Raw genomic sequence first — 56567 nt, 5'->3', positions numbered from 1 at the left:
GGCGCCCTCGAGTGTGTCCGGCCTGGCTGTCCGCATGCGCCGCCGAAGCTTCGGCCAGCGGGTATGATTTCTCGACCGGAATGTGGAGTTTTCCTTGCGAGATAAGGGCTACTGTCTCGGCCAGCGCTTCCTTCATGTTCCCGCCCACCCCCGCGAAGCGGATCCCCAGCATCGGGGCCTCCAGGTCGGCGATGGTGATCACTCGCGAAGGATCCCCGGTCAAATCCAGGAGACCGCGGATGACCCCGGTGCCGTTGAGGTCCAGGGCGGCGTCGATCTGGCCCAGCTGGCGGACCCGGTCGACCCAGCCCTCGCCATAGGGGGTCGCGATGGCGCCCAGGCTTCGCACGTAGTCCTGGTTCGCGGGGCTGGCTGTGCCGATCACCTTGATTCCCCGCTCGCGGGCGATCTGCAATACCGCGGATCCGACTCCCCCGGCCGCACCGCTCACCAGGAGCGTCTGTCCAGTTTGGACACCGACCAGCCGGATGACCCGGAGCGCGGTCTCGACCACCGACGGGTATCCGGCGGCTTCGGCGAAGGTCAGGCCCGCGGGCAGGGGCGCCCAGGAGGTCAGGACGGCGAGCTCGGCATAGGTGTTTGAGCCGCGGCCCAACACCAGGTCCCCTACCGCGACATCGGTGACGCCCTCGCCGACCTCGTCGACTACGCCGGAGGCGTCTTGACCGACGCCGGAGGGCAGTTCGATGGGGCGGATCCGCTGGAACTGGCCCTCCCGACTGCGCCAATCGTGCGGGTTCACGCCTGCCGCTCGCACGGTTACGCGGATCTGGCCGGGGCCGGCGTGGGGCTCGGGCACTTCTGCCAGGTCAAGGACGTCGGGGCCGCCGTATGCGGCGAAGCGCACTGCTTTCATGCCGCCAACTTAACAACAACGGTTAGTGTTTTGCAACCGTTAGTGCTACGGTCGGCCGCACCGAGACAGCCCCTCTCCGGATGGGAGTAACCGTGTATCCACCGCGCATCGACGCTGGTGTCGAGATGAAGACCCGGGACGGCGTCACCCTCGTCGGCGACCTGTACCGGCCTGCCGCGGACGGCCGGTGGCCGGTGCTGCTGCACCGGACGCCTTACGACCGCACGGGCGTGTTCCGAGTGTCGGGGCTCGTGGCCGATCCGGTGTGGCTGGCCCGGCAGGGCTTCGCGGTGCTGGTGCAGGACAGCCGCGGAAGGTTCGGGTCCGGCGGCGAGTTCGACTTCATCACGCAGGAGTACAACGATTCCTCCGACGCGATCGACTGGGCCGCCGAGCAATCCTGGAGCGACGGCAATGTCGGGATTTACGGCTCGTCCTATCTGGGGATGACCGTGCTGCAAGCCGTCGCCGCGAGGAATCCGCGGCTCAAGGCTGCGGTCGGGATGATCGGGACTGCCGACATGCGCCACACCGCGCGGCCGGGCGGGTTGTTCGAGCTGGGGTTTCTGACGTTGTACGCCTTGGGGATGGCGCAGGAAGGTCTGGACCACACCACGCTGAGCGCGACTGATCAGGAACGGGTGCGCGAGCTGCTGGACGAGGCCTTCGCGGACCGTCCCGCGGCGGTGAGCCAGTTGCCGTTGACCAGCGTTGCCCCGCTGGACGACAGCCGGGTCGCGCCGTTCTGGTCGGATTGGCTGCGGTCGCCGCACGATCCGTTCTGGGACCGGCCCACGTTGCTCACCGAGCCGGAGCGGGCGGACATTCCGTTTCTGCAGATCAGCGGGTACCGGGACTTCACGAGTCCTACGCAGTTCCGGCTCGCGAACCGGTTGTCCGGCAACGAAAACGCCAGCCTGATCGCCGGTCCGTGGACTCACGCGGGCACTTACAGCGCGTTCGGCGACGTGGGCGCGCGGGTGTTGCCGAACGCGGCGGCCGGGGTGCCGACGTGGAGTCCGGTGCTCGCCGCGTTCTTCGATCGGCATCTGCGGGGCGGCGACAGCTCGGATTACCCTGCGGCTGAGCCCTATCTGGCCGGGCGGGTCAGCTATTTCGTCGGCGGATCGAATACGTGGGCGCATGCCTCGGCCTGGCCGCCTGCGTCGACGGTCGAGGAATGGGCGCTTTCCACAGGTGGCCTGCTGAGCCGCGAGGACGGCCATGGAGCGGCGACGTTCACTGCCGATCCGCGCGACCCATTTCCCACGCACGGCGGGGTAATCGCGTTCGAGGGCGACCCGGCCGCGGCACCGGGCGGCATTCAGGATCAGCGCGCAGTCGACGGGCGCGAAGACGTGCTTCTTTACACTAGCGCCCCGCTGTCTGAGGACGTGACGATCGCCGGTCAAGCCGAACTGATCGCGTACGTCACCAGCACCGCGCCGGATGCCGACATCTGCGTCACCTTGGTGGACGTCGAGCCGGACGGTTTCGCGCTCAATGTCGCCGAGGGTGCGCAACGGGCGCGGTATCGCAACGGCGGCGACACCGATTGGCTTGCCGCCGAAGAGCCCAGTCGCGTGACAGTTTCGCTGCACGACGTCGCGCACCGGTTCGGCCGCGGGCACCGTATTCGGGTGCAGATCGCCGGGTTCAGTTTTCCGCGCTTCAGCCGCAACCTGCACACTCGCACGGTGCCGGAGTTCGGCACTCTCGACGAGGCGGTCGTCGCGCAGCACACCTTGCACCACAACGAAAGTTACCCGTCCGCGCTGCGCCTTCCGGTGCTCGGCGCATAAACAACCAGGAGCTTCTCTTGTCCGAGATCGTTGTCATTGCCCGTCTCAAGGCCAAGCCGGGGCGCAGTGCCGAAATGCTCGCACTGTTTTCCGACCTGGTTCCCGAGGTGCTGCGAGATGAACCTGACACGCTGCGGTATGCCTTTTACGTCGAGCAGGATCCGTCGCGAGTGACGGTGATCGAGAAGTATCCCTCGCGCGCTGCTCTCGACGCGCACAACACCGGCGTGCTGACCAAGTACCTGCCGCGGCTGCTCGAATTGCTCGACGGGGCACCGGAAACGGTCGAATTGCGCCCGGCGAAGCTGGCGGTTTCGGTCAGTCCGGACGACGCCGCCCGGCTGAGCCCCTAGGTCCGTGAAGGGCTCCTTGAGGGAATCTGATTCCCTCAAGGAGCCCTTCACGGACCTAGGGCGCTCCCCTACGCAGCAGCGAAAGCCTGCTCCAGCCGCGGCAGGTAGTCGACCAGGTCCTGACCCCAGCAACCGGCCGTGTGCTTGCCCTGGCAGTTCGGTCCCCAGGTCTTGCCGTTGCCGTAATCCACGGCGTAGTAAGGATGTCCGGCCTTGTCGAGGGCTGCCTTCACGTTCTGCTGGGCGGCCTCGGTGACCGACTCGGCGAACGCCGGTTCGTCGAGCAGCACGTTGATCGGATTGCCGTTGCCGGAGCCGGTGTAGAGCGAAACCCCCACCGTGGCGAGTTTCCCGGCGTTCGCGACCGGGCCGTGGGCCAGCGCGGCGGACATGTCACCCGCCTCGTTGAGCGGCCCGAAGGCGGAGTCGGTCGGCACGGCCGGGCCGAATCCGCTGCCGCCGGCGGTCTCGCCGGAGCCGGAGGTGCCCGACATGGCGAAACCGACGTTGGACAACGTGCCGCGGATCGCGGTACGGACCCAGTACAGGTTGAAGTCGATCGCGCCGGACAGCGAAACAGTCTGGGCGAACAATTCGGGACGGTCCTCGGCGTAGTGCAGTGCGCCGAAACCGCCCATGGACAGGCCGCCGACGGCTCGGCCCTGCTTCGCGGCGATGGTCCGGAAGTTGGCGTCGATGAACGGGATCACCTGGTTGAGGTGGAAGGTTTCCCAGTTCTGCGCCCCGGCGGCGGTGTCCTGGCGGACCCAGTCGGTGTACCAGCCGCGGAGCCCGCCGTCGGGAATCACGGTGATCATCTTCTGGCTGGCCAGCATCGCGGGGTACGCCAGGTACGGGTTGCTCGGATCGTCGCCGACGCCGTGCAGGAAGTAGAACACCGGGTAGCGCTTGGCAGTGTCGGTGTAATAGCTGCTCGGGACGATGACGCGGATGTGGTGCTGTCCCGCGACCGCCGGAGTCGTCACGGTGAGGACGAAGTTGGTCGCGGTGCCTTGCGGGGCACCGACTTGGGTGAGGCCGTAGCCGTCGGTCAAGGTTGGCACAGCCGGGGTGTCGGCGTGGGCGGGGCTGCTGAAGGCCAGCACCGCCGCGACGGCGGACACTAGGGCGCGCGTGCGCGTAAACAACGGTCTCATGGTCACTTTCTCGGTAGCGGGAGTCACGGGTTCTGGGTCACGTGGAAACCGGCGCCGTAGGTGCCGGGGTGCGCGGCGTCGCGGGCACGCAGGTCGGCGAGGATGTTCGCCGAACTGGTGTAGGCATACTGCGGGACGCCCAGGATGACGGCCTTGGTGATGCCCGCCCAGGGTCCGGCGGCCTGGAAGTTGTTGCCCTGTCCGGGATATTCGGTTCCGGGCGCGTGCCAGATCGCCGGGCCGCCGGAGTCGCCGCCCTGGTGCTTGGCCCAGGACTGGTAGACGCCGTTGGCGTTGCTGGTGATCCGGCCGTACCAGACACCGAGCTGCCCCGACACCACGAGTTCGTTGTTGTTGTTCAGCGCTGCGCCAAGGAGGCGTTCGGCGGGCAGCGACGGGGTGAGCGCGTTGGGGCTGGGCTGCCCGTCGGGGACTTCCATTTCTCCGGTCTGCTTCAGGTACGGCCCCTGTGCGGAGAGCGTCACCGACGGCACCAGCTCGATGATCAGGTAGTCCTTGGTCGGGTGCCCGGTCATCGAGCCTTCCCGGCTCTTGAAGTACCGCACGTAGCCGATCGGGCCGAACCCGGTGTCGGCGCGGTCGTAGACCGGCTGGATGTTCTCCGGGATGTCCCGGTCGGAGTACTTCTGCCCGGGCGGATCCTGCAGGCAGTGCCCCGCCGAGACGGCGATCTTCCGGTCGTACTTGTCGGTGCCGACCGCCCCGATCGTGCAGAAATGGTCGGGGCTGTTCAGGTCGAACAGGATCTGCATCGAGTTGAAGACCCGTTTCGCCGTCTCGGCCGAGGCGCCGGCCGCGCCGGTGACCGCCAGGACGACCACCGCGATCGCGGCGAGGAAACTTCGGGTGCGCACACACGCTCCTTGATTCGTAGGGTTCACTGCCTGCTGCCGCAGAGAGCGGAGTCGATCACGTCGACCGGCGAGGGCCGGAGGCTCGTCAGCTCCCACGCGTTGGTCATCATCGAGGCGTACCGGCCGTCGTCGGTCACCGCGGTCAACGAGCTGTAGCCGGACGCCGCGAGGCCGTTGTGGAACCACGCTTGCCCGCCGCAGGACAGCGTGATGGCCTGCAGGCCGAGGCCCAGCCCGACGTAGTTCGGATCGTGCACCGGAACCTGGATCGTCCGGCGCATCTCGGCCAGCGCGGCCGGGGAGACGACCTTGCCGTCGAGCAGCGCGCGGTAGAACGCCGACAGGTCCGACAGCGTCGAGACGACCGCGCCGGCCGAGCTTTCGATCGACGGTTCGGAGATGACCGGAGCCGAGGTCGTCTCGGTCCAGAAGAAGAACGGGCCCGCCCGGACCCCGCGGTACCCGGCGAGATACGGCGCGGGGAGAGAACGATCGCCCGCGCGCGGGAAACTGGTCTGCGCCAGGCCGAGCCGGTCGATGATCCGGGAGGTGATCGCGTCGCCGACGGACATTCCGGTGACCTGCTCGATCAGCAGGCCGTTGATCAGGTAGCCCAGGTTGGAGTACAGCACGCTCGTGCCCGGCGCGGACGCGGGCGGGAAATTGCGCAGCCCGACCTGGACCAGGTCGCGAAGACCGATGCTGCCGTCCGGTTTGACGAGCCCGGCCGCTTTCTGGGCCCAGGCCACCACATCCGGGGCGGGGATTCCGGCGTTGTGCTGGAGCAGCTGCCGGACGGTGATCCGGTTGCCGTCGTAGCCGTTGCCGTCGACGAGGCCGGGCAGGTACCGCTCGATCGGCGCGTCGAGCACGACCTTGCCCTCGTCGACGAGCTGCAGGACGACCGACGCGGTGAAGGTCTTGGTCTGGCTGGCGATGCGGAAGTGCTCGTTCGGCTCCAGCGGACGCGCGGCTCCAGTGATCGTGGCGCTGCCGGCGGACAGGTGCCACGACCCGGACGCGTTGCCCGCGTAGACGGCGGCACCAGGTCCGGCGTGGGACTGATAGCCGTTGAGGACAGCCTGGGTGTCGGCGTGGGCGTCGGCCGCGGATGCCGGTGCGGCCAGTGCCACGGCGACGGCGACACTCGCCAATACCGAGGCTGTCCGTCTCAGTGTGCGCACAAAATCTCTCCTTCGCTCGAGGGGTTCCGGAGCTATCTGAACTGGTACCGGCAGACGGCCACCGCCACGACGATCAGCAGCAGCACGCCCACCAGCACCAGGCACCCGACCCCGCCGCTGGCCGACCGGCGGCGCTCCGCCTGCCCCCTTGGCGGAACGCCGGGATGGCACTCGGCGTAGTGCCGCGTCCGCTGCTCGGCACTGCCGGCCCGCGTGAGCCAAGGCGTCCGGTAGCCGCATTCGCCGCACCAGTACCGGTAGTCGGCGGCCATACCCGGTTTCCTTCTCTCTTCCGGCGAGGTGACCGGGCTGGGGGATCGATGCCGATCATGGTCGCGTTCGCGCAGGTCGTGGTGCCAGAGCACAAGCCGGTCAAAGATGACCGGCCCGCGCGGTAAGGTCATTTCCGGGAAGGCGGGCGCACAGTGAGGGGTCTCCGCGGTGACGAGCCGGGCCGGCGTTCTGCTGCGGGAGATGCGGCGGCATGCCGGGTTGACGCAAGAGCAATTGGCGGAGCGCTCCGAGGTCAGCGTCAGCACCATCCGGCGGCTGGAGAACGGCAAACCCATCGATCCGCGGATGGGCACCGTGAAGCTGTTGGCCGACGCGCTGGGATCCACGACGGCCGAGCGTCGCGCGCTGCTGGCCGAGTTCGGCGTCTCCTCCGCGCCGGACGAGATCGAGCCTCCGCGAATCCGGAGCGCACTTTCCGACGCCGCGGACCAATTCGCGCAGGTGGTCGCTTCTCGCTGGCAACGCGAAGAAGAGCAACGCCGGGTCCACGATCCGTTCCCGTTGCCGGTGCGCTGGCAGTTGGCGTCCGAACGGCTCACCGATCGCTGGGACAACATCCGCGGCGTCCCGCCCGGCGGCGCCGCGGAACCGCTGAAGCTGGACGGCGAACTGGACGACATCGCGGACGTCTACCGGCGGATCCCGTCCGGGCGGCTGGTCGTCCTCGGCCGGGCCGGTTCCGGGAAGACGATCCTGACGCTGCGGTTCGTGCTGAGCTGTCTCCGGACGCGCGCCGCCGGCGAACCGGTGCCGACGGTCTTCGCCGTCAGCTCGTGGGACCCGACGGCCCGCACGCTGCGCGACTGGCTGATCGAACGGCTGCCGCAGGACTATCCCGACTACCCCGGCCTGACCGCTTCGCTTGCCGCCGAACTTGTCGAAACCGGATGCGTCCTCCCGGTTCTGGACGGATTCGACGAGATCTCCGGCGGATTGCACGCCGCCGCGCTGGCCGCGCTCAGCGCCACCTCGCTGCCGTTTCTGCTGACCAGCCGTCCCGGCGAATACGAGACGGCGGTCGCCGCGACCGACGTGCCGACTGCGGCCGCGGGCGTGGAACTGCTCGACCTGACCCCGACGGATGTCGCGAATTACCTGCCCCGCACGACCTCCCGCGACGGAAACCCGTGGGGCCCGGTGCTCGCCGACGTGCGCGAGCATCCCGGCGGACGCCTGGCGACGGCGTTGCGAACGCCGCTGATGGCGGGCCTCGCGCGCACCGTCTACAGCGATGTCCCTGACCGGGACCCGGCGGTTTTGCTGGACACCGCCCGGTTTCCGACCTCGGACGCTCTCGAAGACCATCTGCTGGCCAGCTTCGTGCCCACCGTGTACCAGCACCGGCCCCCGCATCTGGCGCGCCCGCCCCGGAGCTGGGATCCCGGACGCGCCCAGCGGTGGCTGGGCTTTCTCGCCCAGCACGTCGGCCAGCTCGACGACCACGATCTGGCCTGGTGGCAGCTGGGCGATTCGCTGCGCCGGTCGTCGCGGATCCTCGCCGTCGTCGTCGCTTCGACGCTGGCGATCGCCGTGCTGAACTGGCTTGTCTTCGTCCCGCTTGACCTGATCGGCCGCGGGACCGCGTTCACCTTCCGCGCGGGCCTGATGGACGGCCTCCTGATCGGGCCGATGGTCGGCCTGGCCTTCGGACTGGTCTACGGCCTGATGATCGTGTGCGGCCGAAGAACGATCGAGCCGTCGCGCGTGCAGATCCGGTTGCGGGGACGACATCGGACCGGACGGCACTTCGTCCGCGCTTACGCCGCCCGGCTCGGCACCGCCCTGCTGGGCGGCTTCGTGATCGGGCTCGGCTACGGCCCGGTGAACACGGCTTTGCACGGCCTGCTCTTCGGATTTCCGCCGGACGGCAAGTCCTTGGCGGAGAAAATGCTCGTCCCGACGCTGGTCTACGGACTCATCTTCGGGCTGGCGGCCGGGCTCGTGTTCGGGCTGATGGCCGCGCTGGAGATCCCGCTGGACGTCGGCTCGGCCGCCACTCCGCTCGGTCTGCTGGCCACAAATCGCACGACTGCGTTGCGCCAATTGCTGATTCTGGTGCCGACGGTCGCCCTCGCCATCGCATTCGGCGGGTGGGCGCTGGTCGAGCTGCTTCAAGGTCCGTTGGGCCCGCTTCGCTGGCCGCTGTCGTCGGGGCTGCTCATCGGAGCCGTCGGAGGGCTGGGCGGCGGGCTTTCTTACGTGCTGGCGTTTACGGCTTGGGGACAGTGGGTGCTCCTGGCGCGGATCTGGCTGCCCATGACTGGCCGGCTGCCTTGGGCGGTGACGGCGTTTCTGGACGACGCGTACCGGCGCGGGGTGTTGCGGCAGGCTGGGGCGGTGTACCAGTTTCGCCATGCGCGGCTTCAGGATCATCTCGGGCGGACGTACCGGGCGCACGGCTGATCCGGCATGCTGTCCGGCATGCGCAGTGACGGGGGATGGACCGGCCTCGGCTGGCAAAGCTGGACGGATCTCGGCGAGGTGCGAGCCCAGCTGGAAAACGGTGCCGACCCGAACGTCGGCGACGGGTGGCCCGGGCCGCCGCTGCACGCCGCGGCCGAGTACGGCTCAACGGAGGTCGTGGCCGAACTGGCGCGGCGGGTGCACGACGTGGACGCGCTGTCCGACGGCCGGACCGCGCTGTGGCGGGCAGTGGCCGCACACCGGCCGGACAACGCCCGCGCGCTCGTCGCCGCGGGCGCGGATCCGCTGCTGGAGATGATGTCGGGCTGGTCGCCGGGACGGCTGAGCCTGACGAGCCCGACGCCGGAGTTGCCAGACTTGGGAGTTTCGTTGACGCCAGAGGAAACCGCGATCGTCGAGGAAAGCCATCGGCTGATCGCCGCGCTCGGCGATCAGCACCTCGAGGGGCTGGGCATCGCTTGCGTCGCGGGCATCGACGTCGCCGAGGCGGTGCGCAGGCTTTCCGCGGAGGTCCTCCGCGAACGGGACGAACTGGAGGCCGCGTGGGAAGAAGACCCGTTCAATGACGACAACACCATTCTGACCATGTGGGCCACCGACGTGCCGGGCGGATGCGTCCTCGCGCAGCCCTGGGGATACGGGCCGCAAATGCCTGGCGTCACCAAGGCCCTGTCGGCGGGCACGATCTGCTACGGCATGTACGCCAATCCCAAGAGCGGCAACCAGGGCAGCATCCTCCGCGACGGCGAGGTCATCGGCTGGGACCTGCACCCCGGCGGCGAGCCGAGCGAGCAAGGCGACGTGCTCCTGTCCTGCCTGTACGAGGATGAGGCACTCGCCTATTGCTTCGCCTACGCGGGGCTGCGGCCGGTCGACAACCGTTCGGTGATCGGACCGCCGGACGCCTGGATCCGGCTGCCCGACCGCGATTACTGGAGCTGACCGGTCAAAGAACGGTCCTGCGCTGGGTCTGTCCGGCAAGCGAGATCACTTCGCACCCTCGACTGCCGCCTGTACCGGGGGGCGAGCAGTCCGCACCCGCACCGCGCTCCCCGCGCAGGCCACCACTGCCAGGCCGCCCAGGATGGTCTGCCAGGTCAGCTCCTCGCCCAGGAAAATCGCTGCCCACAACAGATTCAGCACCGGCTGCACCAACTGCACCTGGCTGACCTGCGTCATCGGCCCCAGACCCAGCCCCCGGTACCACGCGAAGAAGCCCAAATACATGCTCACCACTGCCAAATACGCGAAAGCGGCCCACTCCCCGACTGTCGCATGTGGAGGGTGGCTCGCCACCGACACGACGGTCAACCCGACCATCAGCGGCGAAGCGACCACCAGCGCCCACGAAACGGTTTGCCACGCGCCCAATTCCCGCGCGAGCAGACCGCCTTCCGCGTAGCCGACGGCGGCGGCCAGTACTGCGCCGAAGAAGAGCGCGTCCGACCATTGCAGACCGCTGAGGCCACCGCCTTGCAGGACGGCGAAGCCGATCGCGGCGACGGCGCCCACCGCGGCCAACGCCCAGAAAGTCGCGGGTGGACGTTCGCGCGTGCGGAGGACCGCTACTACGGCCGTCGCGGCGGGGAGCAGCGCGATGACGACAGCGCCGTGGCTGGCGGACGCGGCGGTGAGGGCGTAGGAGGTCAGCAGCGGGAAGCCGATCACCACGCCGCCGGCGACGACGGCGAGGCGGAACCATTGGGCGCCACGCGGGAGGCGTTGTTTGGTGACGCTCAGCGCGACGGCCGCGAGCACCGCGGCGACCGCTGCCCGTGCCGAGCCGATGAACATCGCCGAGAGGCCGCCGTTTTCCACGGCGAGCCGCGTGAACGGCATCGTGAACGAGAACGCCACGACACCGAGCAGCCCCCACCAGAGACCGGCCCGGGGTAGCGCCGGTACCGCCTGGAGAGTAGCGCTATCCTTCAGTTTCATGTCCGACGATAGCAGCTCCCGGATCGCTTCGACACTGCGCGAGTGGATCAGCACCGCACCGGCCGGAGCGAAGCTGCCGTCCTCGCGGGAGCTGGTCGCGCGGTATTCGGCCAGTCCGGTGACTGTCCAGAAAGCACTGCGCAGCCTGTCTTCCCAAGGGATGGTGGAGAGTCTTCCGGGCGTCGGCACGTTCGTCCGCGCGGCGCCTGCCACCGGGACCGGCGATTACAGCTGGCAGACCGCCGCGCTCGGAACGCCGGGGCACGGAGTGCTCAAGCATCCCGCGTCGCTGCAGCCGGCCTCCACCAACTCAGTAGCGCTTCATTCCGGCTATCCCGACCCGGAGCTGCTGCCGGAGCGGCTCGTCCGGAGTGCGTTCTCCCGGGCGGCACGGACCGCGGCCCTGGTCGGAAGGCCGCCGACCGCGGGCGTTCCCGAATTGCAGGCCTGGTTCGCCGCGGAACTCCGCGCGGTGACGGCGGCCGGGATCGCGCCGGTCACGCCACGGGACGTCGTGATCACCCCGGGCAGCCAGAGCGGCCTGGTCACCGCGTTCCGCGCGCTGGTCGGGCCGGGACAGCCGCTGCTGCTGGAATCGCCGACGTACTGGGGCGCGATCCTCGCGGCGACGAAAGCGGGCGTCGCGGTGGTACCGGTGCCGAGCGGCCCGAACGGACCGGATCCCGACGTGCTGGCCAGGACGTTCGAGCAAACGGGCGCGCGGGCCTTCTACGCGCAGCCCAGTTTCGCCAGCCCGACCGGTGCGCTGTGGTCTCCCGACCTGGCCGGCCGCGTCCTCGACATCGTTCGCCAGCACGGCGCGTTCCTGATCGAGGACGATTCCGCGCACGATTTCGGCATCATCGCGGAACCGCAGCTGCTCGCGGGCCGCGACGACGACGGTCACGTGGTCTACCTCCGCTCCCTCACCAAGAGCGTCTCCCCCGCGATCCGCGTCGCCGCGCTGATCGCCCGCGGCCCGGCGCGCGACCGGATTCTCGTCGACACGCTTGCCGAGTCGATGTACGTCAGCACGGTGCTGCAGACCGTCGCGCTCGACGTCGTGACCCAGCCCGCGTGGCGCACCCACCTGCGCCGGGTTCGCCACCAGCTCAAGACCCGCCGCGACCTGCTGCTCACCGGCCTCCGCGAGCACGCGCCCGCAGTGCACGTCGAATCCGTGCCGCAGGGCGGGCTGAACCTCTGGGCGCGGCTGCCCGGAACGGTCGACCTGGCACACGTCGTCCGCGACTGCGAATCCGCGGGCGTGGTCATCGGCCCCGGCGACGAATGGTTCCCCGCCGAACCGACCGGACGCTTCATCCGGCTCAACTACGCCGGGCCGAATCCCGGTGCGTTCGCCGATGCCGCGAGGGTGATCCAGGAAGCGGTCACGGCGAACGTCTAGTTTTCCGTGCGCAGGGCGGCTTTTTGCACCTTTCCGGACGGCGTGAGCGGCAGGCTGGGCCGGAGCACGATCTGGCGCGGGACCTTGTAGTCCGCCACCTTCCCCGCGCAGAACTCCTTCAGCTCCGCCTCGGTGACCGCCGAATCCTGTGCCGGGACAACGTAATACCGGCCGATCTCGCCCAGCACCGGGTCGGGAACGCCGACTCCGGCAGCCATCAGGACCCCTGGATGCGCGGCGAGGACGTTCTCCACCTCAATCGGATAGATGTTGAATCCGCCTTGGACGAACATGTCCTTGGCGCGGCCGTGCAACGTCAGGTACCCGTCCTCGTCCGCGCGGGCCATGTCGCCGGTGTGCAACCAGCCGTCCGCGTCGACCGCAGCCGCGGTTTCCGTCGGCAGATTGTGGTAACCAGCCATGATCGACGGCGTCCGGAACAAAAGCTCGCCGGTTTCGCCCATCGGCAGCGCTTCTCCGGACGGGGAAGCGATTTTTGCTTCCACCCCAGGGAAAGGAACGCCGATCGAGCTTTCGGTCGCTTCCGTGCTGGCACCCCACGGCGTCATCACGACAGCGCCGGAAACCTCGCTCAACCCGTACAGGTTCATCACGGTCGCCTTAGGGAACGCAGCCGTAAGCCGTTGCAGCAGAGCCGGTTCCGCGTTCGCGCCGCCGGTGACCACCACGCGGATCGCGGACGTGTCGACACCGGCGAAACGCTCGTGATTCAGCAGCAGCGTGTGCATCGTCGGGACGCCGACCCACATCGTCAGGCCAGCGGTCCGGAACAGATCGGCGGCGGCCCCGGCGTCGAAGGACGGCAGCAGCACCGTCCGGCTGCCCGCGACCAAAGCGGACAGGACACAGCAGGTGATGCCGCTGACGTGATTCAGCGGAACGGCCACCGGCAGCACGTCGGCGGGGCTCAACTGGAGGTGATCGGCTTCAGCGGCGGCCGACGCCAGCTGGCCGCGATGAGTCAACGTCGCGCCTTTGGGACGGCCGGTGGTGCCGGAGGTGTAGATGATCATCACTGGGTCGTCCTCTTCGACTGCGGCCGAGGCGGCGGCCAGCGCTTCGTCAGGCTCCGCGGAGCCCAGTTCGGCGAACGTCACGAAAGAAACGCCGGGCAGTTCCAGTTTCCCCAGCAGGGCAAGGAAATCCACCTCACCCGCCGATGGCTCGGTCACCACGAGACGCGCGCCGGAATCGTTGAGGATGTGCGCGAACTCGGTTTCCCGGTATCGCGGGCTCAGCCCGACCACCGCGGCACCGATCTTCGCGGCGGCGAAGTACACCGCCAGCCATTCCGGCGTCGTGCGCCCGTTGACCGCGATCCGGTCGCCGCGCCGCACTCCACGCCGCAGGAAGTCGGCGGCGATCCGGTCCGACCACGCGTCCATCTCGGAAATCCGGAGGTCGCGTGAACCGGCGGTCCAGCCGACGGCGTCCGCGGGCGCGGTGCGAAGCAGGTCGTGAATACGCGTCATCGCTCGTCCTCACTGGTCAGGTGGCCGGCGAGGGAGCCGAGGTGCCGCCGCCCGGCTGCCAGCCTACAAAGAAAACCCGGTGACCGCCCTCAAGGCAGCCACCGGGTTTCCCTCACCGCGTCAAGACAGGTGATGCACGTCCTGCAGCCCGTACACCGGCGTCTCAAGACCTTCGAACCGCGCCTTCAGCTGCAGCGCCAGATACAGCGAGTAATGCCGCGACTGGTGCAGATTCCCGCCGTGGAACCACAATCCCTCCTGCTGGGTGGGCTTCCACATGTTGCGCTGCTCGCCCTCCCACGGGCCCGGGTCCTTGGTCGTTTCCGAGCCGAGGCCCCAGCATTTGCCGACCCGGTCCGCGGTTTCCTGACCGACCAGATCGGCGACCCAGCCGTTCATCGAGCCGTAGCCGGTCGCGTAGACGACGACGTCGGCCTCCAGTTCGGTGCCGTCCGACAGCACCACCGAGTTCGCGGTCAAGTGGTCGACCTGGCCGTGCGCGAGCTTGATGCTGCCGTTGGCGACGAGCTCCGACGCGCCGACGTCGATGTAGTAGCCGGAGCCGCGGCGCAGGTACTTCATGAACAGGCCGGAACCGTCGTCGCCCCAGTCGTGTTTGAAGCCCGCCGCCTCGAGCCGGGCGTAGAAGTCCGCGTCGCGCTCGTGGATCGCTTGGTACACCGGGATCTGGAACTCCGGCATGATCCGGTACGGGATCGACGCGAAGATCAGGTCGGCCTTCTCGGTGGTGACGCCCGCGGCCAGCGCACGCTCCGAGTACAGGTCGCCGAGGCCCAGATCCATCAGCGAATCCGACTTCACGATGTGCGTGGACGAGCGCTGCACCATCGTCACGTCCGCGCCGTGCTCCCACAGCGCCGCGCAGATGTCGTGCGCCGAGTTGTTCGAGCCGACGACGACCGCCTTCTTGCCCGCGTACGCGTCCGGTCCGGGGTGCTGCGACGAGTGGTGCTGGTCGCCCTCGAACTCGTCCATCCCGGGGAACGACGGCAGATTCGGCTTGCCGGACATCCCGGTCGCGAACACGACATGCTTCGGCGTCAGGGCCACCTGCTCGCCGTCGCGGTCGACCGTGACGTGCCACTGCTTCGCGTCGTCATCCCAGACCGCGGAGGTGACCGCCGAGCGCGTCCAGTACGGCACCTCCATCAGGCGCGTGTACATCTCCAGCCAGTCCGCGATCTTGTCCTTCGGCGCGAACACCGGCCAGTTCTCCGGGAACGGCAGGTAGGGCAGGTGGTCGTACCAGACCGGGTCGTGCAGGCAGAGGTTCTTGTACCGCTTGCGCCACGAATCGCCGGGCCGGTCGTTGCGCTCCACCACCAGCGAGGGCACGCCGAGCTGGCGCAGCCGGGCCCCGAGCGCGATCCCGCCCTGCCCGCCGCCGATCACGACGACGTAGGGCTGCTCGCCGTAGCCGAGCGTCTCCTGCTCCTCGGCCCGCTTCTCCGCCCACGACCGGCGGCCGCGGACCACGCCGTGCTCGACGCCCTTGGGCCGCCGTTCCCGCTGCGACTCCTCGAAACCCTTCAGCTCGCGCAGGCTGGTGAGCAGCGTCCACGCGCCCTCTTCCTTCAGCCGCAGATGCCCTTTCGCGCGTCCGGCGGCGGTCTCGAACTCGATCCACGCCTCGGTGACGCCGTCGCTTTCAGTCGCCGGTTCGGAGGTGCGGAATCCGCTCGGGTCCGTCGCTTCCAGACAGCCGCCGAGCAAGCCCGCGACCCCGTCGCGGCCCTCGACGGTCTTGAGGTTCCAGGTGAACGAAACCAGGTCGCGCCAGTAGGAATCGACGGCGAACAACGCCGCGGCGGCCTCGACGTCGCGGGCGGTCAGCGCGGCCTCGAACCGGGCCAGCCAGTCCTCGACCCGGGCCTGCGGCGTACTCGCCTCCGCGATCCGGTCGACTGTCTGTGTCATCGCTACTCCTCGGACGTCGCTGTCGTGGTGTAGCGCCGATCACACTCTCCGGACGACGGGCGCGGCAAGGGTTGCAGCGAGTTGCACGCGCCCGGTGCATGGAAACATCGGCGCAGGTCACCTATGCTGGGCGGCTAACGCGACGGTGCGGGAGGTGACTGTGGTGGTGCACAGTGCGGTGCCTCCGGGCCGCAACCTGCCCACCCACGCCCGCGACCTCGTCCGGATGCACGAGGCCGTCATCGGCGGCAGCCGTCCGGCCACGGCGCCCCGGCCGCTCGTCTCGCGTTCCTGGTCCCGCGTGCTGAGCCTCGGCCTCACCGCCGACGGGATGAACGCCCGCGATTCGGTGCCCGGCGACGAGGTCGAACGCCGCAGGCACGGCTCGCCGCTGCGGCACATCATCGAAGACCTCCGCCAGGTCGTCGGCGCGACCTCCGATTCGGCGCACATGCTCCTGGTAGTCACGGACGCCGACGGCATCATCCTGTGGCGCGAAGGCTCGTCCGCCGTCCGGCGCAAAGCGGACACGCTGGGCTTCATCGAAGGCTCCGAATGGACCGAATCCCGCGTCGGCACCAATGCGATCGGCACCGCCCTCGCCGAAGCCGCACCCATCGAACTGCTCGCCGGCGAACACTTCGAGCAGAACCAGCACCCGTGGTACTGCACCGCCTCGCCGATCCACGACCCGCGCACCGGCGAACTGCTCGGCGTCATCGACATCAGCGGCCCCGCCTTGACCCTGCACCCGGCGATCGGCGCGCTAGTCGAAACCGGCAAACGGGTGGCCGAATCGGAACTCTGGCGCACGCACCGCCAACGCCTCGAACGACTGCGCCAAATGGCTGAACCTGTCCTGTCCTCCGGCCCCGCTTTGGTCGTCGACGAGGACGGCTGGGTCGCGCACAGCGTCGGCGTCTCCGCGGGCGAACGCATCGCCGCCCCTCAAACCGGCCAAGTCGTCGCCGTCCCCGGTCTCGGAGCCTGCCTCCCCGAACCCATCGCCGACGGCTGGCTGGTCCGCCCCGCCGACACGGCCCGCAGCGTCCGGCTCGACCTGGACCTCACGCCCGCTCCCCTGCTCAGCCTCCAAGCTGGCGACACCGGCTGGCGCCGCCCGATCACCAAACGACACGCGGAAATCCTGGTCCGCCTGGAGAAGGCCGGCCGCGACGGCCTGTCCGCGGTCGCACTGAGCCACGCCCTCTACGGCGACGCCGAGCATCTGGTCACCGTCCGCGCCGAAGTGTCGCGCCTGCGCCGCCTGCTGGGCGCCATCGTCGACACCCGCCCCTACCGCCTGGCCGAAGGCGTGCGCATGACTGTCCACGCAGGACAGTGACCAGCGCCGTCCCCGAAACCAGGCCCCCTGTGCGACGTCGCCGGGGCGTCCGCTAATGTTTACGACACGTTGCACAGCAGCAAGCGCGATTAGCTCAGCGGGAGAGCGCTTCCCTGACACGGAAGAGGTCACTGGTTCAATCCCAGTATCGCGCACTCCAGTCCACCCCAGGCTGGTGCGTTGCACAACGGGCGATTAGCTCAGGGGGAGAGCGCTTCGTTCACACCGAAGAGGTCACTGGTTCGATCCCAGTATCGCCCACAGTGTGGTTGTTCTGGTCACCCGGCCTGTCGATGATCTTCGTCGGCAGGCCGTTCGTGATTTCGGGGAGCAGATGGGGAGCACGGTCTGCTGACCACAGCCCCGCATCCGAAGGGCTCACGCGGCTTCCGGTTCCGCCGCGGGGTTGTCGGCCCAGGCCCATCTGCCGTCCTGCTCCCACCGTTGTTGGAGTGCTGTGAGCATGTCCTTCCCTTCTTCTCGTCTCCGGCCAGGGCGGGCAGCCAGCTCCTCCGCCGGAAGTTCGACCACCTGTGCAGTCCGCCGTTGGCTCCGGTGAACACGAACCGGGCGTCAGGGTTGCGTTTCCGGTGCGCCCGCAGTTCGTCGGCCAGGAACGGCGGCAGGTGCACCGTGCGGACGCTGGCCGGGGTCTTCGGCGGGCCGAGTTCAAGTCGTCCCCCGTATCTCGTGCAGCGCTCCGAACTTCGGGTCGATGTCGATGCGCGGGAGGTCGTCGCCGAGGCGGGTGCGGCTCCACTGCAGCCCGGCGAGTTCGCCCCATCGCAGTCCGGTGCAGGCGTCGGTGATCGTCATCAGTCCGTTGTCCGGGCTCATCCGCCCGGCCGGCGCGTCCGCTTCGTCGGTGGTGGCGTGGGGCCGTTCCGGCACGGGTTCGAGCCGATGAGTTCTTCGTCCACGGCTTCGCCGGGGATCATCGAGAACAGCATGAGGATGTCCTGGGCGCTTTTGTCGGCCGTGTTCTCGCGAGGGTCTTGTTCACCCAGCCCTTCACTGCGATCCGCTGAATGTCTCCCACGGCCATACTGGACCAACAGGGCAGTGGCGGCTGCGCTCAGCGGTGCTCTTGTCAAGTCGGTGACCAGGCGCTGTTGCCACAGGAGATGGAACAACACCGGCAGCACCGCGATGCGGTCGCCGACCGTCTCCGCACCGACGAACAGCGGCGTCGGTTCGCTGAAGATCGCAAGCAAGGCTTCGGCAATGTCTTGCCGAGCACCGTTGCGGGGATGCCGGTAGCGCGACAGCCACCGCACGTTCGCCGCCAGCACTGGATCGGCTACCCCGACCCGCCGGAAAGCCCGACCGACCTCGGCGCAGGCCTCCGCCATCACCTTGAAAGCCTCCGCGTCCCTCACTTCAATGCGGTCATCGGCGCGCACGTCGACCACCCCACCAGCCCCGTCGCGGTTGCGGGCAAAGAAATCCGGTGCGTGCCGTCGCCAGCGTTTCGTGTCCTGCCAGTGCAACCAGAACGGCTGCGACGCGAACCCTGCGACCTCTCGGTCGAAGTCCAGAAGCATCGCGCGATCACGCTCGAGCCAGGACTCGTAACCCACGTGCCGTGCGCTGGTCGCAGACCACCACCAGCCCGGAAAATGCTTCTGTCCCTTGGCCCAGCGGAAACTCCGGACCGGATCGACGCTCTCGAACGCAACGTTCCAGCACGTCGTCAGCGACTCCTGCCGTCGCGCTCCCACAGCATCGACGAAGTCCAACTCGAAGAAGGAACAGTCCTGGTCAAGCGCCGTACCCGCCGCATCAGCCAACCTCTGCCCACCATCGTCTGGTACGGCACCGACCAATCCGGAGTGGCACAGACTAGCGTCCGGGCCAGCCTCCGCTGGCAACGGACCTGTCCGCGGAGGGGTTTTCCAGTGGTTTTGGCCCCACCCTGGTTGAGTGAATGTTGGGAGTTCTGGGGCGTGGGCGGCGATCCGGGGAGGGACAGCCGGCAGCTTGTGCGGGCCGGGTGCTCACGGACCTGTCTCCGACAAGGCAGTCCGCCGTGAGCAGCCGGCCCTTTTGTGTGCGGGCATGGAAAAGCCCCGGCTCGTGGTGTCGAGGCGGGGCTTGACCGGGGTCCGATCGGGTGTCAGGCGGCCTGGCCGCCGTTGTCGCGTTCCTGCTGTTCAAGCAGACGAGGCCAACCTAAACCCGATACTGACGAGACTGGGCGCACTCGCCAGTATCGGGTTGCGTGCATTACACCGCCGCAACCGCCTCGCGCAGGGCGTAAAGCCAGTCGGCCAAAGGACCTGGGGGCGGATCGATCTGTTCGAGCGAACGCTTGATCCGGTCCAGCTGAGACCGATCGATCGCCCCCTGATGGACAGTGGTTGTCAGCAGCCCCGCCAAAGTGGATTCAACTTCGACAAGCGCGGACCAGGCTGCGAAACCGTCCGCATCGTCTGGTTGCGCTGGGGTCCGGGACCGAGTCAGATCGTCCAGAATCTTGCTGTACGCGCTTCCTTTCACCATGTCGTGTAAGTCCTTCCCTTGGCGGAAACGATGCCGCCGCCTTTACCTCTGACATACTGTTTCTTGCCTGTGGCACCGGTTCGCTTCGAGAGTTTATACCCTTGTCGCGCGTATTCCTTGAACGTTTGACCAGGTCGACCATGCTTTTTGTAATGGTAGCGAAGGCTCTGGAGACGGTTGGGGAACGTCCCTCGGTCCCAATGCCGGACGACGTTTTGTGCCCATTTACCGGCTGGCGCGATCCGCTTTACCCGGTTCGGCTTGCTTACCACCTGGATTCCTCGTGAGGCGACCTTTCCGACACGCGATGCTGCTGCGACCGCCAACTTCGCCATGCCGCCGGTAACCGCCGAAGCCGCGTACAACGCCGCTTGTCCCCAGTTGCCCTGGACGGCGTTACCGACAGCAGCTACCCCGCTGGCGATCGCACCGATCGGCCCGGGAATCCAGCTGACCACCTCAGCAACCTTCGTGACGGCGCTGATCAGCGAACTGAACCAGCCGTGTCCGTCCAGGTCGAGGGAGTTGATGGGGTCGCCGGCTACGTAGTCGTAGTCGTTGGCAGAACCGCCCTCCACGGGGTCGACGGAGAGGAACCGACCGAGCAGAGGGCTGTAGGGGCGGGCGCCCATCTGGATCAGTGACAGTGCCCCGGTGTGCTCGTAGGGCCGCTGGTACTGGCCGAGCCAGCCGTAGTCCATCGAGCCCGGCGCGTTGTCCGGCACGTTCTGCGTGTCGACTGTGCCAGACGGGGCCAGGGGCTGGCCGTAGGGGTCGTAGGAGCGCAGGCCGCCGATTTGGTGTCCGGCGGAGTCGGTGGTGAGGACCAGGTCGCCGCGGACGGAGGGATGGTCGTAGCTGGGGGTGAAGGCACCGTCGTTGCCGAGTTTGCTCGTGTAGAGCACACCTCCGGGCAACGAGATCGACAGCGACGTAAGGCGGTTGTCGGTGTTCAGGGTCAGGTCGGGGGTGTCGCCGTCGCCGGTGAACCCGTAGCGGGCGACGGTGTTGTTGTCGCAGTCGCGGGGGTCGCGGCGGACGATGCGGTTGGTGGCGTCGCGGGTGTAGGCGATGTCGGCGTTGAGCGCTGGGGTCGGGCCGGTGGTGCGGGCTCCGGTGTTGCGGTCGGAGCCGTCCCAGGTGAGGGCGCCCGCCAGCACATCGCGGAGCTGATCGAACTGGTCGAGGAAGCCGAAGCCGCTCCCCCGGCTTGACCGAAACCAGGCAGCGATGGGAACTTCGACCACGCCGCCCGGTCGGCACGATCGGCCTGAACGCCCAGCAGATCCAGAATCTCACGGACTTCATCCAGCCCTGCGTCTTCATCCCGAGGTGACCCATGTCCGCTGATTTCATCGTCGATCCGCCGGAGAAAGCCGATCTCGAGTTCCTCGACTGGATGCCGAGCCGTGGCCTGCTGCGCCGCGTCCTCAAGTTCGTCGCGGACGAAGTCGAGGACGCGGCGCTGGCCGCGGCCCTGCGCGAGTTCGTGGCCGGGGGTTATGCGTTCTTCTCGCTCGGCGTCTACTCCGCGGAGCACGCCGGGGAGATCATGAAGGTGATCCGGGAGAAGCTGCCGGCCGCCGTCGAAGAATGGCGTCCGGGCCACGAGGGCGCCCGCCAGCACATCGCGGAGCTGATCGAACTGGTCGAGGAAGCCGAAGCCGCTCCCTTGGCTTGACCGAAACGATGCGCGATCTCGCCGGGATGCGGGGCTAGGGCGTGGCAGATTTGGCGCGGTTCGCGGCGGTGCTCCGGATCTTCTTGGTACGCCCGTGCTCAGCCAGCAATCCCAGCACCTGCCGCGAAGCGGAGAAATCAGCCAGCCGCCGCTGCATCCAGTCGCTCGCCGAGGCGAGGTCGGCGGCCTCCGGGACCCGGCCGTTTTCGGTCTCCAGCCACAATTCCCAATCCCGCACCCGCTGCCGGACGAACTCGCGGTCCTTCTCCGGCGCCAGCCGGTCCGCCTCCGCGACGATTCCCGCCGCCCGGCGCCGGAACTCGGCCGGGTCGGCGGTCTCCCCCGCGACGTGATCGACCAGCTCCACCACCGCTGTCTTGGCCGTCAGCGGTTCCGGATCCCGCACCAGCACCGCGGCCAGTTCCCGGGGATCCGGCGCGACGGCCGCCGCGATGACGCGACGGTAGGCGGCGGAGCGGACGTGCTCGTCCGCGACCGCCGCGTCGACCTCGACGTCGGTCAGCCCGGCCTTCTCGAACAACGCGGTCAGATCGGCTCGCAACGTCGTCACTTCGTACATCCCTTTGCGGCCTGCTTCCGCTCTTCCTCGGCCTTTTCGTCCGCCTGGTTTCGCCTGCCGAGCTTGCGGACAGCCTTCCGTACCTCTTTTTTGTATTCTCCCACCACGGCCCGCTGCTTGCCGGAAAGCTCCGGCTGGCCGTCGATCGGATGGCCGTTCGGCCCGATCCGCACCTCCCGGCCCCCGCCTCCGGTGACGTGGGCGTGCGCGGGCTTGTCGACGTCGTACTCGTGCACCACGATGCGCACGCCGTTCTTGCTGACGTCGAGCAGCGAAAGACCGAGCGGGTCGAGCCAGGTCAGCGGGTTGGGCACGTAGCTGTGCGGCCAGTACCCGCCGGCGAGGCCCACCGGGTCGGCGCTGAAATAGCGCGCGGTTTCCGGGTCGTAGTACCGGAAATAGTTGTAGTTGAGCCCGGATTCGGGATCGGCGTACTGGCCGGGGAAGCGCAGCGGCGTCGTCGTCGTGCCGCCGTGCGCGATCGGCTTGCCCCACACCGTGTTCTGCCCGAACCACGCGACTGCCCCGTGCTCGTCCAGCAATTCGGTCGGCGCGCCGACGAGGTCGGTGACGATCGCGTAGAACCGCTCGTCGGTGCTCCGTCGCTCCACCTGCACGAGCGGCCGGTGCGAGGACGGGTCGTAGTCCCAGGTCAGCGACTGCCCGGCGGCGGTCTGCTCGGCGAGCGTCGTGCCGTCCCAGACGAAATCGACCCGCTCGGCGACCTGGCCGCCGACGTGCCGTTCCTTCGCGATCCGCCTGCCCAGCGCGTCGTAGCGGTAGCGCCAGCCGGTCTGGTCCGGGGTGACCAGGCCGACCAGCTGGTCGTCGGCATTCCAGTCGTACTGCCACACTTCGGCGCCGCGCTGCTTGCGCACCACCCTGCCCTGCGCGTCGTACTGATAGCGCAGCGCGCCCGCGTCGTGCAGCAAAGTCCCGGTGCTGCGCCAAGCCTCAGCGCCTTCGCCGGCGAGGTTGCCCGCCTCGTCGTAGGCGTACTGCTCGGACCAGCGCTCGCCGCGCACCCGCGTGACCCGGCCGAATCCGTCGAGGTCGAACTGGCGCGCGCCGTGGATCCGGTCGGTCATGGCGACGACGCCGCCGTCCGGCCGGTAGCGGAACGTCCGGTGCTGCACCTGCCGCGCCGGGTCGTCGCCTCCGCCGAGCACGGACTGCCCGACCAGCCGGTCGGACTGGTCCCACGACTGGGCGAGCCGCACGCCGGACGGGGCCGTCCGGACAGTTTCCCGGCCCGCCGCGTCATACCCGAAGCTCAGCATCCGGCTGCCGTTGCGCAGCGAGACCGGCGACCCGGCGGCGTCGTACTCCCACGTCGTCACGGTGCCGCTCGGCGTCCGCCGCCGGACGCAGCGACCGAGCGCGTCGAACTCCGACTCGACCGTCCGGCCGTTCACCGTCTCGGCCCGCACGCGGCCGAGCACATCTCTGGTCAGCTCGACGGTCGAATCCCGGTTCGCCGCCGACACCAGCCGGCCCGCCCGGTCGTACGCGAAGCGCTGGGTGTCGGTCGATGATCGCGCCGCCACGATGTTGCCGCGGGCATCGCGTTCGTAGGTGATGCTTTGCCCGGCTCCGTTGGTCTTCCCGGCGAGCCGGCCGGCCGCGTCGCGCGCGTAGGTCGTCACGCGCCCGTTGAAATCCGTCTCTCGGAAGAGGAAACCCGCCGCGTCGTACTCGTAGCGCCAGACCGCGCCCTGTGCGTTGGTGACCGAGGTCAGGTTGAGCTCGGTGTCGTAGCCGAACTCGATCCGGCCGCCGTCCGCGCCGATCTGCGCGGCAGGCAGGTCGAAATGGGTCGTGGCGACCGACAACAGCGGGCTCTCGCCCACGGAGTACTCGGCGAAGTTGCCCTCCGGGTCGTGCCGCCAGCGTTCGACCGTCCCGTCCGCGCGAGTCCGGGCCAGCGGCTTTCCCTCCACCGTCCACCAGGTCCGGACGGTGTGGCCCAGCGGATCCGTTTCCGCGGTGATCCGGCCGAACTCGTCCCGCGCGATCCGCGTGGTCCGGCCGAGCGGGTCGGTCAGCGCCACCGGCAGGCCGCGCGCGTCGGTCTCGACGCGACGGACGTTGCCCAGCGCGTCGGTTTCGGCCCGCAGGTGGCCGGATTCGTTGTACTCGTACCGGGTCACCGCGCCCGCCGGGTCGGTTTCCTCGACGATGTTGCCGCGTTCGTCGCGCCGGTAGGTCCACTGTGCACCGTCGGCGTCGACCACCGCGACCGGCAGGCCGTGCTCGTCGCAGACCGTGCTGGTGACGCTGCCGTCCGGATGGATGGTCCGGACAGGTTCTTCGGTCCGGCCGTATTCGTGCCGGGTGGTGTGCCCCAGCGGATCGGTTTCCGCGGTGATCCTGCCGAAGCTGTCCCGTTCGAACGTCGTGGTCGCGCCGAGCGGGTCGGTCTGGCGCACTAATTGCCATTCGGCGTCGAACTGGAAAACGCTGACCGCGCCGAGCGAATTGCGGTAGGTCGTGACCCGGTTCCGCGCGTCGTAGGCGATCGAGCAAGCGAGCGCGCCGCCGCTGCCGTCGGTCCGGACGACCTGGCCCGCCTCGTTGTAGTGGTAGGTGTACCAATGCCCGTTGCGGTCGGTCCACGTGGTGACCCGGCCCGCCCGGTCGTACTCGAATCGCAGGGCTCGTCCGGAGGAGTTGCCGACCGCCGTCAGCCTGCCCTCGGTGTCGTACTGGTAGCTGGCCAGCGGAATGTCGCCGCCGGACGCGCGGGCCAAGCTCAGTCCCACGATGCGGCCGGCCACCGTTTCGACCGCGACGCGGTAGCCGCCGGAGTGCTCGATCGAAGTCGGGAAGCCGTCGGCGTCCCGGGCGATGGTGACGGTATTCCCGTTGCGGTCGGCGATCGCGGAAAGCAGAACTCGTTGCGGAGCCCCGTTTTCCGGCGCGGCGCGGAAATGCCGGACCAGCCCGTCGGCCGGGCTGGTGACGGTGAACTCGGTGGCCGACAGCGCACGCAACGGCCAGCGGACGCCGTGCGAAGGAACGACCGGCGAGCCGTCCGCGGCGGGCAACGGATAGGTCAGGGTGACCCCGTCCTCGCCCACGTAGCTAACGCCCTCCTCGTCCAGCTCGACTCTCTGGTCCACTGTGGACGCCCAAGACGCGCCGAAGGAACGGCCGAGCCGGTAACTCGACAGGTGAGTCCGGCGCAGCACCAGCGGCAGCACGCCGGGCAGCTCGACATCCGTCTGGGACATCAGCATTTCGCCGGTCGCGAGGTCGACCGGGTCGCCGCCGGTGCACTTCCCGTCGTTGGGCCGCCCGTCCTTCGCCGGATCGGTGCTGTCGCGGGCGTTGGGCTCCCCGGGCTCTCCCGGTTTCCCCGACCCGTCGTGCGGGCCGCCGCTTCCGGGTTCCGCGCCGCTGGGCGCGGTTCCGTCGTCCGGCGGGTGCGCTCCGTCGCCGTGCGACGGCTTGCCCGCCGGGGTGTGCGGCTCGTCCGCGGACGAGACATGGGTCGCGTCGCCGCCCTCGCCCGGCTTGCCGTGGAGGTCGGACAGCACCTTCTTGATCGAGCCGAAGATCTCTTCGAGCTTCGACATCATCGGCCGCAGCTTCTCGACCGAGGTGATCAGCTTCTTGATCAGCGCGCCGATCTTCTCGATCCACGCCGACACCTGCTCGACCACCTGCGCCACCACGACCGGCGTGCCGAGCCCGAGCGAGAAAACCTCTTCCAGCGCGTCCTGGATGAAGTCGCCGACCGCCTGGGTGATCATGTCCCGGACGAGGCAGCGCACCGCGGCGGTGACCACGCCGACGATCTCCACCACCGTGCCGATCGTGTTCGCGCACGTCGCGGCGGCGTTGATGTGGTCGATTTTCTTCTTCAGGTTGTCCCGGTACGCGTCCGCGCCGCCGCCCCGCCAGTTCGCGGTGTCCTTCTGCACGGTCTCGGCCAGGTCCTTCGCCGCCTGCTGCGTCGCGGCGCCGACGTTCTTCCAGGTCTGCGAGTACGCCGCGATCTGGTCGCCGTCGCCCGCCAGCTGGTTCAGCGCGTCCTGCAACGGCTTGACGTGCTCGATCAGCCAGTTCAGCCCGTAGGAGATCAGCGTGCCGACCGGATTCATCGCGATGGTCAGCATGTCCAGGCCCGCGCCGAGCGCGGAGATGCCGCCCTCGATCCAGGAACCGGACTGCACGCCGTCGTACACGCCCGCGGCATCGTCGAGAACGCTGATCCCGGAATGCCAGGTCGTCGAATCCTGCCGCTGCGCCACCAGCGGATTGCTCATGAAAGCTTCTTCCCCAGTTTGTCGATGGCCTGCGCGTGGTTCTGCTCCGCGGTCTGATAGGTCGTGACCGCCGTGTTCACCGCGCCGGAGACCTCGCTCATCGCCTCGGACGCGAGCCCGAGCGTGGCGAGGCCGGGTGCGCTCACCGCGAGCACGATCGGCACGAACAACGGGCCGCAGATCATGCCGTAGGCCTGCACGCCCATGGTCACCTGTTCAGCCGCGGACAGCGCCTGCCCCAGCGTCTTGCCGACCTGTTCGACCGCCTTCGCGTGCGTGGCCAGTTCGTCCGGATGGACCTGGTAGCCGCCGGAACCGTTGTCTGCCATCGTCCCCCCGCGCTCATCCCCGTGTCATGAACGATTGGCCGAAGTCGTCGTCCCCGTCGCCGGGATCGGCCGCCGGACGGCGGACCGGAGGCGGTTTCGGCGCCGGCGCGCCCGCTTCCTCTTCGAGTGCGCCGAGCTTGACCTGGTTCCCCGGATCCGGCGATTCCGGTTCGTCCGGTTCGGGTTCAGGGAACCTGGCCCGGTAATTGCCGACGATCGTGTCCACCGTCGCCTGGTCGTCGCCGATCGTGGCGGCCATGACCTCGCCCAGCCGTTCCGGGAGCCGCGACTGCGCGCGCCGCAGGACGCCGAGCACCGCGGCCGCGATCCGGTCGCCGGAGAGCTCCCGGATCCGGTCCGAGACGCGCAGATCGGTGACGTTGCCCGCCGAATCGACCGTGACGGTGACCAGGCCGTCCTTGCCGGTCTCGGTCACCGAGACCTGCCCGGCCGCGGCTTGCATCGCCTGGTATCGCTCGGCTTTCGCTTTCGCCTGCGCGACCATCTGGTCGATCCGCGCGGCGGGACCGGGCCCGTTCGGCGACGGATCGCTCATGGTGTGCTCCTTCTTCCGTCCGGTCCGGGCGGAACCCCCAGGTTCCAGGCCGTCCGCCAGGAAAGCACATCCCGGCCCGCTCAGTCGAAGTGCTTATGCGGCAAGAAGGAACAATGCCTTTTTTGTCCGGAAACCCGTTTCCGGCGCGCGCCCGGCACACCACGCACTGTCGCGGACAGTGCCGGGACGATCACCGGATCCACCGTCGCCAAGATCACCAAAAATCCGCGCCGGACCACGGCAAACCGCCCCCGGACGGAGTATTCACCCGCGCGCCAGATCCGGGACACTCAACTCGTTCATGCTCTCCCCCGGGCGAGCGGCGGCCGGTAACTCCGGGCAAGGCGCTGTCTCGCCGCGGACACGTGGAGGAACGCAACATGGCGGGTACGAGTCGCCGGAATTTTCTCGGCATGGCAGGCGCTTCGCTGGCCGGCGCGGCGGCAGGCGGGCTGCTGCCGGGATCGATCGGGAAGGCTCTCGCGGTCGAACCGGCCCGCCGGTCGGGCACCATCGAGGACGTCGAGCACGTCGTCGTGCTCATGCAGGAGAACCGGTCCTTCGACCACTACTTCGGCACCATGCGCGGCGTGCGCGGCTACGGCGACCCCCGGCCGCACCTGCTGCCCAACGGGCGGCCGGTGTTCTACCAGCCGCCGGCGAAGGTCCGCACGTCCGGCTACAACGGCCGCGGGCTGCCGAACGACGCCGAGTACGTCCTGCCGTTCCCGCTCGACGCGCTGCGCACCAGCGAGCACATCGCCGGCACCCACCACGGCTGGGGCAGCGGCGAACCGCTCTGGAACGGCGGGCGTTACGACGGCTGGGTGAACGAAAAGCAGGACGTGTTCACCATGACGTATCAGCAGCGGTCCGAGCTGCCGTATCACTACGCGCTCGCCGAAGCGTTCACCATCTGCGACGCCTACCACTGCTCCGTCCCGGCGGACACCGCGCCGAACCGGATCCTGCTGTGGTCCGGCACGATCGACACGCAGAACCGCCTCGGCAGCAAGCAGAACGGGCCCGGCCTCTGGGAACGGCCGGACACCAACGGCTACAGCTGGACGACCTACCCCGAGCGCCTGCAGCAAGCCGGCGTGAGCTGGAAGCTGTACCAGGGCGGCAGCGGCATTCCCGGCCAGCCGACGGACAACTACACGGACAACAGCCTCGAGTTCTTCGCGAAGTACCACCGCCAGGAAGGCGCGTCCGGGCCGCTGGTCGAGCAGGGCGTTTCGACGCACACGCTCAAGGAGTTCCGCGCCGACGTGCAGGCCGGGACGCTGCCGCAGGTCACCTGGATCGTCCCGCCGTACCAGTACAGCGAGCACGCGGCCGCGTCCGCCAGCGACGGCGCGTACTACCTGAACCTCGTCCTCGACGCGCTCGTCTCCAACCCCGAGGTGTGGAGCAAGACCGTCTTCTTCATCAACTACGACGAGAACGACGGCCTGTTCGACCACGTCGTCCCGCCGATGCCGCCGCTGGTCAACCGGCCCGGCACGGACGGCCTCGTTTCGCGCTCGCTCGCGGCGAGCCTCCCCGACGAGACCCTCGACTTCGACAAGCTCCCGAAGGGCACCGGCGGCGGACCGGCCGGCGTCCCGCTGACCGGCAAGCACCCGGCGGGGCTCGGCTCCCGCGTGCCGATGCTCGTCGTGTCGCCGTGGTCGCGCGGCGGCTGGGTCTGCTCGGAAACCTTCGACCACACCTCGGTGCTGCGCTTCCTCGAGGCCCGGTTCGGCGTGGCGGAGCCGAACATCAGCGCATGGCGCCGTTCCGTCTGCGGCGACCTCACCTCGGCGTTCGACTTCTCCCGCCCGCAGACCAAACCGGTCGCGACGCCGACGCCGACCCCGCTGCCGAGCAAGAACCAGCCGTTCTCGGTGAAGCTGCCGCAGACTATGCCGACGCAGGAGCCGGGCGTCCGCCCCGCGCGGGCGCTGCCGTACCGGTTCACCTCGCAGCTCGCCGGAAAGCGCGACGGCCGCTCGATTTCGGTGCAGTTCACCAACGACGGCACCGCGGGCGCGTACTTCTACGTCTACGCGCACGGCGATTCGCCCCGCCGCTACACGGTCGCCGCGCACGACACCGTCAGCGACATCTGGGAAGGCGCGCCGGGCACCGACGAGCACGGCAACTACGACCTTCGCGTGACCGGCGCGAACGGTTACCTCGCCCAGTTCACCGGCACCACGGCGGACACCTCCGAACCTGAGGTTTCGGTGTCCACCAACAACTACGGTGCCCCGCTGCTGACGCTGACCGTCACGAACCCGGGCCGCCAGCGCCGGAAACTCAAGCTGCGCAACGACTACAGCCGCGGCGCCGCCCGGACGATCGTGCTCGGCCCGGGCGAAACCCGGCGGGTGCCGTGCGAAACGGCGTCCGCGTTCGGCTGGTTCGACATCTCGGTGACCGACCCCGCCGCGCCGGGCTACCTGCGCCGGTTCGCCGGGCACAACGAGACCGGCCGTCCGAGCTTCAGCGACCCCGGTCCGCGACGGTAATCCCCTCGGAAAGATCACTAAAGAGAACGGAAACGCCCGGCCGGGTGGACCCTGCCGGGCGTTTCCGCGTCCTGCTTGCTTCATCGATTCAGCCATGCCACTCTCGCCTCATGCGGATCGGCATGCTGGCCGGCGACCTCGACTGCCCCGGATCGAACGCGGTGGTCCGGGCCTTCGCTCGCAAGGGCATTCAGGTGTACGGCTGGGAAATCGTCGCCATTCGCGACGGGTGGGCAGGGCTGCGGGAGAACCGCGCCGTGCCGATCGGGCCTCGCGAAATCGACGAGACGCTGACCCGCGACCGTCCGCTGCTCAGCTCGTCGCGCGGCCCGGTCAAGCCGGGCGACTCGTTGCACGGCCTCGACGCGCTGGTCGTGCTCGGCGGGGAGGACGCCGTTGCCGGAGCGGCGAAACTCGCCGCCGACGGGGTCCAGGTCGTCGTCGTTCCCGCGACGATCCGCAATGACGTCATGGCGACCGACGCGACCTTCGGCTTCGACACCGCGGTGCAGATCGCCGCCGACGCGCTCGACCGGTGCCGCACCACGGCCGAATCGCACGAGCGCGCGCTGGTCGTCGAGGTCTCCGGCCGCGATTCCGGCTGGATCGCCCTGCACGCCGGGCTGGCGGGCGGCGCGGACGTGATCGTCGGGCCGGAGCGCCCGTTCGACCTGAGCCAGGTGCTGGCGCGGGTGACGCGGCGGTTCGAGCGAGGCCGGGCGCCGATCGTCGTGCTCGCCGAAGGCGCGCTCCCGGACGGGATCCCGGTGCCGAACGGCGTCGCGACCTGGCTGTCCGAGGAGATTTCGCGGCACACCGGCAAAGAGGCCCGCGCGGTCGCGGTGAGCCAGGACAGCGGACGGCCGACCGCGGCCGACCGGGAACTGGGCACCCGGTTCGGCCTCCGTGCGGCGGACGCGGTGCACGCGGGCGAGTCCGGTGTCATGGTCGCACTACGCGGCACCGATCTCGGCACCGTCCCGCTGGCCGCGGCCGCTGGACGGAAGACGGTCTCCCCCGCGCGGTACCGCGAAGTCGAGGCGCTGCTCGGCTGACGTCTGCCCACTGTGGACGCACCAGGCTAAAGTCCGGCCATGAAGCGCGCATCGGTGGCCGAGGGTCTCGACCTCTACCTGCCCGTCTCCACGACCCGCCCCGCGCACGCGCTCGAAACCGCCCTGCGCGCGGCGGTGGTCGACGGTCGGCTTCCGGTCGGCACCCGGCTGCCCGCCTCGCGCGCGCTCGCCACGGACCTCGGCATCGCCCGCAGCACCGTTTCCGAGGTGTACTCCCGGCTCGCCGCCGAAGGCTGGCTGGAGAGCCGCGTGGGAGCCGGAACGTGGATCGCCGGCTTCCCTCGACAGGCACAACCAGTTGCCGCACAACGACAATCGCCGCCAGAGTACGAGCTTCGCGGCGGCCTCGCGGACGCTGGCGATTTCCCGCGCAGCCAATGGAGCGCGCAAACCCGGCGTGCACTGGCGGAAATGCCGGTCTCCGCGTTCGCCTACGCGCCGCCAGAAGGAGCGACCGAACTCCGCGACACCCTCGCCGGGTACCTCGCCCGGACTCGCGGCGTGGCGGTCACCGCGGCGGAAGTCCTCATCGGCAGCGGCTTCGGCGACCTGCTTTCGTTGACCTGCCGAAGCATTCGCGCCCGCGGCGGCAAGCGGATCGCCGTCGAGGAGTTCGGGCACGAACGGCACCGGCGCATCATCGCCGAATCCGGACTGGAGATCGTCGCGATCCCGGTCGACTCCGACGGCGCCGACCTCGCGGACACCCAGGCGGACGCCGTCTTCCTTACTCCAGCACACCAATTCCCCACCGGAGTGCCGCTGTCCCCGGAACGGCGCCGGGCCGCGATCGAATGGGCGAACTCCCGCGACGCGCTGATCCTGGAGGACGACTACGACGGCGAGTTCCGTTACGACCGCCGCAGCATCGGCGCGCTTCAGGCCCTCGCGCCGGACCGGGTCGTCTACCTTGGCACGTCGAGCAAGGCCCTCGCCCCGGCGGTCGGCGTCGCGTGGGCGGTGGCCCCGCCCGAACTACTCCCCGAGTTGCTCCGGCAGCGCAACCTCAGCGGCGTCACGCCCAGCGGCCTGCACCAGCAGGTCCTCGCCCGCTTCCTCGACTCCCACGAGTACGACCGCGCCGTCCGCCGACGCCGTGCCACCTTTCGGACCCGCCGCGAACTGTTCGCCCGACTCCTCGCCGAACGCACCCCGGAGCTGCGGCCAGGCGGTCTGGCCGCCGGTCTCCAATGCCTGGTCGAACTCCCGAACACGGCCGCCGAAGAACGCACGCTCGCCGCCGCCCGCCAGTTCGGCGTCGCCCTCGAAGGACTCGCCGACTACCGCGCCCCCGGCGGCGATCCGGACCGCGCCGGGGTCGTCATCGGCTACGGCGCGGTGTCGTCCGCCCGAGCCGCCCGCGCCCTCGCCCTGGCCGCCGACGCACTGGCAAATGGACTGAGTTCCTAGCAACAGATTGGCCGGGAACTCGGTCCATTCGCGACCTAATCTAGGTCCATGACAACGACGAACCCCACTCTGGTCCCGATCCCCCAGCGCCTCGATTTCGACGCGCTGGCCCCGATTTTCTCCCGTGCGATGAGCACTTTGGACGACGCCGCGACCCAGCAGCTCGACCACGCCGGCATCGAGCCGGGCCTGCGCGAACTGGTCCGCCTCCGCGCCTCCCAGATCAACGGCTGCGCGTACTGCGTCGACATGCACTCGCAGGCCGCGCGCAAGGAAGGCGTCACGGCTCAGCGAGTCGACGCGCTCGCCGTCTGGGCGGAATCGGGCCTGTTCACCGCTGCCGAGCGGGCCGCGTTCGCGCTCACCGAGGACGTCACGCGCCTCTCCGAAACGCACGTGCCCGAGTCGACCGTTTCCGACGCCGTCAAGGCACTCGGCGAGGAGGGCGCGGCTGCGGTGATCGCGCTCATCACCGCGATCAACATGTGGAACACGGTCGGCGTGTCGACCCGCTGCTGGTCGGTCAGCCCGGCATGACCAGCGCGCGCACGGCGATCCGGCGGCTCGCCACCGCACAAACCCTGACCTCGGCGGGCGACGGCGCGGTGCTGGCCGTGTCCGCCGTCCACTTCACCACCCGGGTCGGCCTGCCGGCGGGAATCGTGGCGCTCGGGCTGTCGCTCGGCGCCGCGACGAGCCTGACCACCACGGTTCCGTTCGGGACGCTGCTGGACCGGATCGGCGCCCGCCGCGCACTCGCCGCGGCGACCGTCGCCGCGGTCGCGGGCCTGCTGCTTTTCGCCGTCGCGCACACTGTTCCGCTGTACATCGCCGCGTGCGCGCTCTTCGCCTGCGGGCAGAGCGCGCTCGCGGCGGGCCGCCAAGCCGTCGTCGCCACCGTGGTGGCTCCCGAAGGCCGCGTCCGGGCCCGCGCACTGCTGCACACCGCCGTCAACATCGGCATCGGCGCGGGCTCCGGAATCGGCGCGCTCGTCCTGGCCGCAGGCACGAACGCGGTCACCGTTTTCGTTGTGGATGCCGGACTATTCGTCTTCGCCACCGCGCTCTACCTGCACGCCGGACCGGACGCACCCACCGAACGCCAGACCGGCTGGCCGGCCTTGCGCGACCGCTGCTACGTCACCCTGACGTTGCTGGCCGCGATCACCCAGCTGACCATGCCGATCCTCAGCGTCACCCTGCCACTGTGGATAGTCATGCGCAGTTCTGCTCCACAATGGACTTCCGCGGTGGTGCTGCTGGCCAACACCGTGCTCGTCGTGCTCCTCCAGCTGCCGATCAGCCGACAGGTCCGCGACGCCCGCACGGCCCGCCGATCCCTTGCCGTGGGCGGAATCTTCCTGATCGCCGCCTGTTCCGTCTTCGGCTCGCTCGGAGCTTCCACGCACCCGGTGGTCCTGGCGCTAGTGGGCGCGCTCCTGCTCACCGTCGCCGAAACGACCGCCTCCGCCGGCGCCTGGCACCTCGCGTTCAGCCTTGCCCCCGAAGGACATCAGGGCCAATACCAAGCGCTGTTCGCCACCAGCACCGCGCTCGCGCGCATCACCGGACCGATCGTGCTGGTCCCGCTCGTGCTGACGTTCGGCTTCCTCGGCTGGACGCTCGCCGGGCTCGGGATGCTGGCCGCGGCCGCCGCGCTGGCGGCCATGGCCGTCCCTCGCCGGAAATCTCGGCGCAAACCTCAGCGGAAAGCGGACTGCCCGGTGATCGCCTGACCCACCACCAGCGTGTGCATCTCCACGGTGCCCTCGTAGGTGAGCACCGATTCGAGGTTGTTCATGTGCCGGATCACCGGGTACTCCAGCGAAATCCCGTTCGCGCCGAGAATCGTGCGCGCGGTGCGGCAGATCTCGATCGCCTCGCGGACGTTGTTCAGCTTGCCGAGGCTGACCTGTTCCGGCCGCAGCACCCCGGCGTCCTTGCGCCGTCCCAAGTGGATCGCGAGCAGCAACGCCTTCGTGTACTCGAGCGTCATGTCGACAAGTTTCTGCTGCGTCAGCTGGAACGCGGAGATCGGCTTCCCGAACTGCGTGCGGTCCTCGGCGTACGACATCGCCGCCTGCAAGCAAGAACGCGCCGCGCCGACCGAACCCCAGACGATGCCGAAGCGGGCTTCGTTGAGACAGCTCAACGGCCCCTTCAGCCCGGTGACCTCCGGCAGCACCGCATCCGCGGGCAGCCGCACGCCGTCGAGAACGAGTTCGCTGGTGATCGAAGCGCGCAACGACAGCTTGTGCTTGATCTCCGGCGCCGAGAAGCCCGGAGTGTCGGCGGGCACCACGAAACCGCGCACGCCCTTGTCGGTCTGCGCCCACACCACGGCGACGTCGGCGACGCTTCCGTTGGTAATCCACATCTTCCGGCCGTCGAGGACCCAGTCGTCGCCGTCGCGCCGCGCGCGTGTGCGCATGCTGCCCGGGTCCGAGCCGGCGTCCGGTTCGGTCAGGCCGAAGCAGCCGATCGCCTCGCCCGCCGCCATCGACGGCAGCCACTGCTGCTTCTGCTCCTCCGAACCCCACTTCCAGATCGCGAACATCGCGAGCGATCCCTGCACCGACACCAGCGAGCGGATGCCCGAGTCGGTCGCCTCCAGCTCCAGGCACGCGAGCCCGTACTCGGTCGCCGACATCCCCGCGCAGCCGTAGCCTTCCAGGTGCATGCCGAGCACCCCGAGCGACCCCAGGTCCTTCGCGAGACCGCGGACGTCGGGCAGCTCGCCGCGCTCGAACCAGTCGCCGACGTACGGGTCGATCCGCTCGGAGCAAACCCGGCGGACCGCGGCCGCGATCGCCTTCTCGTCCTCGGTGAACAGGTCGTTGAGCCCGGCGGGGTCGCGGGGGTCCAGCGGCGGCAGGGACTTCGTGGCGCTCATTTCTTCTCCTCTGCGAGCCAGCGGCGAATCTCGTCGCTGTGCTGCCCCAGCCGGGGCGGGGCGGTGTAGCGGGCGACCGGCGTGTCCGAGTAGCCGATCGGATGGCGGACCTGGGGCGGCGAATCGCCGACCGGCACGGTGGGAGCGAGACCGAGCGATTCCGCGAGCTTGAACCCGTCCGCGAGATCGCCGACCGGACCAGCGGGCACGCCGACCTCGGTCAGCCGCGCGGCCCAAGCGACCACCGTGTCGGTGCCGAGCTGCTGTTCGAGCGCTGCCCTCAGCTCCGGACGATTGCGGACGCGTTCGGCATTCGTCGCGAACCGCTCGTCGTCGGCCAGCTCCGGAACGCCCAGCACTTCGGCAAGCCGACGGAACTGCCCGTCGTTGCCGCAGGCGAGCGCGAGCACGTCGTCCTTGCAGCGCAACGTTTCGTACGGCGCGATCGAGGGATGCGAGTTGCCCATCCGCTGCGGCGCGCGTCCAGTCGTGAGATACGAGGAAGCCTGATTCGCCATCGAACCGAGCAAACTGGACAGCAGATTCACCTCGATCCGCTGGCCACGTCCGGTCCTCTCGCGGGCGCGCAACGCGGCGAGAATGCCGATGGTGGCGTCCTTCGCGGCGAGCACGTCCACCAGCGCGACGCCGACCTTCGCCGGTTCGTCGGTGCCGGTGATGCTCATCAAGCCGCCCATCGCCTGCACGAGGAAGTCGTAGCCGGGCAGGTCCGCGTCGCCGCCGAAGCCGGAAACCGAGCAGTACACAATGCCCGGATTACCCACGCGGACGGATTCGTAGTCGAGCCCGCGCCGCCCCAGCGCGCCGGACCGGAAGTTCTCCACGAGCACGTCGGCGCGGCGGGCGAGTTCGCGTGCCAACACCAGGTCGTCCGGATCGCCGAGATCGAGCACCACGGACTGCTTGGACCGGTTCGCGCATTCGAAGTACGAGCTGGAGTGCGCCGTCCACGGCGGTCCCCAGCCGCGGGTGTCGTCCCCGGAACCGGGCCGTTCGACCTTGATCACCGTCGCCCCGAGGTCGGCCAGGTTCACGCACGCCAGCGGACCGGCCAGCACCCGGCTGAAATCCGCGACGACGACACCGTCCAGTGGCATGCTCACGAGCGCACCTCCTCACTACGCATACTGGCATCAAAATACGTATTTACGCAACCCGCTGGTCCGGGTAGAGTTCCCGATCACCCGAGGAGAGAAAGCACCGATGCCGACGCACCCCACGCCGGACGGCCGCCCGAGGCCGCACCACCGGATGATCGACCGGGTGTCGACCATCCTGGAGCGGGCCGCGCGCTCCCGGCACGGGGTCACGCTCACCGAGTTCGCCCGCGAGCTCGACGCGCCGATGAGCTCGATCCAGGGCCTGGTCAACGGCCTCGTCGCGACCGGCTACCTCGACGAGCACGACCGCCGCTACTCCCTCGGCCCGGCCCCGTTCCTGCTCATCCGCCTCGTCGGCCGTCCCACGGTGACGACGGTGTCGCACGAGGATCTCGAAGCGCTGCACGAGGAAACCGGGATGACCGCGGTGCTGGCGATCATGGTGGGCAGCGACCTCTATTACGTCGACTACGCCTCGCACGACCCGCGGTACGCCTATCTCGCCGAGGGTTTCGTGCGCCGCTCGCCGATCCGCACGTCGACTGGCTGGATCCTGTTGGCAGCCATGGAAAACCGCGATCTGTGGCCGCAGATCGGCGCACTGCCGCCCTCGGACGCCGAACTGGTCGAGCGTTTTCTCCAAGACCTGACCCGGATCCAAGCCGAGGGCCTGGTCGCCGCGCCCAGTGCTTCGACCGAGGCAGACGGCGTGTCGGTCGCGGTCGTGGAGGACGGCCGGACCGTCGCCGCGGTCGGGATCATGGGCAGCCACACCGAAGTGGCCTCGCGCAAAGACGAGCTGATCGAGGTGCTGACCCGGCATCAGCGCGGTTGGCAGAAGCGGCCCTAGTCTCAGGGTATTCCGGGGTCGCTATTCGGGGCTTGTGCCGGATGTCCTCAAGCACGAACCGGACAAAGCTGGACTCATGTCGCACACGCTTGTCCGGAGGTTCCGCCCGACCGCGTGGACTCGTTCGCTGCAAATCGCCACCGTCGTCTGCTCGCTGGTGTTCACCGTCGGCACGATCCTGCAGAACTTCCTCGTCATCGACCTCGACATGCTTCGCCTCGCGCTGCAGTCGGCCGGGGCCAGCGCGTCCGACGCGCCGGGATTCCTGATCGGACTTCGCACCGTCGGCTGCCTCTACATCGTCGGCAACGCGGTCGGCCTGCTTGCACTGCGGGGCCGGACATGGACGTTCTGGGTCGTCGTGGCCGTCAACGTCACCCAGGCCGCCGGTGTCTTCGCGATCCCGCCCGCGGTTTTCGACGCCTCCGTCACCCTCCACGGACCAGCGGGAATCCTCCCGTCCGCGATCACCGACGGCGGCGCGGCACTGCTCGCCCTGGTCTTGCTCGGCAGCCTCGTCGCCTTCCGCACGCCGTGGGCACAACGCCGGGACTGAACGTCTTACTCGACCTCGACGTCCGACAGCTTCGCCAGCACGCCGCCGTCCGGGTCCAGTTCGCGTTCCACCTCGGCCAGCCGGGCCGTCGCCCGCTGATGCGCGCTGCGTCCGCGCGGCGCGAGATACACTCGGACCCGCCGCCGGTCCTCCGCGTCCACCTCGCGATACGCCGCCGCGGTGGTGACCAGCCGATCGACCACGCGGGTCAGCGTCGGCCCGGTGACCAGCGTGTGCCCGGCGAGTTCGGTCATCGTGAGGCCGTCGCCTCCGGCGAGCGCGTCCAGGACCAGCCAGCCGTCGAGGGACAGGCCCTCTTCTTTGAGCAGCGGCTCGATCCGCAGCGTGACCGCGCGTGCGGTGCGGGTGAGTGCGCGGATCAACGACGCCTCGGCCGCCTGTGCCTGCCTCATCCGCCCGCCCTCGTTCCGCCCTTGCGCAAATGCCTCCGCATTGTAAGACTTCCAAATGGAAGCAAGTCAACCGGCAAAGAAGCCCGGAGCCGGCATGGGACTCGGAGTCGCCAGCCGCGCGAGCGCGTTGCGCGTCGCGCTGGTCGTCCCGCTGCAGGGACCGGCGGGCCTTTTCGGGCCTTCGTGCGAGGCGATCAGCGAACTCGCGGTCCGGGAACTCAACGACGCGGGCGGAATCCTCGGCCGCGAGGTGACGCTGGAAGTCGTCGACGGCGGCGCTCCTCCCGCCCAGGTCGCGTCGTCGGTGCGGCGTTTGGTCGACGCGGGCGAGATCGACGCGGTCACCGGTTGGCACATTTCCTCAGTCCGCAACGCGCTCGCCCCCGTGCTCGCCGACCGCGTGCCGTACGTATACACGTCGCTGTACGAAGGCGGCGAAAGTCGTTCTGGCATCTACTGTTCCGGCGAAGTCCCGCGCGTGCAGATCCAGCCCGCGCTGCGGTGGCTGCGCGACAATTGCGGCGCGCGCAGCTGGTTCGTGGCGGGCGACGACTACGTGTGGCCGCGCGGCTCCGCGAACGCGATCCGGCGCTACGCAAGGGAACTCGATCTCCAGATCGCCGGCGAAGCGTTCGTCGGGCTCGGTTCCGGCGACATGGCGCGGCTCGTGCGCCGCGTCGAAACGTCGGCGTGCGACGGCGTTCTCATGCTGTTCGTCGGACAGGACGCGGTCCGGTTCAACCGCACGTTCGCCGCGCGCGGCCTCCACGAGCAGATGCTGCGCTTCAGCCCGTTGATGGAAGAAAACATGCTGCTCGCCAGCGGAGCCGAAGCGACCCACAACCTCTTCGCGTCCGCCGCGTACTTCCGTTCCCTCGTCACCGCGGACGCGATGGACCTGCTCGGCCGCTACGTCCGCCTGCACGGCCCGGCCGCGCCGCCGCTCAACAACGCGGCCGAATCCTGTTACGAGGGCTTGCATACGCTCGCCGAACTCGCCCGCCGCGCGGGCACTCCGGACATGCGCGCGCTGAACGCCGCCATCGACGGCGTCGCCTACGACGGACCGCGCGGCACGGTCGAATTCCACGGCCAGCAAGCCGCGCAGCACGTGCACCTCGCCGCCGCGCACGGCTGCGACTTCGATCCGATCACCCGGCTCTGACCCGTCCCGCTCCGGTCTTGACGGCCGCCCCCTGTCCATTTATTTTCACTTGACAGTATTTCATCTGGTACCAACTGAGGAGCGTGCGATGAACAACGTCGGCCTGCTCTACGTCGGGGCGGTACTGCTGGTCAACGGGCTGATGCTGCTCGGGCGCGTGCCCGCGCGGTCGGCCGCCGCGCTGAATCTGTTCGTGGGCGGGCTGCAGTGCGTGACGCCGACGGTGCTGATCATCCAGGCGCACGGGGATTCCGAAGCGATCCTCGGCGCGTCCGGGCTGTTCCTGTTCGGCTTCACCTATCTGTACGTCGGGATCGCGAACCTCGCCGGGCTCGAACCCGAGGGCATCGGCTGGTTCTCGCTGTTCGTCGCGGGCGCCGCGCTCGTGTACGCCGGCCTGGCGTTCTGGCGGCAGCACGATCCGGTGTTCGGCGTCATCTGGCTTTCCTGGGCTCTGCTGTGGGGCCTGTTCTTCCTCGTGCTCGGGCTCGGCCGCGAGGAGCTGACCCGGTTCACCGGCTGGACGACCGTCCTGTTGAGCCAGCCGACCTGCACGCTGCCCGCGTTCCTCGCGCTCACCGGCGGCTACCGCTCCACCGGGGCCGCCGCGCTCATCGCGGCGGCGGTCGCCGTCCTGCTCGTCGCCCTCGCCGCGGTGCTCGGATTCCGCGGCAGGCTCCGCTCCGTCCACGACCGCGCGGCGGCCGCGGCGGCCGCGGCCTGACCCTCCATCCAAAGGAGAAATCCCATGCGACACGGTGACATTTCCTCGAGCCCGGACACGGTCGGCATCGCGGTCGTGAACTACAAGATGCCGCGGCTGCATTCGAAGGCCGAGGTGCTGGACAACGCGCGCAAGATCGCCGACATGGTGGTCGGCATGAAGAGCGGCCTCCCCGGAATGGACCTCGTCGTGTTCCCCGAATACTCGACTCAGGGGATCATGTACGACGAGCAGGAAATGTACGACACCGCCGCGACCGTCCCCGGCGAGGAGACCGCGATCTTCTCCGCCGCCTGCCGCGAGGCCGACACCTGGGGCGTTTTCTCGATCACCGGCGAACAGCACGAGGACCACCCGAACAAGCCGCCGTACAACACCTTGGTGCTGATCGACAACCACGGCGAAATCGTGCAGAAGTACCGGAAAATCCTGCCGTGGTGCCCGATCGAAGGCTGGTACCCGGGCGACCAGACGTACGTCACGGACGGCCCGAAGGGCCTGAAGATCTCGCTGATCATCTGCGACGACGGCAATTACCCGGAAATCTGGCGGGACTGCGCGATGAAGGGCGCCGAGCTGATCGTCCGCTGCCAGGGCTACATGTACCCGGCGAAGGACCAGCAGGTTTTGATGGCGAAAGCCATGGCCTGGGCCAACAACTGCTATGTCGCGGTCGCCAACGCTGCCGGATTCGACGGCGTGTACTCGTATTTCGGCCACTCCTCGATCATCGGTTTCGACGGCCGGACGCTCGGCGAAACCGGCGAGGAGGAGTACGGCATCCAGTTCGCCCAGCTGTCGCTTTCGGCGATCCGGGACGCACGCGAGTACGACCAGTCGCAGAACCACCTGTTCAAGCTGCTGCACCGCGGTTACTCGGGCGTGCATGCGGCCGGTGACGGTGACAAGGGCGTCGCGGACTGCCCGTTCGAGTTCTACCGCACGTGGGTCACCGACGCGCAGAAGGCGCAGGAGAACGTCGAGGCCATCACGCGCAGCACCGTCGGCGTCGCCGAATGCCCGGTGGGCGAGCTGCCAGTCGAAAAGACCAAACAGGCCTGATTTTCGCTGGCTGCCGATTTCGGTTTTCGGTTTTCGGTTCAGGGAAAGGACACCATGCCGTTCATCACCGACAGGTACCACGACCAGAACCGGAACCGGCAGCCAGCCGCTCCGGCCCCCGCCCCCGTTCCGTCCACCCCGGACACTCCCGACGCATTGGCTCAACGCCTGCGCAGCCGCGTCCTTGGCCAAGACCCAGCCATCGACGCCGTCGTCCGAGCCATCACCCTGGCCCGCGCCGGAGCAACAGAACCCGACTGTCCACCCGCGACAGTGTTGCTCCTCGGCCCCACCGGCGTAGGCAAAACCGAACTGGTCCGCCAAGTCGCCGCCGCGGTGCGATCCGGCCCGGACGACCTGTGCCGAGTCGACATGAACTCCCTGGCCCAAGAACACTATGCCGCCTCTTTCAACGGTGCCCCACCCGGATACGCCGGGAGCAAAGAAGCCTTCACCGTCTTCGACCGATCCACTGTGGAGGGTGACCCGTACACCCCCGGAATCGTCCTCTTCGACGAGGTCGAAAAGGCCCACCCCACCGTCCTGCGCGCCCTCCTGGGCGTACTGGACAACGGAATCCTGCGCCTCGCGAACGGTCAGGAGAAAATCTCCTTCCGCAACACCTTCGTCTTTCTCACTTCAAACCTGGGATCGAAGGAACTGGCCCGCCGCCGAGGTTCCCGCTGGCGCTCGCTCCTGGACCGCGGCCACACCCGCCGCACCGTCGTCGACAAAGCCCTGCAGTCGTTCTTCGACCCGGAATTCCTGAACCGCATCGACGAAACGGTGATCTTCGACGAACTGGACCGCACCACCATCGAACAAGTCGCCCGCCTGGAAACCGACCTGCTGCGTTCAAGGCTCCGCCGCCGCGGCGTCGACCTCCAGGTAGACGATTCTGCCGTCCACCTCCTCGCTCTCGAAGGCTTCGACCCGATCTACGGCGCCCGCGGCCTGCGCCGAACCCTCCGCACCCGCCTGGCCGCCCCAGTAGCAGCGGAAATCATGCGCGTACGCCCGACCGGCACCGCCCCGCTGTCGATCACCGCCACCGCCGCGAACGGAACCATCCGCGCGACCGCCACCGATCCGGAGTCTTGACGCCGCGCGACCGCCTCTCTAAGTTCTCCGGACATAGGACGTCGGACATCCCATGTCCGGAGCGAGAGGCGGTCCCCCGGTGCTCCCGAGAACAGTCACGCTTGCGCTCGCCGCAACCCTCTTGAGCCTCACTCCGACCCCGCCGCCCGCGAGCGCGAGCGGCAGCTGCACGTCGTCGGCCCCGTTCGTCTCCGGCACCGAGGGCTACCACACCTTCCGCATCCCAGCCGCAGTCCGCGCCGCGAACGGCTCGCTGATCGCCTTCGCCGAGGGCCGCCGCGACTCACCCGGCGACTCCGGCGCGATCCAAACGGTCGCCAAAACCTCCCGCGACGGCGGCTGCACCTGGGGCGACCTGCGCGTAGTAGACAGCAACGGCGAGGCCACCGCCGGAAACCCGACCCCAGTACTGGCCCGCAACGACGACCTAATCCTGCTGACTGTCCACAACGGACCCGTCAGCGAAAAAGCCATCATGTCCGGCACGGTGTCGCCGCAAGACACCCGCCGAGTCTTCGTCCAGCGCAGCCCCGACAACGGCCGCACCTGGACCCCGGCCCGCGACATCACCGCCACGACGAAACTCCCGAACTGGCGCTGGTACGCCGCCGCCCCCGGCCACGCGACCCTCCTCAAACACGGCCGCTACGCAGGCCGAATCATCGTCCCCGCCAACCATTCCAGCGCGCCCGCCGCAGGTTCGGCAGATGTAGGAACCGAAGCCAAGTACTACGGCGGCCACGACCTCTACAGCGACGACAACGGCCGCACCTGGCACATCGGCTTCACCGACGACCCCACCGACGGCGTCCTCGCCCCCAACGAAACCACCGCCACTGAGCTTCCGGACGGCACCGTGTACTTCTCCAGCCGCAACCAGGGCTCCGCCCCAGAACACCGCCTAGACGCCTACAGCACCGACGGCGGCCGCACCCTCACTCGTCCCTACCAAGTGCAACCAACCCTGTCCGGCCCGAAGGTAGAAGGCAGCGTCCTGCAAACCACCGACCGCCGGATCCTCCTCTACTCGGGCCCCTCCGACAGAGCGATCCGCCGCACCATGCAACTCCGAACCAGCTCCGACGGCGGCAAAACCTGGCACCCGTCGACAGTTCTCGCCGACGCCCCCGCCGGCTACTCCGACCTGGTGCAACCAGACCGCAAGACCATCGGCGTCCTGTACGAAACCGGCGAAACCAGCGCCTACGAAAAGATCGAATTCCGCCGCTTGCCCCTGTGACGACGCCCGCCGCCGGTAAAATCGCCCGCATGACGGACCCGTGGCTACGCCGCTTCCACCCCGCCGACGATGCCCCCGCCCGTTTGGTGTGCCTGCCGCACGCAGGCGGTGCAGCCCCGTTTTTCCATCCTCTGTCGAAGGCAATGTCCCCCGCCGTCGATGTCCTGGCGGTGCAATACCCCGGCAGGCAGGACCGCATGGCCGAACCCGCCCTGCGCACCATCGAGGCCTTAGCCGACAGCGTCACCCAGGCGTTGCAGGCATGGCTGGACCTCCCGGTGGTGCTGTTCGGCCACAGCATGGGTGCGACGCTCGCGTACGAGGTAGGCCTCCGTCTGGAGGAACGCGGCACGCCCCCGGAAGCAGTAGTGATCTCCGGCCGCCGAGCCCCGTCCCGCCAGGTGAACGAACGAGTCCACCTCCAGGACGACGACGGTCTGCTGTCCGAAATCGAAGGCCTGGCAGGCACGGATCCGAAGGTGCTGCGAGACCCGGAACTGCGAGAACTGTTCCTGCCAGCCCTGCGCGCGGACTACACGGCCATCGAGACGTACCACCCGAGCGCGGGCCCGCTCACCGCGCCCATCCACGCCCACACCGGCGACGCCGACCCCCACGCCCCCGTAGCGGACGTCCAAGCCTGGTCGTCGCACACCCGAGGAGACTTCACCCTGACCACCTACCCCGGCGGCCATTTCTACCTGGTAGACCACACTCCGGCGATCACGGACGCCCTGCTGAAACTCACCACAAGCGGTTTCTAACTTCCTCTGCGCGGCTGAGTTGGCCCACGCTTGCTTACCCCTGCCTCGTTGACCTCCGCTTGCCGACCCCTGGCACCGCTGCCAGTTCTTCGCACCCTGCCGACCCGAACGCCTTGCCGCCAGCGCAACTCGCCAATGTCGGCCTCGGCCACTCGATCCCCGCGGTCTTCAGGTCTCAGACACCTTCTCCAAGCACGCGGCTCTTCTGGTGCCGGTTTCTCAAACTCTTTCCCGCCGATCACCCCGAAGATGGCCTCCACCAGCCTCCTCTGCCCGGGCAGAGGAGGCTCATCTACCCGCCGCTACCACGATCGACCCGCCTCGCGATCCCCACTAGGCCTTCCACCAGCACCTCATCCCCACCATCCCGACGATCGACCCACCCCGCGATCCCCACTGGACCGTCCCCCAGCCATCAGCGCCTCTCACCACCCCTTGCCGTCCAACCCTTCGTACTGCATTCCCTTCGCCGTCCAACCCTTCGTACTGCATTCCCTTCGCCGTCCAACCCTTCGTAGTGCAGCCCCTTCGCCGTTCAACCCTTCGCACTGCAGCCCCTTCCCCCGCACCAACTAAGCCCGCGCAAGTGCCACCCCGCCTCCCCCTCCGTCCGAGACTCCACCCGTCAATCGTTCCTGCACCGCCCCGTAGGCTGCCGATCATGGAATTGCGCAGGATGTTCGCCGGTTTGGGCCGCAGCAAGGCATTCGCCGCGTTCGGCCAAGCGATGATGCCCGCAGACCGCCTCCTCCTCCGCATCAGCGGCGGCCGCGTGGGCGTAGGCGCGGCAGTCGGACTGCGCACCCTCCTGCTCACCACCATTGGCCGCACGACGGGCGAACCACGCCAGGTCCCGCTGCTGTACGTCGAACGCTCCGGCGGATACATCGTGATCGGCTCCAACTGGGGCGGAGAACGCCACCCCGCCTGGACCGCGAACCTCCTGTCCCACCCCGACGCGACAGTCTCCGTCCACGGCCGCACCTCGCCGGTCCGAGGCCGCCTGCTGAAAGACGCCGAACGCCAGGAAATGTGGGACGCCGTCGCCTCCTACTGGCCCGCCTACGACCGCTACGCCGAACGCGCCGCCCACCGCGAAATCCGCGTCTTCCTCCTGGAACGCACAAACCCAGCCACCTGACCGAGCCGGTCCCGGCTCCCCCAGCCCGACCGAGCCGGTCCCGGATCTCCCGGTCTGACCGCACTTGGCCAGCCAACTCACCTGCCCGGAAACCCGCCTACCCTCCCCGCGGAAGGAAGCTCAGCCCTTCCCAGATCGCGGGGTTCATGTGCATCGTCAGCAGGAACTTCACGTCGTTCTCCCCAGCAGCCGGCCCAGGCGCACCAACCTAGCGGAGCCGGGCGGCGATGCCGTCGAGCAGACATTCGAGGCCAAGCTCGAACTGCGCGTCCTCAGCCGCCGCCTCGGCCACCTTCCACGCGCCGGCAGCAGCTTCCGCATCCACCGACTGACCCGCTCCCCCCGCCGCATCTGTCCCGGCGACCGCCTGGCCAGCCCCAGCCGATCCGGGACGACTCCCGCCCCGTCGACTAACTCCAGCCGCACCCCGTCGAGCCTCCGCGGCCCGACCAGAGCCAGCCACCTCGCGAGCAGCGTCAGCCACCCGCCCAGCCTCAACGACCTCCGCATCCGACCCGACGCTCGGCCCAGCATCCGACCCGCCAGCACCGGCCGCCCGGCCAAACTCCTCCGGCTCCGCGCCTGACCCAGCACCGTCCGACCCGGCACCGTCCGAGCCAGCCTCGGCACTCTCACCAGCCGCGTCGTGCCGCTCGGCCAGAAAGCTCTCCAGCACGCGCACGAGCAACGGATACGGCCCGTCCTCCGACACGACGTCGCCGAACCAGGCCCGCGCCTGCCGCTGCACGTCCACCACGTCGACGAACGCGTTGCGCTGCCACATCGCCCGCTCTTCGGCCCACTGCAGCGCCTGCCCAGTGACATATCCGTCGAGCAGCCGGGCGTACCCGAGCGCCGACGAGAGGTCCTGACCCAGCCGGTCGAACGTCGCCAGCACGAACTCGGTCCGCCGGCTCGCATTCGGCCCCGCGGGAGGCCTCTGGTGCACGAGCCGGGCGTACCACGGATGCCGCTTCGTCATAGTCCACGTGTCGACCGCGACGGCCGTCAGCTCGCCCCGCCAGTCCTCGCCCGGGACTTCCGGAGTGCGCACCTCGCTGTTCGCCAGGTCCAGCATCAGGTCCACCAGGCCGTCTTTGCTGTGCACGTAGCGGTACAGCGACATCGGCGTGGACGCGCCCAACTCCTTCGCCACTGCCCGCATCGTGAGCGCCTCCGCGCCGCCATGGTCGGCGAGGCGCACAGCCGCGTGGACGATGTCGACCCGCCCGAGGCCCCAACCGCGTTCTGGCGGCTCAGGCAACAGCCAAATCGGCGGTGTCGGCCCTTGATCTCCCATTCATCTCCCTGTCTCCAGCCCGCTTGCGTACATAGTACATCGTCATGTACAACGTACACAAGATGTACAACGTACACGACCCTGGGGGTTGCGAAATGACTGCTCGAATTCCTGTTCTGATCTGCGGCGGAGGGATCGCCGGCCTCACCGCGGCACTGCTGCTTCACCGCGAGGGAGTAGCGGCGGTGCTGGTGGAAAAGCACCCCGGCACCTCCCCGCAGCCGAAAGCGCGCCGGTTCAACCCGCGCAGCACCGAGGTGTTCCGCCTGCTCGGCCTCATGGACGAGGTCGAGCGCGCCAGCGCACCGCTCGCGTCGTTCACCGGGATGCTTTCCGGCACGACGCTGGCCGACGCGACTTGGCCGGAGATCACCGACGCGTTGCGCGAGCGGCCGAACCTGCACGCGAAAATGCCCGACCTCAGCCCCGCACCAAGCGTGCTGTGCCCGCAGGACGTCCTGGAACCGGTGCTGCGGCAAGCCGCTGTCGAGCGCGGCGTGTCAGTCCGGTTCGGCACCGAACTGGTGTCGTTCGAGCAGGACGACACCGGAATCACCGCCGAACTGCGCCCAGCGGACGGCGAGCCGTACCAGGTCAGCGCCGATTACCTGATCGCGGCGGACGGCGCGCGCAGCCCGATCCGCACCGCGCTCGGCATTACGCGCAGCGGGCACGGACACCTGGCCGACAATCTCGACGTCTGCTTCCGCGCCGATCTCGCGGAGCTCGTCCGGGACAAACCGTTCAACCTGTGCCGGATCGAAAACCCGGCGGCCTCCGGCGCTTTCGTGTCGGTCAACGGCACCGACCGGTGGCTCTTCTCCACCTCCGACTTCCCCGGCTCGGAATCCCTGGGAGAGGACGGCTGGCGCGAGTTGCTGCGCACCGTCGTCGGCGTGCCGGATCTCGAGGTCGAGGTGCTGAGCCGGATGCACTGGGAGTCGGGGATGTACGTGGCCGACCAGTTTTCCTCCGGCCGGGTCTTCCTCGCGGGCGACGCCGCGCACGCGATGCCGCCAATGGCCGCCGCGGGCGCGAATACCGCGATCGCGGACGTGGCCAACCTCGCCTGGAAGCTCGCCGCGGTGCTCGCCGGCAGCGCGACGCCCGCCCTGCTCGACACCTACCACGCCGAGCGGTACCCGATCGGGTACGCGACCGCGGAGTTCTCCAGCATGGCCAGCGGCCATCTCGGCACCATGATCGCCGCGATCACCAGTGCCGACGCGCCGCGCATCGACCCGCTCGCCGCGCTGTTCGGCGTGCAATACGAACGCGGTGCCTTCGTCCCGGACGGACGTGGCCCCGCACCGGAAGACCGATACGGCCCCGCCGGCCGTCCAGGCACCCGAGTGCCCCACGCTTGGCTCGACGCCACGACGTCCACAGTGGACCTAGCAGGCCCAGGCCTCGTCTTGCTCACCGGGCCGGACAACGCCCGATGGGCAGCCGAGGCCGACCGGCTGGGCCTCCGCCTCGTTCCGATATCGGACGAGGCGTGGCTGGCCGAGACGGAACTCCCCGCCGACGGTGCGCTGCTGCTCCGGCCGGACGCTGTCGTCGGCTGGCATTCGACGTCGGAGGTCCCGCTTGCCGAGGCCCTGTCCCGCCTGCTCAACGTCCCTATGGAGGCAACCGTGTGATCACTTCGACGGTGCCCGGGTTCGCCCGCCCCGCGCGCCAGATCTGCCACACATTCGGCGCAAGAAAGGAGTACTGATCGGACAAACACCTGAAAGCGCGGACCCCCGGTGCCGGTATCTGCCAGCCCGCTTCGGCACCGACCGGTCGGGATCCGCCGCTGTCCCTCCAGGTTGAGCCGCGCCACCGTGCCAGCCCGCACCCACCCGCGGCCCGCGCCTGAGGGAGACTGCTCCGCAATCGCCAGCGGCGGCAGCAGCAGCAGCGTGGATTGCTGCGGCCCGCGCGAACAGGAAGCTAAAGAGCCACGGTTGGCACCGAGGAAGAACACCGGAGCGGCGACCGGCTGCGCTTCGCACCGGACGCGTTACCGGATCGCGCTGCTCGCCGACAAGAGTGCGCGCCACGGGAGCGTTCGTCATCGCAGTGCTCGCCACCGGAGCGCTCGCCATCCGAGTGCTCGCCACCCAGGTGCGCGGCGTCTTCGGCCGTGAGAACCCGACCACAACTTGCGTCAAGAGGAGGTCCGCCAGTACCCGCACTACCGTCCGCTGTCGCTCCGCAGTTGACGCTTCAATCCTCGACAGCGTCGGCGTGCCGGAGCTGAAGATCCCGGTGCGTGCCCGGCGCCGGGACACCAACGCACACTGAGCCGCAGCGGGTCTCAACTGCCAGCAGTCAGGGCCAAATGACCAGCGTTTGCCGCGTCGCCGCAAACGTTCCGTGCCAACAGCAGACGATTCGATGCCGCAGTCGGCAGCCGTCACTTCACACAGCCCGTGACGGTAGCTGCCGCACAAGGACCGTCACGTCAAGAAGTTGTCATGAGCAGCCGCCGAGTCGGGCAATCCGCGTCAAGAGCTGTCGCGCGGAGGTGCCTGTAAACACCGTCCGCACAACACCCGAATCAGGATCCGATCAAGACCCCATCAGGAGGCAAAACCGATGACGACCCTGCTCACTCGAACCGGGACGGGTCTCCCGCCCCGTGCCGCACGACCTCCGCCTCGCCGGAGGAGAAGTCGATCACCGTGGTGGGTTCCACGCCGCAGTCGCCGGAGTCGATCACGGCGTCCAGGACGTGGTCGAGTTCTTCCTTGATCTCCCAGCCCTGGGTGAGGGGCTCGCCAGAATCGGGCAGCAGCAGCGTGCTCGACAGGATCGGCTCGCCCAGTTCGCCGAGGAGTTCCTGGGTCACCACGTGGTCGGGGATCCGCACGCCGACGGTCTTCTTCTTGGCGTGCAGCAGCCGCCGCGGGACTTCCTTCGTCGCCGGGAGGATGAACGTGTACGCGCCGGGCGTGCTGGCCTTGATGGCGCGGAACACCGCGTTGTCGATGTGCACGAACTGGCCCAGCTGGGCGAAGTCCTGGCAGACGAGCGTGAAGTGGTGCCGGTGGTCGAGCTTGCGGATGGTGCGGATCCGTTCCATCCCCTGCTGGTTGCCAATGCGGCAGCCGAGCGCGAAGCACGAGTCGGTCGGGTAGGCGATGAGCCCGTCGTCGCGCAGCAGGTCGACTACCTGGGCGAGCGCGCGGCGCTGCGGGTTCTGCGGGTGCACGTCGAAGTAACGGGCCATTGCCCGAGCTTAGGCGTGCCCGCCGGGCCGGGCGCGCGGGCTCTCCGGAGGCCGGGCACAGTGACGGGCGAGGAGGTACGTCCGTGCATGCTCTCTGGTCCACCGGCGAACAGTGGGAACTGCTGCCGCCGGTGCTGCTCGCCCTGCTGCTGAGCACGGTGATCGGCATCGAGCGCGAGGTCGGCAACAAACAGGCCGGCCTGCGCACGCACACGCTGGTCGGCGTCGGGTCGGCGGTCTTCATGCTGGTGTCGAAATACGGCTTCGCCGATTTGCTCGGCATCGAGCACGTGGCACTCGACCCGTCGCGGATCGCCGCGCAGATCGTGTCCGGCATCGGGTTCGTCGGCGGCGGGCTGATCTTCGTGCGCCGCGACGCGGTGCGCGGCCTGACAACCGCGGCGACCGTCTGGCTCGCCGCGGCCGTCGGAGTCGCGTGCGGCGCCGGGCTGCCCGTGCTGGCCGTCGCGACGACTGCCGGGCTCGTGGTGATCACTCGCGGATTCCCGCCGCTTTCCCGGTTCGTCGCGCGCCATCGGCGGCAGCCGCCGATCCTCCGGTTGAGTTATGCCGACGGACACGGCGTACTGCGCGCCGTGCTCGCCACTTGCACCGATCGGGGCTGGGCCGTCCACCGGGTGGCGGTCGACCGCGAAACAGTTTCCGAAGAGGGGCAACGGATCGCGGTCGTCACCTTGCTGTTGCAGGGGCGCGGCGATCTTCCCGAACTCACCGCGGAACTGGCCGAATTGCCCGGCGTGCGAAGCACCGCGACGGGAACCGAGGACCCGCTCGAAGATTGACCCGCCCCGGACTCACACGGATCGCCGGACTTCAGGCACACTGGAGGCAGTGCGGAAACCCCGGTGCGGCAAGAAAAACGAGCGCCGAGGAGAAACCATCCAAATGGGAGGTGAGAGCATGGCCCCCGGCGGTGGCGAGGACCTGATGTCCGTCCGGCCGTCCTTCGACTCGGCGTGGCGCGGCTATCAGCGCGGCCAGGTCGAAGAATTCGTCACGTGGGTCGAGGCGGAATTCCGGCGCCTCGCGGCGGAACGCGACGCCGTGGCACAGCAGGCGGCCGAACTCGCCGAGCGCAATCGCGAACTGCGCGCGACGGTCGACCGGATCAGCCGCACCCCCATCGAGCCGGACGCATTGCAGGAACGCTCCCGCCGGATGGTCGAGCTGACGCGCGAGGAAGCCGCGGAGATCACCGCCCGCGCCGAGGACACCGCCGCGCGGATCATCGCCGACGCCAAGGCGGAAGCCGTCCGCCTCACTGAAAAGGAACGCGCGCTCGTCGAAGCCGTCTCCGCGGACCGCGTGCAGCAGCGGCAAGAACACGAAGATCTGCTGCGCCGCGCAGTCGAGGAACGCAAAGCCGCGGACGAGGCGGCGGCGAAAGAACGCCGGCGGCTCGAAGAACACCTCACGCGCACGTTGGCCGACCGCCGCACCGACGCACTCCGCGAAATTGCCGACCGCACCGCCACCGCCCGCGCCGAAGCCGACGCGCACCTCCGCCAAGCCACCGACCACGCCACCCGAATCGTCGCCGACGCCGAACAGCGCGTCGCCGAACTCGCCGCCGTCCAGCAACGGATCAAGGCCGCGCTGCGCGGCGCCCGCGAACTGCTGGCCACCGCGAACGCCGACCTCGCGCCGGACGGAACGCCCGTGCCGAACCAAAGACGCACCTCCGCGCTCACCGAAGTCACCGAGGCCACTCCGACTGGCTGACCGCCAGCGCTGGAGACGTCGCTAGGCCTGCTCGACGGCTGGACATCCTCGGCGGCTGGACACCTTCGGCGGGTGATCTACGCGGCGCGGGGACACCCTCGGCGAATGGCCCGCTCGGCGACCGGACACCCTCGGCGGGTGATCTACGGGGTGGGTGGACACCTTCGGCGGGTGGCCTGCGCAGCGGGTGGGCACCTTCGGTGGATGGCTTGCGCGGCGCGTGGCCGCCCACGGCGACCGACCTGCTCGGCGGCCAGACACTTTCGGCGGGTGATCTACTCGGCGCGTAGCGACCCACGACGACTGACCTGCTCGGCGGATGGCCACCACGAGCGCCGACGTCGCGTCGAACCAGTGCCGCCGCACGTGCGCGTCCATGACAGCCGCCCTTGGCTGAGTGCCAGCCCCAGATACGCCGGGCGGTTCACTCAGCGGCGACCGCCGTGCGTGCCGACCTCGCGGCCAACGTGCGCGCTCATCGCAGGCAGCGCGTGGCTTAGCACCAATCCCGGCTACGCCGGGTGGCGTACTCGGGATGGTCGGACGGCGAACCGGTGCCGAACGTCGGCGATCGCCGAAGTCGCCCCGACGGTTGAGCGCCGAACCTGGATACGCCGGGTGGGTATACTGGGGAGTGGACCAACGGGGATGTCGAGAAAAAGGGACGATGTGCGATGACCGGCTACGGCAGTGAACGAGAGGCCTACCTCAAGCGCCTTCGCCGGATCGAGGGGCAGATCCGCGGCCTGCAGCGCATGGTCGAGGAGGACAAGTACTGCATCGACATCCTGACGCAGGTGTCCGCGGCGACGAAGGCGTTGCAGTCCTTCTCGCTGGAGCTGCTCGACGAGCACCTGGCGACCTGCGTCGTCCAGGCCGCGGCCGCGGGCGGCGAGGAGGCGGATCTGAAGGTGCGCGAAGCCTCCGACGCGATCGCTCGGCTGGTGCGTTCCTGACGTAACTCACGACTCGTTCCGCGGAGCGCGGGTGCGGCTAGTCCGACGTTATAAGGCCACACCCGTTGACGCGACGATGGCCGCCGCTGCGGATGGAGGGAAGTGCGCGGATAGTGCACATGCGAGGTCTCCCACGTGATTTGCCCGCTTGATGCATTCCTGAGGCTTACCCGCGCGATGCGTCACCAGGGCTTACCCGAGCGATGCGGTCCTGAGGCCTACCGCGCGATGCATCCCCACGGCCTACCCGCGTAATGAGTTCCTGCGGCAAGTCCTAGCCGGTTCCACCGCACGCGGCTCCCGGTCAATCCGCTGTGCTCACTAGTCCGGCGCTCTCATCGTCCCGCCAGCCCAGCGACTGGTCGCGGTTCCTGGTGCAGCGATCAGCGCCCGAGCAATCCGTAGCCGCCAAACTGCGGAGCCGGCGAACGTTAAAACGGGCCAGCAGCGGGAAGTCCCGCCAACCGGCCCGTCCTCAAGCGAATCAAGCAGCCCGGAAGCGCCGCAACCGCAGGCTGTTCGACACCACGAACACCGACGAGAACGCCATCGCGGCACCTGCGATCATCGGGTTGAGCAGGCCGAACGCGGCCAGCGGCAGTGCCGCCACGTTGTAGGCGAACGCCCAGAACAGGTTTCCCTTGATCGTGCCGAGCGTGCGGCGGGCGAGGCGGATCGCGTCGACTGCTGCGCGCAGGTCGCCTCGGACCAGGGTCAGGTCGCCTGCCTCGATGGCTGCGTCCGTTCCGGTGCCCATGGCCAGGCCGAGGTCGGCTTGGGCCAGCGCGGCTGCGTCGTTGACACCGTCGCCGACCATGGCCACCACTCGGCCTTCGTCTTGCAGTCGCTTCACCACGGCCACCTTCTCCGCGGGCAGCACTTCGGCCACTACCTCGGTGATGCCTGCGGCGTCGGCGATCGCCCGCGCCGCGCCGGCGTTGTCGCCGGTCAGCAGCACTGGACGCAGGCCCAGGGCTTGGAGTTCGGCCACAGCTTGGGCAGAGGTCGGCTTGATCGTGTCCGCGACCACCAGCACGCCTCGCGCCACGCCGTCCCAGGCGACGAACACTGCTGTCGCGCCTTGTTCTTCCGCTGCGGACTTGGCCTCGGCGAGCCGGTCGTCGACCTTCACGCTCCAGTCGGCCAGGAACGCCGCACGGCCGGCTAGGACAGCCGCACCTTCCACGAGGCCGGAGACGCCGAGGCCCTCGGTGTTCCGGAACTCCGTCGCGGACGGGAGGTCACCGACTCGTTCGCGGGCACCGTCTGCGATGGCTTTCGCGATCGGGTGTTCCGAAGCATGCTCGACTGCTCCGGCATAGCGCAGCAGTTCGCGCTCCGTGACGCCTTCCCCGACGTGGACGTCCACCAGGCTCATTCGCCCGGTCGTGACGGTCCCGGTCTTGTCGAGCACCACGGTGTCGACGCGGCGAGTGGACTCGAGCACCTCCGGACCCTTGATGAGAATCCCGAGCTGCGCGCCGCGACCGGTGCCGACCAGCAGGGCGGTGGGGGTCGCGAGCCCCAGGGCGCACGGGCAGGCGATGATCAGCACCGCTACGGCGGCAGTGAACGCCTCGGTGACGTTTCCGCTGGTCAGAAGCCAGGTGACCAGCGTGCCCAGGGCCAAGACCAGCACGATCGGCACGAACACTGCCGAGACGCGGTCGGCCAGTCGCTGTACTGCGGCTTTCCCGTTCTGTGCTTCCTCGACGAGCCGGGCCATCTGCGCGAGCTGTGTGTCCGTGCCGACGCGGGTCGCGCGCACCGCGATCCGGCCGCCGACGTTCACCGTCGCTCCGGTCACGCCGTCACCGACTGCGACCTCGACCGGCACGGATTCCCCGGTGATCATGCTGACGTCGACTGCCGAGCCACCGTCTGTAACCACCCCGTCGGTGGCGATCTTCTCGCCGGGCCGCACCACGAACGTGTCACCGACCCGCAGTTGCTCGACCGGGATTCGCTGCTCGCCACCTCCGCGAAGGACCGTCACGTCTTTCGCGCCAAGTTCGAGCAGGGCTCGCAGCGCAGCCCCGGAGCGACGCTTCGACCGAGCCTCGAAATAGCGTCCGGCCAGGATGAACGTGGTGACGCCCGCCGCGACCTCGAGGTAGATGTTGTCGGTCCCGGATCCCCCGGACACGCTGAACTCGAAGCCGTGCCGCAGGCCGGGCATCCCCGCCATGCCGAAAAACAGCGCGTACAGCGACCACAGCGTGGCGGCCGAGACGCCGAGCGAGATCAGCGTGTCCATCGTCGCCGCGCCGTGCCGGAGGTTGGTCCACGCGGCGCGGTGGAACGGCCACGCTCCCCAGACCACCACCGGCGCGGCGAGCGTGAGCGACAGCCACTGCCAGTTCGTGAACTGCAGCGCGGGGACCATCGCCAGCACGATCACCGGCACCGTGAGGATCGCCGAGTAGAGGAGCCGGTCGCGCAGCGGCCGCGTCTCGTCCTGCTCGGGCTCTTCCGGCTTCTCCGGTTGTGGCGCTTGCGCGGTGTAACCAGTCGCTTCGACGACGCCCACCAGGTCGTCGACCGAAACGGTGGAGGGGTATTCGACGTGCGCCTTCTCGGTCGCGTAGTTGACGCTCGCGCTGACGCCCTCGACCTTGTTGAGCTTCCGCTCGACCCGAGCAGCGCACGACGCGCAGGTCATCCCGCCGATGGCGAGTTCGACTGACTGCACGGGGGCTGGTGTCGTGGTGCTCATGTCACTCCTTTTTACGCGACGACCTGGTAACCGGCCTCAGCGACGGCAGCCTCGACGGCTTCGCGCGAGATCGGCTCCGTACTGGTGACCTTCACGGCACCGGTGGCGAGGTCGACGTCGACCGCCTGCACGCCGGTCAGGCCGCCTACCTCTTCTTTCACCGATCCGACGCAGTGCCCGCACGTCATGCCCTCGACGGTGTAAGTCGCTTCGGTCATCGCCACACTCCCTATGGTGCTCTCTCCTGATGCCTCCTTTATACCCCTAGGGGGTAGCAGTACGCCAGGGGACCCTCTGCCGAACCCGGTTACCCGCCGGGAGAGACTTCACGGATGCGGAAGATCTACGCGATCGGGATCGGCGCCGGCGACCCGGAACACCTCACGGTGCAGGCAGTCGACCGGCTCAATCGCGTCGACGTGTTCTTCGTGCTCGACAAGGGCAGCGCGAAAGCCGACCTGGTGCAGCTGCGCCAGGAGATCCTGGAGCGGTTCGTGAGCCGGCCAGGGTATCGCGTGGTGAGCGCGAAGGACCCGGACCGCGACCGGACGCCCGCCGACTACCGCACCGCGGTCGCCGACTGGCACCAGCTCCGCACGGACGTCTACGAGCAGCTGATCCGCGACGAACTGGCTGACGGCGAGACCGGCGCGTTTCTCGTCTGGGGAGACCCGGCGCTGTACGACAGCACTATCGCGTTGATCGAGGCCGTGCTGGCGCGCGGGAATGTGGCGTTCGACTACGAGGTCGTGCCGGGGATCAGCAGCATCTCCGCGCTGGTCGCGCGGCATCGGACGACGATGAACCAGATCGGCCGGGCTGTGCAGCTCACAACTGGGCGCCGGCTGGCTGATGGCTGGCCGAGTGACGCTGATGACGTCTTCGTGCTGCTCGACGCGCACACCACGTTCGATCAGTATGCGGGCCAGGGCTTGTGGATCTATTGGGGCGCGTACGTCGGGACTCCGGACGAAATCCTGCTGTCCGGGCCGCTGGATGACGAGCTGGCGGCGAAGATCCGGGAGACGCGAGCCGCGGCTCGGGAGCGGCACGGGTGGATCATGGACACCTATTTGCTACGCCGGCCGGAGTGAGGCCGGCGGGCCGCCTTTCGGCCCACTGTTTTTGGGCATAAAAAAAGGGGCGAGACTCCGGGAAAACCTTTTCAGGTTCTCAACCGGGGTCCCGCCCCTTTTTTTCATGTTAAGTTCGGCGGTGTCCTACTCTCCCACAACCCTTCGGTTGCAGTACCATCGGCGCAGTCAGGCTTAGCTTCCGGGTTCGGAATGGGACCGGGCGTTTCCCTGACGCTAAAACCACCGAAACACTCCGAAACAACACACACCCACCAGCCTCGCCCCGTGAGGGGCGAGCGGTGTCGGTGTGGTGTTTCAGAACCGTAGAGTGGATGCGTAACATCTTCGTGGGCAAGTCCTCGGCCTATTAGTACCAGTCAACTCGACAACACATTACTGTGCTTCCATTTCTGGCCTATCAACCCAATCGTCTCTTGGGGGCCTTAACCCACAAAGGGGTGGGATACCTCATCTTGGAACAGGCTTCCCGCTTAGATGCCTTCAGCGGTTATCCCTT

49 protein-coding genes, 2 tRNA genes and 2 rRNA genes (1 of these 53 running past the window's edge) are annotated in these 56567 nt (G+C 68.8%); 28 read left to right on the top strand and 25 right to left on the bottom strand.

The annotated features are described in order from the left end of the window. A protein-coding gene (locus tag ABD156_RS33230; RefSeq protein ID WP_344283080.1) for an NADP-dependent oxidoreductase crosses the window boundary here: on the bottom strand, window positions 1-877 show its 5' portion. Its footprint begins 17 nt before the window's first position; 877 of the gene's 894 nt are visible here — the first part of the coding sequence; the start codon lies at window positions 875-877; its stop codon lies off the left edge, out of view. Between the two features lie 92 nt (window positions 878-969). Between ABD156_RS33230 and ABD156_RS33225 the strand changes: the two genes are divergently transcribed. Together ABD156_RS33225 and ABD156_RS33220 are read left to right on the top strand one after the other, a co-directional pair. Then, the gene (locus ABD156_RS33225; RefSeq protein ID WP_344283077.1) at window positions 970-2679 is read left to right on the top strand and encodes a CocE/NonD family hydrolase; all 1710 of its coding nucleotides are present in this window, start codon (window positions 970-972) and stop codon (window positions 2677-2679) included. 17 nt (window positions 2680-2696) lie between these two features. Continuing rightward, a complete protein-coding gene (locus ABD156_RS33220) occupies window positions 2697-3032 on the top strand; it encodes a putative quinol monooxygenase (protein WP_344283074.1) in 336 nt (111 codons plus the stop codon). 68 nt (window positions 3033-3100) lie between these two features. Here ABD156_RS33220 and ABD156_RS33215 read toward each other — a convergent pair whose 3' ends face one another. From ABD156_RS33215 to ABD156_RS33200, 4 genes are read right to left on the bottom strand one after another with little or no spacing between them, the layout of a single operon-like run. Beyond that, a complete protein-coding gene (locus ABD156_RS33215; protein ID WP_344283071.1) occupies window positions 3101-4189 on the bottom strand; it encodes an alpha/beta hydrolase in 1089 nt (362 codons plus the stop codon). Between the two features lie 23 nt (window positions 4190-4212). Further along, the gene (locus ABD156_RS33210; protein WP_344283068.1) at window positions 4213-5064 is read right to left on the bottom strand and encodes a hypothetical protein; all 852 of its coding nucleotides are present in this window, start codon (window positions 5062-5064) and stop codon (window positions 4213-4215) included. Between the two features lie 23 nt (window positions 5065-5087). After that, window positions 5088-6248 carry a serine hydrolase domain-containing protein gene (locus ABD156_RS33205; protein WP_344283066.1) on the bottom strand — a complete coding sequence of 387 codons (1161 nt, stop codon included), beginning with the start codon at window positions 6246-6248 and terminating at the stop codon, window positions 5088-5090. Between the two features lie 32 nt (window positions 6249-6280). Continuing rightward, complete coding sequence (locus ABD156_RS33200) at window positions 6281-6520, bottom strand: hypothetical protein (RefSeq protein WP_344283063.1); 240 nt, start codon at window positions 6518-6520, stop codon at window positions 6281-6283. Between the two features lie 169 nt (window positions 6521-6689). Between ABD156_RS33200 and ABD156_RS33195 the strand changes: the two genes are divergently transcribed. Both ABD156_RS33195 and ABD156_RS33190 read left to right on the top strand, forming a co-directional pair. Continuing rightward, window positions 6690-8945 carry a helix-turn-helix domain-containing protein gene (locus ABD156_RS33195; protein ID WP_344283060.1) on the top strand — a complete coding sequence of 752 codons (2256 nt, stop codon included), beginning with the start codon at window positions 6690-6692 and terminating at the stop codon, window positions 8943-8945. Between the two features lie 18 nt (window positions 8946-8963). Then, window positions 8964-9908 (top strand): ankyrin repeat domain-containing protein, encoded by a 945-nt coding sequence (locus tag ABD156_RS33190; protein WP_344283056.1) that lies wholly within the window; start codon window positions 8964-8966, stop codon window positions 9906-9908. A 45-nt stretch (window positions 9909-9953) separates the two neighbouring features. Here the strand turns inward: ABD156_RS33190 and ABD156_RS33185 are convergent, their stop codons facing one another. Then, window positions 9954-10904, bottom strand: coding sequence for a DMT family transporter (locus ABD156_RS33185; protein WP_344283053.1), 951 nt, complete (start codon window positions 10902-10904; stop codon window positions 9954-9956). Between ABD156_RS33185 and ABD156_RS33180 the strand changes: the two genes are divergently transcribed. Then, a complete protein-coding gene (locus ABD156_RS33180) occupies window positions 10903-12312 on the top strand; it encodes an aminotransferase-like domain-containing protein (RefSeq protein ID WP_344283050.1) in 1410 nt (469 codons plus the stop codon). The genes ABD156_RS33185 and ABD156_RS33180 overlap by 2 nt on opposite strands. Here ABD156_RS33180 and ABD156_RS33175 read toward each other — a convergent pair. Beyond that, window positions 12309-13805 carry a class I adenylate-forming enzyme family protein gene (locus ABD156_RS33175; RefSeq protein ID WP_344283047.1) on the bottom strand — a complete coding sequence of 499 codons (1497 nt, stop codon included), beginning with the start codon at window positions 13803-13805 and terminating at the stop codon, window positions 12309-12311. The genes ABD156_RS33180 and ABD156_RS33175 overlap by 4 nt on opposite strands. Window positions 13806-13925: 120 nt before the next feature. Next, window positions 13926-15743: an NAD(P)-binding domain-containing protein gene (locus tag ABD156_RS33170; RefSeq protein WP_344283044.1), complete on the bottom strand. Its 1818-nt coding sequence runs from the start codon at window positions 15741-15743 to the stop codon at window positions 13926-13928. Window positions 15744-15897: 154 nt separating this feature from the next. Here ABD156_RS33170 and ABD156_RS33165 point away from each other — a divergent pair, with 154 nt between their 5' ends. The 3 genes from ABD156_RS33165 (at window position 15898) to ABD156_RS33155 (ending at window position 17349) form a co-directional block, all read left to right on the top strand. After that, window positions 15898-17088, top strand: a complete 1191-nt coding sequence (locus ABD156_RS33165; protein WP_377927254.1) for a sigma-54-dependent transcriptional regulator family protein — start codon at window positions 15898-15900, stop codon at window positions 17086-17088. Window positions 17089-17171: 83 nt separating this feature from the next. Continuing rightward, window positions 17172-17243, top strand: a tRNA-Val gene (locus ABD156_RS33160). Window positions 17244-17277: 34 nt separating this feature from the next. Further along, window positions 17278-17349 (top strand) — tRNA-Val (locus ABD156_RS33155). A gap of 408 nt (window positions 17350-17757) precedes the next feature. Here the strand turns inward: ABD156_RS33155 and ABD156_RS33150 are convergent. From ABD156_RS33150 to ABD156_RS33135, 4 genes are all read right to left on the bottom strand, one after another. Further along, window positions 17758-17904: a hypothetical protein gene (locus ABD156_RS33150; protein ID WP_344283041.1), complete on the bottom strand. Its 147-nt coding sequence runs from the start codon at window positions 17902-17904 to the stop codon at window positions 17758-17760. 17 nt (window positions 17905-17921) lie between these two features. Beyond that, a complete protein-coding gene (locus ABD156_RS33145; RefSeq protein WP_344283038.1) occupies window positions 17922-18878 on the bottom strand; it encodes a TnsA-like heteromeric transposase endonuclease subunit in 957 nt (318 codons plus the stop codon). A gap of 436 nt (window positions 18879-19314) precedes the next feature. After that, window positions 19315-19590, bottom strand: coding sequence for a hypothetical protein (locus ABD156_RS33140; RefSeq protein ID WP_344283035.1), 276 nt, complete (start codon window positions 19588-19590; stop codon window positions 19315-19317). Next, window positions 19584-20837 (bottom strand): RHS repeat-associated core domain-containing protein, encoded by a 1254-nt coding sequence (locus ABD156_RS33135; RefSeq protein ID WP_344283032.1) that lies wholly within the window; start codon window positions 20835-20837, stop codon window positions 19584-19586. The genes ABD156_RS33140 and ABD156_RS33135 overlap by 7 nt, the downstream gene beginning before the upstream one ends. A gap of 92 nt (window positions 20838-20929) precedes the next feature. Between ABD156_RS33135 and ABD156_RS33130 the strand changes: the two genes are divergently transcribed. Continuing rightward, entirely contained in the window at window positions 20930-21271 is a 342-nt protein-coding gene (locus tag ABD156_RS33130) for a hypothetical protein (protein ID WP_344283029.1), read from the top strand. Between the two features lie 34 nt (window positions 21272-21305). Here ABD156_RS33130 and ABD156_RS33125 read toward each other — a convergent pair whose 3' ends face one another. The 4 genes from ABD156_RS33125 to ABD156_RS33110 are packed head-to-tail and all read right to left on the bottom strand — an operon-like array spanning window position 21306 to window position 27007. After that, window positions 21306-21851, bottom strand: a complete 546-nt coding sequence (locus ABD156_RS33125) for a hypothetical protein (protein WP_344283027.1) — start codon at window positions 21849-21851, stop codon at window positions 21306-21308. Beyond that, window positions 21839-26122 (bottom strand): DUF6531 domain-containing protein, encoded by a 4284-nt coding sequence (locus ABD156_RS33120; protein ID WP_344283024.1) that lies wholly within the window; start codon window positions 26120-26122, stop codon window positions 21839-21841. The genes ABD156_RS33125 and ABD156_RS33120 overlap by 13 nt, the downstream gene beginning before the upstream one ends. Beyond that, on the bottom strand, window positions 26119-26451 hold the full coding sequence (locus ABD156_RS33115; RefSeq protein WP_344283019.1) for a type VII secretion target: 333 nt from the start codon (window positions 26449-26451) through the stop codon (window positions 26119-26121). The genes ABD156_RS33120 and ABD156_RS33115 overlap by 4 nt, the downstream gene beginning before the upstream one ends. A 13-nt stretch (window positions 26452-26464) precedes the next feature. Continuing rightward, window positions 26465-27007, bottom strand: a complete 543-nt coding sequence (locus tag ABD156_RS33110) for a YbaB/EbfC family nucleoid-associated protein (RefSeq protein WP_344283016.1) — start codon at window positions 27005-27007, stop codon at window positions 26465-26467. 380 nt (window positions 27008-27387) lie between these two features. Between ABD156_RS33110 and ABD156_RS33105 the strand changes: the two genes are divergently transcribed. The 5 genes from ABD156_RS33105 (at window position 27388) to ABD156_RS33085 (ending at window position 33745) form a co-directional block, all read left to right on the top strand. Next, window positions 27388-29523, top strand: coding sequence for a phosphocholine-specific phospholipase C (locus ABD156_RS33105; RefSeq protein WP_344283014.1), 2136 nt, complete (start codon window positions 27388-27390; stop codon window positions 29521-29523). A 110-nt stretch (window positions 29524-29633) separates the two neighbouring features. Beyond that, entirely contained in the window at window positions 29634-30578 is a 945-nt protein-coding gene (locus ABD156_RS33100; RefSeq protein WP_344283011.1) for an ATP-dependent 6-phosphofructokinase, read from the top strand. A gap of 39 nt (window positions 30579-30617) precedes the next feature. Beyond that, window positions 30618-32009, top strand: a complete 1392-nt coding sequence (gene pdxR, locus ABD156_RS33095; protein ID WP_344283008.1) for a MocR-like pyridoxine biosynthesis transcription factor PdxR — start codon at window positions 30618-30620, stop codon at window positions 32007-32009. A gap of 48 nt (window positions 32010-32057) precedes the next feature. Continuing rightward, window positions 32058-32546, top strand: a complete 489-nt coding sequence (locus ABD156_RS33090; protein WP_344283005.1) for a carboxymuconolactone decarboxylase family protein — start codon at window positions 32058-32060, stop codon at window positions 32544-32546. After that, window positions 32543-33745, top strand: a complete 1203-nt coding sequence (locus ABD156_RS33085) for an MFS transporter (protein ID WP_344283002.1) — start codon at window positions 32543-32545, stop codon at window positions 33743-33745. The genes ABD156_RS33090 and ABD156_RS33085 overlap by 4 nt, the downstream gene beginning before the upstream one ends. Here ABD156_RS33085 and ABD156_RS33080 read toward each other — a convergent pair. After that, complete coding sequence (locus ABD156_RS33080) at window positions 33712-34902, bottom strand: acyl-CoA dehydrogenase family protein (RefSeq protein WP_344282999.1); 1191 nt, start codon at window positions 34900-34902, stop codon at window positions 33712-33714. The two genes, ABD156_RS33085 and ABD156_RS33080, sit on opposite strands and share 34 nt — an antisense overlap. Then, a complete protein-coding gene (locus ABD156_RS33075) occupies window positions 34899-36020 on the bottom strand; it encodes a CaiB/BaiF CoA transferase family protein (RefSeq protein WP_344285262.1) in 1122 nt (373 codons plus the stop codon). The genes ABD156_RS33080 and ABD156_RS33075 overlap by 4 nt, the downstream gene beginning before the upstream one ends. Before the next feature lie 106 nt (window positions 36021-36126). Between ABD156_RS33075 and ABD156_RS33070 the strand changes: the two genes are divergently transcribed. Beyond that, window positions 36127-36873, top strand: coding sequence for a helix-turn-helix domain-containing protein (locus ABD156_RS33070; RefSeq protein ID WP_344282996.1), 747 nt, complete (start codon window positions 36127-36129; stop codon window positions 36871-36873). 76 nt (window positions 36874-36949) lie between these two features. Then, window positions 36950-37429 carry a hypothetical protein gene (locus ABD156_RS33065; RefSeq protein WP_344282993.1) on the top strand — a complete coding sequence of 160 codons (480 nt, stop codon included), beginning with the start codon at window positions 36950-36952 and terminating at the stop codon, window positions 37427-37429. A gap of 5 nt (window positions 37430-37434) precedes the next feature. Here the strand turns inward: ABD156_RS33065 and ABD156_RS33060 are convergent, their stop codons facing one another. Then, window positions 37435-37842, bottom strand: coding sequence for a MarR family winged helix-turn-helix transcriptional regulator (locus ABD156_RS33060; RefSeq protein WP_344282990.1), 408 nt, complete (start codon window positions 37840-37842; stop codon window positions 37435-37437). A gap of 94 nt (window positions 37843-37936) precedes the next feature. Here ABD156_RS33060 and ABD156_RS33055 point away from each other — a divergent pair, with 94 nt between their 5' ends. The 7 genes from ABD156_RS33055 (at window position 37937) to ABD156_RS33025 (ending at window position 45039) form a co-directional block, all read left to right on the top strand. Continuing rightward, complete coding sequence (locus ABD156_RS33055) at window positions 37937-39007, top strand: substrate-binding domain-containing protein (protein ID WP_344282987.1); 1071 nt, start codon at window positions 37937-37939, stop codon at window positions 39005-39007. Window positions 39008-39095: 88 nt separating this feature from the next. Next, on the top strand, window positions 39096-39731 hold the full coding sequence (locus ABD156_RS33050) for an AmiS/UreI family transporter (RefSeq protein ID WP_344282984.1): 636 nt from the start codon (window positions 39096-39098) through the stop codon (window positions 39729-39731). 24 nt (window positions 39732-39755) lie between these two features. Next, window positions 39756-40793 (top strand): aliphatic amidase, encoded by a 1038-nt coding sequence (locus ABD156_RS33045; RefSeq protein ID WP_344282981.1) that lies wholly within the window; start codon window positions 39756-39758, stop codon window positions 40791-40793. Between the two features lie 54 nt (window positions 40794-40847). Next, window positions 40848-41894: an AAA family ATPase gene (locus tag ABD156_RS33040; RefSeq protein WP_344282978.1), complete on the top strand. Its 1047-nt coding sequence runs from the start codon at window positions 40848-40850 to the stop codon at window positions 41892-41894. A gap of 79 nt (window positions 41895-41973) precedes the next feature. Beyond that, window positions 41974-43134 carry a sialidase family protein gene (locus ABD156_RS33035; protein WP_344282976.1) on the top strand — a complete coding sequence of 387 codons (1161 nt, stop codon included), beginning with the start codon at window positions 41974-41976 and terminating at the stop codon, window positions 43132-43134. 29 nt (window positions 43135-43163) lie between these two features. Next, the gene (locus ABD156_RS33030) at window positions 43164-43898 is read left to right on the top strand and encodes a thioesterase II family protein (protein WP_344282973.1); all 735 of its coding nucleotides are present in this window, start codon (window positions 43164-43166) and stop codon (window positions 43896-43898) included. A 661-nt stretch (window positions 43899-44559) separates the two neighbouring features. Continuing rightward, on the top strand, window positions 44560-45039 hold the full coding sequence (locus ABD156_RS33025; protein WP_344282970.1) for a nitroreductase family deazaflavin-dependent oxidoreductase: 480 nt from the start codon (window positions 44560-44562) through the stop codon (window positions 45037-45039). Between the two features lie 208 nt (window positions 45040-45247). Here ABD156_RS33025 and ABD156_RS33020 read toward each other — a convergent pair whose 3' ends face one another. Next, the gene (locus ABD156_RS33020) at window positions 45248-46339 is read right to left on the bottom strand and encodes a TetR/AcrR family transcriptional regulator (RefSeq protein ID WP_344282967.1); all 1092 of its coding nucleotides are present in this window, start codon (window positions 46337-46339) and stop codon (window positions 45248-45250) included. 95 nt (window positions 46340-46434) lie between these two features. Here ABD156_RS33020 and ABD156_RS33015 point away from each other — a divergent pair, with 95 nt between their 5' ends. Continuing rightward, the gene (locus ABD156_RS33015) at window positions 46435-47982 is read left to right on the top strand and encodes an FAD-dependent monooxygenase (protein ID WP_344282963.1); all 1548 of its coding nucleotides are present in this window, start codon (window positions 46435-46437) and stop codon (window positions 47980-47982) included. A gap of 956 nt (window positions 47983-48938) precedes the next feature. On the opposite strand, the gene ABD156_RS33010 is transcribed toward ABD156_RS33015, so the two are convergent. Continuing rightward, on the bottom strand, window positions 48939-49559 hold the full coding sequence (locus ABD156_RS33010) for an L-threonylcarbamoyladenylate synthase (protein WP_116206505.1): 621 nt from the start codon (window positions 49557-49559) through the stop codon (window positions 48939-48941). Window positions 49560-49642: 83 nt separating this feature from the next. Between ABD156_RS33010 and ABD156_RS33005 the strand changes: the two genes are divergently transcribed. The 3 genes from ABD156_RS33005 to ABD156_RS32995 all read left to right on the top strand — a co-directional run bounded on the left by ABD156_RS33005 (window position 49643) and on the right by ABD156_RS32995 (window position 52258). Continuing rightward, window positions 49643-50362: an MgtC/SapB family protein gene (locus ABD156_RS33005; protein ID WP_344282958.1), complete on the top strand. Its 720-nt coding sequence runs from the start codon at window positions 49643-49645 to the stop codon at window positions 50360-50362. A 118-nt stretch (window positions 50363-50480) separates the two neighbouring features. Continuing rightward, window positions 50481-51302, top strand: a complete 822-nt coding sequence (locus tag ABD156_RS33000) for a DivIVA domain-containing protein (RefSeq protein ID WP_344282955.1) — start codon at window positions 50481-50483, stop codon at window positions 51300-51302. Between the two features lie 674 nt (window positions 51303-51976). Next, the gene (locus ABD156_RS32995; RefSeq protein WP_009081418.1) at window positions 51977-52258 is read left to right on the top strand and encodes a metal-sensitive transcriptional regulator; all 282 of its coding nucleotides are present in this window, start codon (window positions 51977-51979) and stop codon (window positions 52256-52258) included. 484 nt (window positions 52259-52742) lie between these two features. Here ABD156_RS32995 and ABD156_RS32990 read toward each other — a convergent pair whose 3' ends face one another. Next, on the bottom strand, window positions 52743-54974 hold the full coding sequence (locus tag ABD156_RS32990; protein WP_344282934.1) for a heavy metal translocating P-type ATPase: 2232 nt from the start codon (window positions 54972-54974) through the stop codon (window positions 52743-52745). Between the two features lie 11 nt (window positions 54975-54985). Continuing rightward, window positions 54986-55192: a heavy-metal-associated domain-containing protein gene (locus tag ABD156_RS32985; RefSeq protein WP_344282931.1), complete on the bottom strand. Its 207-nt coding sequence runs from the start codon at window positions 55190-55192 to the stop codon at window positions 54986-54988. A gap of 114 nt (window positions 55193-55306) precedes the next feature. Here ABD156_RS32985 and cobF point away from each other — a divergent pair, with 114 nt between their 5' ends. Then, window positions 55307-56068 carry a precorrin-6A synthase (deacetylating) gene (gene cobF / locus ABD156_RS32980; RefSeq protein WP_344282928.1) on the top strand — a complete coding sequence of 254 codons (762 nt, stop codon included), beginning with the start codon at window positions 55307-55309 and terminating at the stop codon, window positions 56066-56068. Between the two features lie 113 nt (window positions 56069-56181). Here the strand turns inward: cobF and rrf are convergent. Further along, window positions 56182-56298 (bottom strand): 5S ribosomal RNA (gene rrf, locus ABD156_RS32975). Between the two features lie 99 nt (window positions 56299-56397). Then, a 23S ribosomal RNA gene (locus ABD156_RS32970) occupies window positions 56398-56567 on the bottom strand; the annotation flags it as partial.

The organism is Amycolatopsis albidoflavus, assembly GCF_039525725.1.
GTDB classification, from domain to species: Bacteria; Actinomycetota; Actinomycetes; order Mycobacteriales; family Pseudonocardiaceae; genus Amycolatopsis; species Amycolatopsis albidoflava.
This window is presented reverse-complemented; position numbering and strand designations above follow the sequence as displayed.

Coding starts and splice junctions, on each gene's coding strand:
- ABD156_RS33215 (WP_344283071.1), bottom strand. CDS start 4,189: ATGAGACCGTTGTTTACGCGCACGCGCGCCCTAGTGTCCGCCGTCGCG.
- ABD156_RS33200 (WP_344283063.1), bottom strand. CDS start 6,520: ATGGCCGCCGACTACCGGTACTGGTGCGGCGAATGCGGCTACCGGACG.
- ABD156_RS33190 (WP_344283056.1), top strand. CDS start 8,964: ATGCGCAGTGACGGGGGATGGACCGGCCTCGGCTGGCAAAGCTGGACG.
- ABD156_RS33180 (WP_344283050.1), top strand. CDS start 10,903: ATGTCCGACGATAGCAGCTCCCGGATCGCTTCGACACTGCGCGAGTGG.
- ABD156_RS33185 (WP_344283053.1), bottom strand. CDS start 10,904: ATGAAACTGAAGGATAGCGCTACTCTCCAGGCGGTACCGGCGCTACCC.
- ABD156_RS33175 (WP_344283047.1), bottom strand. CDS start 13,805: ATGACGCGTATTCACGACCTGCTTCGCACCGCGCCCGCGGACGCCGTC.
- ABD156_RS33170 (WP_344283044.1), bottom strand. CDS start 15,743: ATGACACAGACAGTCGACCGGATCGCGGAGGCGAGTACGCCGCAGGCC.
- ABD156_RS33150 (WP_344283041.1), bottom strand. CDS start 17,904: ATGACGATCACCGACGCCTGCACCGGACTGCGATGGGGCGAACTCGCC.
- ABD156_RS33140 (WP_344283035.1), bottom strand. CDS start 19,590: ATGGTGAAAGGAAGCGCGTACAGCAAGATTCTGGACGATCTGACTCGG.
- ABD156_RS33130 (WP_344283029.1), top strand. CDS start 20,930: ATGTCCGCTGATTTCATCGTCGATCCGCCGGAGAAAGCCGATCTCGAG.
- ABD156_RS33125 (WP_344283027.1), bottom strand. CDS start 21,851: ATGTACGAAGTGACGACGTTGCGAGCCGATCTGACCGCGTTGTTCGAG.
- ABD156_RS33120 (WP_344283024.1), bottom strand. CDS start 26,122: ATGAGCAATCCGCTGGTGGCGCAGCGGCAGGATTCGACGACCTGGCAT.
- ABD156_RS33115 (WP_344283019.1), bottom strand. CDS start 26,451: ATGGCAGACAACGGTTCCGGCGGCTACCAGGTCCATCCGGACGAACTG.
- ABD156_RS33110 (WP_344283016.1), bottom strand. CDS start 27,007: ATGAGCGATCCGTCGCCGAACGGGCCCGGTCCCGCCGCGCGGATCGAC.
- ABD156_RS33105 (WP_344283014.1), top strand. CDS start 27,388: ATGGCGGGTACGAGTCGCCGGAATTTTCTCGGCATGGCAGGCGCTTCG.
- ABD156_RS33100 (WP_344283011.1), top strand. CDS start 29,634: ATGCGGATCGGCATGCTGGCCGGCGACCTCGACTGCCCCGGATCGAAC.
- pdxR (WP_344283008.1), top strand. CDS start 30,618: ATGAAGCGCGCATCGGTGGCCGAGGGTCTCGACCTCTACCTGCCCGTC.
- ABD156_RS33090 (WP_344283005.1), top strand. CDS start 32,058: ATGACAACGACGAACCCCACTCTGGTCCCGATCCCCCAGCGCCTCGAT.
- ABD156_RS33085 (WP_344283002.1), top strand. CDS start 32,543: ATGACCAGCGCGCGCACGGCGATCCGGCGGCTCGCCACCGCACAAACC.
- ABD156_RS33080 (WP_344282999.1), bottom strand. CDS start 34,902: ATGAGCGCCACGAAGTCCCTGCCGCCGCTGGACCCCCGCGACCCCGCC.
- ABD156_RS33075 (WP_344285262.1), bottom strand. CDS start 36,020: ATGCCACTGGACGGTGTCGTCGTCGCGGATTTCAGCCGGGTGCTGGCC.
- ABD156_RS33070 (WP_344282996.1), top strand. CDS start 36,127: ATGCCGACGCACCCCACGCCGGACGGCCGCCCGAGGCCGCACCACCGG.
- ABD156_RS33065 (WP_344282993.1), top strand. CDS start 36,950: ATGTCGCACACGCTTGTCCGGAGGTTCCGCCCGACCGCGTGGACTCGT.
- ABD156_RS33060 (WP_344282990.1), bottom strand. CDS start 37,842: ATGAGGCAGGCACAGGCGGCCGAGGCGTCGTTGATCCGCGCACTCACC.
- ABD156_RS33055 (WP_344282987.1), top strand. CDS start 37,937: ATGGGACTCGGAGTCGCCAGCCGCGCGAGCGCGTTGCGCGTCGCGCTG.
- ABD156_RS33050 (WP_344282984.1), top strand. CDS start 39,096: ATGAACAACGTCGGCCTGCTCTACGTCGGGGCGGTACTGCTGGTCAAC.
- ABD156_RS33045 (WP_344282981.1), top strand. CDS start 39,756: ATGCGACACGGTGACATTTCCTCGAGCCCGGACACGGTCGGCATCGCG.
- ABD156_RS33040 (WP_344282978.1), top strand. CDS start 40,848: ATGCCGTTCATCACCGACAGGTACCACGACCAGAACCGGAACCGGCAG.
- ABD156_RS33030 (WP_344282973.1), top strand. CDS start 43,164: ATGACGGACCCGTGGCTACGCCGCTTCCACCCCGCCGACGATGCCCCC.
- ABD156_RS33025 (WP_344282970.1), top strand. CDS start 44,560: ATGGAATTGCGCAGGATGTTCGCCGGTTTGGGCCGCAGCAAGGCATTC.
- ABD156_RS33020 (WP_344282967.1), bottom strand. CDS start 46,339: ATGGGAGATCAAGGGCCGACACCGCCGATTTGGCTGTTGCCTGAGCCG.
- ABD156_RS33015 (WP_344282963.1), top strand. CDS start 46,435: ATGACTGCTCGAATTCCTGTTCTGATCTGCGGCGGAGGGATCGCCGGC.
- ABD156_RS33010 (WP_116206505.1), bottom strand. CDS start 49,559: ATGGCCCGTTACTTCGACGTGCACCCGCAGAACCCGCAGCGCCGCGCG.
- ABD156_RS33000 (WP_344282955.1), top strand. CDS start 50,481: ATGGCCCCCGGCGGTGGCGAGGACCTGATGTCCGTCCGGCCGTCCTTC.
- ABD156_RS32995 (WP_009081418.1), top strand. CDS start 51,977: ATGACCGGCTACGGCAGTGAACGAGAGGCCTACCTCAAGCGCCTTCGC.
- ABD156_RS32990 (WP_344282934.1), bottom strand. CDS start 54,974: ATGAGCACCACGACACCAGCCCCCGTGCAGTCAGTCGAACTCGCCATC.
- ABD156_RS32985 (WP_344282931.1), bottom strand. CDS start 55,192: ATGACCGAAGCGACTTACACCGTCGAGGGCATGACGTGCGGGCACTGC.
- cobF (WP_344282928.1), top strand. CDS start 55,307: ATGCGGAAGATCTACGCGATCGGGATCGGCGCCGGCGACCCGGAACAC.